The organism is Chryseobacterium sp. SN22 (assembly GCF_008329705.1).
Classification (GTDB): Bacteria; Bacteroidota; Bacteroidia; order Flavobacteriales; family Weeksellaceae; genus Chryseobacterium.
Genome location: NZ_VTSX01000020.1, coordinates 57,672 through 105,844 on the forward strand (window position 1 = coordinate 57,672; position 48,173 = coordinate 105,844).

At 40.7% G+C, this 48,173-nt stretch carries 42 protein-coding genes (1 of these 42 only partly in view); 27 read left to right on the forward strand and 15 right to left on the reverse strand.

Going from position 1 to position 48,173, the window contains the following annotated elements; all coding sequences use genetic code 11:
• The 13 genes from FY557_RS14290 to FY557_RS14350 form a co-directional block, all read left to right on the forward strand.
• Window positions 1-1,987 carry the 3' portion of an alpha-amylase family glycosyl hydrolase gene (locus FY557_RS14290; protein WP_149247917.1) on the forward strand. It extends 851 nt beyond the left edge of the window, so only the last 1,987 of its 2,838 coding nucleotides appear in the window; its start codon lies beyond the left edge, outside the window; its stop codon occupies window positions 1,985-1,987.
• Between the two features lie 1,145 nt (window positions 1,988-3,132).
• Complete coding sequence (gene prfA, locus FY557_RS14295) at window positions 3,133-4,218, forward strand: peptide chain release factor 1 (RefSeq protein ID WP_149247918.1); 1,086 nt, start codon at window positions 3,133-3,135, stop codon at window positions 4,216-4,218.
• 286 nt (window positions 4,219-4,504) lie between these two features.
• Window positions 4,505-5,170, forward strand: a complete 666-nt coding sequence (locus FY557_RS14300; RefSeq protein ID WP_149247919.1) for a hypothetical protein — start codon at window positions 4,505-4,507, stop codon at window positions 5,168-5,170.
• Window positions 5,171-5,497: 327 nt separating this feature from the next.
• Window positions 5,498-7,606, forward strand: coding sequence for a prolyl oligopeptidase family serine peptidase (locus FY557_RS14305; protein WP_149247920.1), 2,109 nt, complete (start codon window positions 5,498-5,500; stop codon window positions 7,604-7,606).
• Window positions 7,607-7,640: 34 nt separating this feature from the next.
• A complete protein-coding gene (locus FY557_RS14310) occupies window positions 7,641-8,222 on the forward strand; it encodes a hypothetical protein (RefSeq protein ID WP_149247921.1) in 582 nt (193 codons plus the stop codon).
• 231 nt (window positions 8,223-8,453) lie between these two features.
• The gene (scpA, locus tag FY557_RS14315; RefSeq protein WP_149247922.1) at window positions 8,454-10,571 is read left to right on the forward strand and encodes a methylmalonyl-CoA mutase; all 2,118 of its coding nucleotides are present in this window, start codon (window positions 8,454-8,456) and stop codon (window positions 10,569-10,571) included.
• 55 nt (window positions 10,572-10,626) lie between these two features.
• Window positions 10,627-11,127 (forward strand): hypothetical protein, encoded by a 501-nt coding sequence (locus FY557_RS14320; protein WP_149247923.1) that lies wholly within the window; start codon window positions 10,627-10,629, stop codon window positions 11,125-11,127.
• 776 nt (window positions 11,128-11,903) lie between these two features.
• Entirely contained in the window at window positions 11,904-12,275 is a 372-nt protein-coding gene (locus FY557_RS14325) for a hypothetical protein (protein ID WP_149247924.1), read from the forward strand.
• Between the two features lie 86 nt (window positions 12,276-12,361).
• A complete protein-coding gene (locus FY557_RS14330; RefSeq protein ID WP_149247925.1) occupies window positions 12,362-12,694 on the forward strand; it encodes a hypothetical protein in 333 nt (110 codons plus the stop codon).
• A gap of 10 nt (window positions 12,695-12,704) precedes the next feature.
• Complete coding sequence (locus FY557_RS14335) at window positions 12,705-14,096, forward strand: RtcB family protein (protein WP_149247926.1); 1,392 nt, start codon at window positions 12,705-12,707, stop codon at window positions 14,094-14,096.
• 151 nt (window positions 14,097-14,247) lie between these two features.
• Complete coding sequence (locus FY557_RS14340; RefSeq protein WP_410496015.1) at window positions 14,248-14,721, forward strand: hypothetical protein; 474 nt, start codon at window positions 14,248-14,250, stop codon at window positions 14,719-14,721.
• Between the two features lies 1 nt (window position 14,722).
• Complete coding sequence (gene prfH, locus FY557_RS14345; protein WP_149247928.1) at window positions 14,723-15,421, forward strand: peptide chain release factor H; 699 nt, start codon at window positions 14,723-14,725, stop codon at window positions 15,419-15,421.
• Complete coding sequence (locus FY557_RS14350; protein ID WP_149247929.1) at window positions 15,408-15,920, forward strand: tetratricopeptide repeat protein; 513 nt, start codon at window positions 15,408-15,410, stop codon at window positions 15,918-15,920. The genes prfH and FY557_RS14350 overlap by 14 nt, the downstream gene beginning before the upstream one ends.
• Window positions 15,921-16,070: 150 nt before the next feature.
• Here FY557_RS14350 and FY557_RS14355 read toward each other — a convergent pair whose 3' ends face one another.
• Window positions 16,071-16,361: a cytochrome C gene (locus FY557_RS14355; protein WP_149247930.1), complete on the reverse strand. Its 291-nt coding sequence runs from the start codon at window positions 16,359-16,361 to the stop codon at window positions 16,071-16,073.
• A 21-nt stretch (window positions 16,362-16,382) separates the two neighbouring features.
• Window positions 16,383-16,673: a c-type cytochrome gene (locus tag FY557_RS14360; RefSeq protein ID WP_149247931.1), complete on the reverse strand. Its 291-nt coding sequence runs from the start codon at window positions 16,671-16,673 to the stop codon at window positions 16,383-16,385.
• Between the two features lie 377 nt (window positions 16,674-17,050).
• Here FY557_RS14360 and meaB point away from each other — a divergent pair, with 377 nt between their 5' ends.
• Window positions 17,051-18,034, forward strand: coding sequence for a methylmalonyl Co-A mutase-associated GTPase MeaB (gene meaB / locus FY557_RS14365; protein WP_149247932.1), 984 nt, complete (start codon window positions 17,051-17,053; stop codon window positions 18,032-18,034).
• Here the strand turns inward: meaB and FY557_RS14370 are convergent, their stop codons facing one another.
• A complete protein-coding gene (locus tag FY557_RS14370) occupies window positions 18,035-18,592 on the reverse strand; it encodes a DUF4251 domain-containing protein (protein ID WP_149247933.1) in 558 nt (185 codons plus the stop codon).
• Between the two features lie 110 nt (window positions 18,593-18,702).
• On the opposite strand from FY557_RS14370, the gene FY557_RS14375 reads away from it, so the two are divergent.
• Together FY557_RS14375 and FY557_RS14380 are read left to right on the forward strand one after the other, a co-directional pair.
• Window positions 18,703-19,509, forward strand: a complete 807-nt coding sequence (locus FY557_RS14375; protein ID WP_149247934.1) for a M48 family metallopeptidase — start codon at window positions 18,703-18,705, stop codon at window positions 19,507-19,509.
• 89 nt (window positions 19,510-19,598) lie between these two features.
• Window positions 19,599-19,925: a hypothetical protein gene (locus FY557_RS14380; protein ID WP_149247935.1), complete on the forward strand. Its 327-nt coding sequence runs from the start codon at window positions 19,599-19,601 to the stop codon at window positions 19,923-19,925.
• 38 nt (window positions 19,926-19,963) lie between these two features.
• Here FY557_RS14380 and FY557_RS14385 read toward each other — a convergent pair whose 3' ends face one another.
• The 8 genes from FY557_RS14385 to pgi all read right to left on the reverse strand — a co-directional run bounded on the left by FY557_RS14385 (window position 19,964) and on the right by pgi (window position 27,371).
• The gene (locus FY557_RS14385; protein ID WP_149247936.1) at window positions 19,964-20,575 is read right to left on the reverse strand and encodes an outer membrane beta-barrel protein; all 612 of its coding nucleotides are present in this window, start codon (window positions 20,573-20,575) and stop codon (window positions 19,964-19,966) included.
• The gene (locus tag FY557_RS14390) at window positions 20,559-21,374 is read right to left on the reverse strand and encodes an ABC transporter ATP-binding protein (RefSeq protein WP_149247937.1); all 816 of its coding nucleotides are present in this window, start codon (window positions 21,372-21,374) and stop codon (window positions 20,559-20,561) included. Before FY557_RS14390 ends, FY557_RS14385 begins: the two co-directional genes overlap by 17 nt.
• A complete protein-coding gene (locus tag FY557_RS14395) occupies window positions 21,374-22,126 on the reverse strand; it encodes an MlaE family ABC transporter permease (RefSeq protein WP_149247938.1) in 753 nt (250 codons plus the stop codon). The genes FY557_RS14390 and FY557_RS14395 overlap by 1 nt, the downstream gene beginning before the upstream one ends.
• Window positions 22,127-22,231: 105 nt before the next feature.
• Window positions 22,232-23,602: an exopolysaccharide biosynthesis polyprenyl glycosylphosphotransferase gene (locus tag FY557_RS14400; protein ID WP_149247939.1), complete on the reverse strand. Its 1,371-nt coding sequence runs from the start codon at window positions 23,600-23,602 to the stop codon at window positions 22,232-22,234.
• Between the two features lie 42 nt (window positions 23,603-23,644).
• On the reverse strand, window positions 23,645-24,274 hold the full coding sequence (locus tag FY557_RS14405) for a 7-carboxy-7-deazaguanine synthase QueE (protein WP_149247940.1): 630 nt from the start codon (window positions 24,272-24,274) through the stop codon (window positions 23,645-23,647).
• Between the two features lie 7 nt (window positions 24,275-24,281).
• Window positions 24,282-25,166, reverse strand: a complete 885-nt coding sequence (locus tag FY557_RS14410; protein WP_149247941.1) for a bifunctional 5,10-methylenetetrahydrofolate dehydrogenase/5,10-methenyltetrahydrofolate cyclohydrolase — start codon at window positions 25,164-25,166, stop codon at window positions 24,282-24,284.
• A 311-nt stretch (window positions 25,167-25,477) separates the two neighbouring features.
• Window positions 25,478-25,627, reverse strand: a complete 150-nt coding sequence (locus tag FY557_RS20155; RefSeq protein ID WP_185151738.1) for a hypothetical protein — start codon at window positions 25,625-25,627, stop codon at window positions 25,478-25,480.
• Between the two features lie 103 nt (window positions 25,628-25,730).
• Window positions 25,731-27,371, reverse strand: coding sequence for a glucose-6-phosphate isomerase (gene pgi, locus FY557_RS14415; RefSeq protein ID WP_149247942.1), 1,641 nt, complete (start codon window positions 27,369-27,371; stop codon window positions 25,731-25,733).
• A 1,116-nt stretch (window positions 27,372-28,487) separates the two neighbouring features.
• On the opposite strand from pgi, the gene FY557_RS14420 reads away from it, so the two are divergent.
• Entirely contained in the window at window positions 28,488-29,924 is a 1,437-nt protein-coding gene (locus FY557_RS14420; protein ID WP_149247943.1) for a glycoside hydrolase family 125 protein, read from the forward strand.
• A gap of 76 nt (window positions 29,925-30,000) precedes the next feature.
• Here FY557_RS14420 and FY557_RS14425 read toward each other — a convergent pair whose 3' ends face one another.
• A complete protein-coding gene (locus FY557_RS14425; RefSeq protein WP_149247944.1) occupies window positions 30,001-30,906 on the reverse strand; it encodes a DUF4349 domain-containing protein in 906 nt (301 codons plus the stop codon).
• Window positions 30,907-31,110: 204 nt separating this feature from the next.
• Here FY557_RS14425 and FY557_RS14430 point away from each other — a divergent pair, with 204 nt between their 5' ends.
• On the forward strand, window positions 31,111-32,469 hold the full coding sequence (locus FY557_RS14430) for an acyl-CoA dehydrogenase family protein (protein WP_149247945.1): 1,359 nt from the start codon (window positions 31,111-31,113) through the stop codon (window positions 32,467-32,469).
• Between the two features lie 520 nt (window positions 32,470-32,989).
• Here the strand turns inward: FY557_RS14430 and FY557_RS14435 are convergent.
• Both FY557_RS14435 and lon read right to left on the reverse strand, forming a co-directional pair.
• Complete coding sequence (locus tag FY557_RS14435) at window positions 32,990-34,102, reverse strand: AI-2E family transporter (protein WP_149247946.1); 1,113 nt, start codon at window positions 34,100-34,102, stop codon at window positions 32,990-32,992.
• Between the two features lie 198 nt (window positions 34,103-34,300).
• A complete protein-coding gene (gene lon / locus FY557_RS14440) occupies window positions 34,301-36,706 on the reverse strand; it encodes an endopeptidase La (protein ID WP_149247947.1) in 2,406 nt (801 codons plus the stop codon).
• A 259-nt stretch (window positions 36,707-36,965) separates the two neighbouring features.
• Here lon and FY557_RS14445 point away from each other — a divergent pair, with 259 nt between their 5' ends.
• From FY557_RS14445 to serS, 9 genes are all read left to right on the forward strand, one after another.
• A complete protein-coding gene (locus FY557_RS14445; protein WP_149247948.1) occupies window positions 36,966-39,113 on the forward strand; it encodes a peptidylprolyl isomerase in 2,148 nt (715 codons plus the stop codon).
• Between the two features lie 128 nt (window positions 39,114-39,241).
• The gene (locus tag FY557_RS14450) at window positions 39,242-40,192 is read left to right on the forward strand and encodes an MlaD family protein (RefSeq protein WP_149247949.1); all 951 of its coding nucleotides are present in this window, start codon (window positions 39,242-39,244) and stop codon (window positions 40,190-40,192) included.
• Between the two features lie 9 nt (window positions 40,193-40,201).
• Window positions 40,202-41,539 carry a 4Fe-4S dicluster domain-containing protein gene (locus FY557_RS14455; protein WP_149247950.1) on the forward strand — a complete coding sequence of 446 codons (1,338 nt, stop codon included), beginning with the start codon at window positions 40,202-40,204 and terminating at the stop codon, window positions 41,537-41,539.
• 84 nt (window positions 41,540-41,623) lie between these two features.
• Window positions 41,624-42,409 carry a (Fe-S)-binding protein gene (locus tag FY557_RS14460; protein WP_149247951.1) on the forward strand — a complete coding sequence of 262 codons (786 nt, stop codon included), beginning with the start codon at window positions 41,624-41,626 and terminating at the stop codon, window positions 42,407-42,409.
• Between the two features lie 118 nt (window positions 42,410-42,527).
• The gene (locus tag FY557_RS14465; protein WP_149247952.1) at window positions 42,528-43,016 is read left to right on the forward strand and encodes a hypothetical protein; all 489 of its coding nucleotides are present in this window, start codon (window positions 42,528-42,530) and stop codon (window positions 43,014-43,016) included.
• Between the two features lie 106 nt (window positions 43,017-43,122).
• Complete coding sequence (locus FY557_RS14470; protein ID WP_149247953.1) at window positions 43,123-44,256, forward strand: glycosyltransferase; 1,134 nt, start codon at window positions 43,123-43,125, stop codon at window positions 44,254-44,256.
• Window positions 44,253-45,506, forward strand: coding sequence for a polysaccharide biosynthesis C-terminal domain-containing protein (locus FY557_RS14475; protein ID WP_149247954.1), 1,254 nt, complete (start codon window positions 44,253-44,255; stop codon window positions 45,504-45,506). The genes FY557_RS14470 and FY557_RS14475 overlap by 4 nt, the downstream gene beginning before the upstream one ends.
• A gap of 38 nt (window positions 45,507-45,544) precedes the next feature.
• Window positions 45,545-46,048 carry a hypothetical protein gene (locus tag FY557_RS14480; RefSeq protein WP_149247955.1) on the forward strand — a complete coding sequence of 168 codons (504 nt, stop codon included), beginning with the start codon at window positions 45,545-45,547 and terminating at the stop codon, window positions 46,046-46,048.
• A 67-nt stretch (window positions 46,049-46,115) separates the two neighbouring features.
• Complete coding sequence (gene serS, locus FY557_RS14485) at window positions 46,116-47,384, forward strand: serine--tRNA ligase (protein WP_149247956.1); 1,269 nt, start codon at window positions 46,116-46,118, stop codon at window positions 47,382-47,384.
• 150 nt (window positions 47,385-47,534) lie between these two features.
• On the opposite strand, the gene FY557_RS14490 is transcribed toward serS, so the two are convergent.
• Entirely contained in the window at window positions 47,535-47,942 is a 408-nt protein-coding gene (locus tag FY557_RS14490; RefSeq protein WP_149247957.1) for a hypothetical protein, read from the reverse strand.
• Window positions 47,943-48,173 lie beyond the last annotated feature (231 nt).

Sequence of the window (48,173 nt, forward strand, 5' to 3'; positions counted from 1 at the left end):
TCCGGATTTGTATTGGATCGAACTGAGCGGCCTTACGCCACAGCAGCTGTATACTTTCCAGTACAGAACCAATGATCTGAAAAAAGTAGCGGATCCTTATTCTCCGCAGATCTTATCTTCTTATGACGACCAGTATATTACCGCCTCTACCTATCCAAATCTACCGGCGTTTCCTGCAGGACAGGGGTTTGAAGTTTCCATATTTAAAACCGGACAGGCGCCTTACAACTGGCAGGTAACCAATTTCCAGAGGCCGGCGAAAGAAAATCTGGTGGTCTATGAATTGTTATTGAGGGATTTTACACAGGAAAAAAACTGGCAGTCGCTGATCAATAAAATCACCTATTTGAAAGGGCTGAACATCAATGCCATCGAGCTGATGCCGATTATGGAATTTGAAGGAAATCTGTCCTGGGGATACAATACTTCCTTCCATTATGCACTGGACAAAGCTTACGGAACCCCTGAAAAATTCAAGGAATTTGTAGATCTGTGCCACCAGAACGGAATCGCCGTGATTCTGGACGTTGCTTTTAATCACGCTACCGGGCGTTCTCCATTAGCCAGATTATGGAATATCGATCCGGATGGAGACGGGTACGGGGATATTGCGGCCAACAACCCTTACTTCAATCAGGTGCCTAAACATTCTTATAATGTCTTTAACGATTTCAACCATACCAGCGCTTCAACGAAATATTACGTTGAAAGATGTCTTCAGCAATGGCTGACAGAATACCGTATCGATGGTTTCCGTTGGGATTTAACGAAAGGGTTTACCCAAAACTGTTCGGAGAATGATGAAACCTGCACGAATGCTTATCAGCAGGACCGCGTGGATATTTTAAAATATTATGCCGACAGGCAATGGGCGCTTGATCCGAATTCTTACATGATCTTTGAACATTTGGGAACGGATGCCGAAGAGCAGCAGTGGGCCAATTACAGAATAGCCGAAGGAAAAGGTGTTATGCTCTGGAATAACCAGAACGGTTCTTATAATCAGAATACCATGGGGTACAAGGAGAACAGCAATTACGACAGGATGAACCATGTCCTTCACGGCTTTACCAATATGTCTGCCGTGGGCTATGGAGAAAGCCATGATGAGGAAAGGCTGATGTTCAAAAATATGGCTTATGGTGCGGTAAACGGAAGCTATGACGTGAAAAGCCTAAATACCGCACTGGACAGGATGAAAACTTTCGGTGCAACGTTCTTTACCATTCCCGGCCCGAAAATGATCTGGCAGTTTGGGGAGCTGGGTTATGAATTCAGCATCAACAGATGCCAGGACGGAACCATCAACAACGGTTGTAGAACAGATCAGAAGCCGATTGCATTTACCCTCAACTATGATACAAATACCAACAGGAAAGCGGTGTATGATACCTGGGCGAAAATCATCAATTTCAGGAATCTGTATCCGGTTTTCAGATCAAAAACCTATTCTATAGAGTCCAACAACCTGGCAAACGACCCGGAAGGGCTGATTACCCGGATCTACGTATACGATAATCTTCTGACGTCGGGAATCAAGAACGTGGTGGTGCTGGCGAATTATTCCACCGCGGTTCAGGGTGTCGTGCCGTATTTCCCTTATGCTGGGCAATGGCAGAATCTGATGGATAACTCTGTTACTAACGTAACTTCCATAACCGCGCCGATCAGTCTTCAGCCGGGCGAGTTCAGGATATTCGGAAACTATGCCGGGAGCTTATCCACGTCTGACGCAAGCGCGGAAAATAAGCTTTCTCTGCAAATTGCGGATAACCCGGTGAAAAACGGTATGGCTAAATTAATTTACCATAAAGCAAAGAATGGAGAGATTTTCATCTACGATTTAAGCGGCAGAAAGATGGATTCATTTAAGCTTACCGGTGAAAACGGAGCTTACGAATTGAAAACAAATTATGCGGCCGGAACGTATCTTGTTCACTTAAAGTCGGATACGGGAATCGCAATTCAGAAAATGATTGTGAAATAACCTGTGGATAAGTCTGTAAGTTAATCCGAAAGGAGGTCATTTCCATGACCTCCTTTTTGTTTGTCCATACTTTATCCCCGATGAAAATAGGGGTTATCCATGCGGTATTAACGGCTTTTCCATAGGTTTTCCACATCTTTTTCCGCAATGGAGTTTAGGCTTATCCATACCTTACTAATAGCTTATTCATACGTTATCCATATTTTACTCACAACGATAAAAGTTTTTATTCAGATCATTTCCATGTTTACTCATATCTAATTCACATCTTTCTAATAAGGAATTCACAGGTTATCCACAACTTATTCACAGTGGGGAATATAGAGTCTGCTTATTTTTCCACTCCATTTTCTACATCTTGTTTGTCATCCAATAATCTCAATATAATATGAGAGTGCAGCATAAGAACATTGGGTGCAGATTCATCTAAATAAAAGAACAGTAAATATCAGAATCAACACGGAAAACTGAAGTGTAAGTCATATACGGAGCCGGAGATCAATGGTTCCTGAGAAAACAGATGATGGATTCACGCAAGTTTGAGAATTTTATTATGGAAAGTTATTCATAATCAAAAGTTTTTATTTAATAATAGGATAAGTAAACTTACATCTGCAGGTATAGCATGTATATTGAAAAAAATATATTGATTGAGTAAGATGAGTAAATTCGGAAATAACTCATGAAAATTATAAAAGTCTGTTTAAATTTCTTTGAAATTAAAGATTTGTCAGAGCATCTAATCTCACTAAGATTATTAAAAATACTTAGAAGATCATTTTAATACAAACTGCTTAATGCGGTTTGTATTTTCTATTGTTTAAAAGAAAGTCATTTAAACTTTCATTTTGAAAAGGCTGGATCTAAGAATAAGGAATAGACCATAAATAATAACAAATCTTTATTTTAAAAGGTTTATAAAATATTTTTTTCTAAATTTTACCTGAACAACAGATAACTCTATAACACTATGTTGATAGCCTTCAGATTCCGGATTGTGAATTTTCGTACTTTTGTTTGGTAAAGCCGCGTCTCCCATTTAAGGATAAAGGAAGATAATTGATTTCGCTTTATACACAACGAAAAACTATTAGTTTTACAATTGAATTAATAATCCGTATCTTTGCACCCACAAAATTTTCATAATGGCTAAATCATTAATTCCAAAATTAGAAGCTATAAAACAGAGATATAATGAGGTGGCCGACCTTATTATACAGCCTGATGTAATTTCAGACCAAAAAAGATATTCTTCTTTGAACAAAGAATATAGCGATTTGGGGAAAATTGTAAGAGTTTACGATCAATATAAAGGGGCTTTGGATACGATTGAGGAATCCGACGAAATTATTGCTGACGGATCAGACAAGGATTTTGTGGAACTGGCTAAAATCGAGAAGAACGAAGCACTGGAAAAAATTCCGGGACTGGAGGAAGAATTAAAAGTATTGCTTATTCCGAAAGATCCTGCAGATGATAAGAACGTCATTGTAGAACTCCGTGCCGGGACCGGCGGTGATGAAGCCGCGATTTTTGTGGAAGATATTTATAGGATGTATTCCATGTATTTTAAGACGAAAGGCTGGAGACATGAAGTGACGGATTCCAATGAAGCGGCAAAAGGCTACAAGGAACTCATCATGAAAGTGGAAGGCGAAGGCGTTTACGGAATCATGAAATTCGAGTCGGGGGTTCACCGGGTACAGCGTGTTCCGGAAACCGAATCGCAGGGAAGGGTTCACACATCAGCCATTACGGTGGCGGTGCTGCCGGAAGCCGAAGAAGTAGATTTTGAACTGAACCCGGCGGATATCGAAATGCAGACTTCCAGATCGGGAGGAGCCGGGGGACAGAACGTAAACAAGGTAGAAACCAAAGTTCAGCTGACGCACAAGCCTTCCGGATTGGTAGTGGTTTGCCAGCAGGCCCGATCTCAGTTGGCCAACCGGGAACTGGCGATGGAAATGCTGAGAACAAAATTATACGATATCGAGCTTCAGAAAGTTCAGGGGGATATTGCTGCTCAACGTAAATCAATGGTGTCTACAGGAGACCGTTCTGCAAAGATCAAAACCTATAACTATCCGCAGGGAAGGGTAACCGATCATAGGATCAACAAATCCATGTATAATCTGGATGCCTATATGAACGGCGATATTTCTGAAATGATCGATGCCGTAATCATGGCGGAAAATGCTGAAAAAATGAAAGGTGAAGAAGAAAATTTATAAAATCTTTATCATAAAATCTTTAGAAAGTCTCCGGGTTCCGGGGACTTTTTTTAATGATAACCGAATAAGAGAAACTATTGCTCGCGAGATATCACAAGATGATGTAAAATTTTTAATGATAAATGGTTTTAAATGAGATTTTTAACAAGATATTAGAACTTGAAATTATATTTTCGTAAAATTTTTACAGTAAATAGGAAATATTACTAAAAATAATAAGTACATTTATAAAAGCTTTCGGATTACTCGGGAGCCGGGGATAAATAATACGTTAATTAAATAATATATGAAAAACCTTAAAGCTGCCTTTCTGGTAGTGGTTCTGTGTTTTGCGCAAAACTTAAAATCACAAAATATCTTACCTCCTCAAAAGGTATTCAGCCTTTATTTTGACTCCTTTGTAAAATACGACGATGATTCCTTGAAAGAACTTAACAGTTACCTGATTAATTTTTTAGGTAAAGAAAATACCCATAAGATGAGCCTTCAGGAATCTTACGATCAGAAAGTAGAAAGCTTTACCAATATTTTCCTTTCCAATCTGTCTGCTGAGGTTTCCTCGGCATGTAAAAATGAAGCCCGTGAATACTTTAAAGTTCTGATCGGAAATTTCAAGAATGCCACCTGCAGCATCAGGGAGATTAAAACGGTATCTGATGAGCAGGTAAAAGGGCAGGAATTTTCACAGGTAGATTACGAAGTAACCTTTAAAGTTCCGTCTTTACCTTCACAGATCAATATGGGCGACCTTAAAAAAATCGGGCCAGGGGAAATGAAGAAGTACCTTATTGATATGACCAACAATCTGAAAAATACCGACAAGGTTGTATCGACCCATCAGAAATTCAATCTGTACCAGGTGAAGTACGGGACTGATACCTATTACTGGAACGGTGGCCCGCAGGAAATGGCCTGGAAGCTGAATGATTTTTATTTTAAAAATATCAATTGATGGCCAACGTATAAAATTTATTTGGCTTAAATTAAAGTTGATTCGACTGTATTTAATTTATTTTACAGTGGATTATAAGAATGAAAGATTGGAATTCAGGTTGGTGAGTCAGGATTTAAATAGATTTCCTATTTATATGATAACAAATGATTTCGTCTGATGATCAATAACTATGAAAGTAATGCTGATAAAGATAACTTTCTGCATCCAGCATCCTTCTTCCGGCTTATTAATCGATTTCTTAAATTAAATCATAGGATAAAGCTGTCGGTTCCGATAGCTTTTTTTATTAAAACAGAATCCTTATTTTTGAAGAAATAGCTTAATATGAAATTCAGACCCATTTTATTAACTGCCGGCGTTTTGTTTTCGGCGACATTTTATGCCCAAAAAATGACCTATCCAAAAGTAATAAAAGGAAATCAGACCGATACTTATTTCGGAACTGCGGTGGCAGATCCGTTCAGAGACCTGGAAAATGATTCGGAAGCCACCCGCAGATGGGTTGACGATGAAGTAAAGCACAGCCAGGAATACCTTGCCAAAATACCGTTCAGGGATGAAATCCGCAACCAGCTGAGAGACATCTGGAACTACGAAAAAATTTCAGCCCCTTTTAAAGAAGGAGATTATACCTATTATTATAAAAACGACGGTCTCCAGGCCCAATCGGTTTTATACAGAACCAACAATAAAACGAAGCAAACGGAAGTTTTCCTGGATCCGAATAAATTTTCAGAAAAAGGAACCACGTCGCTTTCCCAATTGTCATTCAACAAAAAAGGAAATCTGGCGGCCTATTCTATTTCTGAAGGCGGCAGTGACTGGAACAAGATCATCATCATTGATGCCGCTACCAAAAAACAGATCGACGAAACCTTAGTGGATGTTAAATTCAGCGGAATTTCATGGCAGGGTGATGAAGGATTCTACTATTCAAGCTACGACAAGCCGAAAGAAGGGACCGTACTTTCCGGAATGACTGATAAACATAAGGTCTACTTTCACAAACTGGGAACAAAACAATCGGCGGACAAGCTGATCTTCGGTGGCGATAAAACCCCGAGAAGGTATCTGGGAGCAGCAGTTTCCGAAGATCAGCGGTATCTGATTATTTCTGCGGCCAATGCCACCAACGGAAACGAGCTGTATATCAAAGATCTGAAAAACGGCGGCGATTTCATCCAGATCAACAAGGGTTTCGACATCAATGCGGGCATTGTAGATACGGACGGCGAAAACCTGTACCTCTTTACGGATAAGGATGCCCCGAATATGCGCCTGGTAAAAACCACGATTAAAAATCCGGCGCCTGAAACATGGATAGACGTGATCCCTCAGACCGATAATGTATTGGGCATCACCACCGGCGGCGGCTATTTCTTTGCCACTTACATGGTGGATGCCATCGACCAGGTAAAACAGTACAACAAAAACGGAAAACTGATAAGGGAAATTACGCTTCCCGGAAAAGGAAACGTTTCCGGATTCGGCGGAAAGGAGAAAGAAAAAGAACTTTATTTCTCGTTCAGCAATTACATTACCCCGGGAACTACCTATAAATTCAATGCAGACACCGGGAAATCTGAAGTCTACCAGAAACCGGAAGTGAAATTCAATCCGGAAGATTATGTTTCCGAGCAGGTATTCTATACTTCAAAAGACGGTACGAAGATCCCGATGATGATCAATTATAAAAAAGGAACGAAGCTCGACGGTAAAAATCCGACCATCCTTTACTCTTACGGAGGGTTCAACATCAGCCTGCAGCCGGCTTTCTCCGTGGTAAATGCCATCTGGATGGAAAACGGCGGAATCTATGCGGTTCCGAACATCCGAGGCGGCGGGGAATACGGTAAAAAATGGCATGATGCCGGCACCAAACAGCAGAAGAAAAACGTATTCAATGATTTTATTGCAGCCGGGGAATATTTACAGGCTAAAGGCTATACTTCCAAAGAATACATGGCCCTTTCCGGAAGATCAAACGGCGGATTGCTGGTAGGTGCTACCATAACAATGCGTCCCGACCTGGCAAGAGTGGCGTTCCCGGGAGTCGGCGTTCTGGATATGCTGCGGTATAATAAATTCACTGCCGGTGCCGGTTGGTCGTACGATTACGGAACTGCAGAAGACAGCAAAGAAATGTTTGAATACCTAAAATCATATTCTCCGGTACACAATGTGAAAGCAGGAACCTGCTATCCATCCACCATGATCATCACCAGCGATCACGACGACCGTGTTGTACCGGCACACTCCTTTAAATTTGGGGCGGAACTTCAGGAAAAGCAGGCATGTAACCATCCGGTCCTTTTGAGAATCGAAAAAAATGCAGGCCACGGCGCCGGACGATCCACCGAGCAGGTCATCGGGGAAAATGCCGATCTGCTTTCTTTTGCTTTGTATGAAATGGGGATAAAAGAAATAAATTAGTTACATTAAATAAATAATTCTTAAATAAAATTATATGAAAAAAGTATTATGTTATTCAATTTTAATGCTATCTACCTTACTTGTTAATTCTTGTAGTAGTGGTGATCTGAGAGATAATAGTGAAAATGAAGTAGTAACAAAAGGTAGAAATCTTGAGCATACTTCAAAGACAGCTTTGAGCGATGAGAAATATGTTCTACCTGTTATTTTTACAGATGCCAATGGATACAATACCAATAATTCACCATGCTCATCCTATAAACTTTATGCAACTTCGGATGTATTATCTGCAAATGACAGAGTAGTACATGTTATAGCTATAAGTAACAATACAATTGTGGATGGTAAAATTTTTACAATTCCTGCAGGACAATACGTTTCACAAACAATAAATGTTTTTAGCAATGCAAATAGAAGTTATGGAAATGTTGAAATTAAAGTAAATAGCGTAAAGGAAAATGGAGTTATAACTGATGAGTATGAATTAAAGGCTATTGATACTCAAGTTAATAATTGTTATAGGAATACCCCTGTATTACCAGGCCCGCTAGATCCATCTGAGTGTTATGAAGATCTTAATAATGATGGTTATCCTGATTGCTACGAGTCTACCTAAATTATAATTAATAAATAAGATTATCGAAATCAATAGAAACGGGCTTCAGCCCGTTTTTTTATTCAATCCTTTGGCTTTAGTCAAAACTTATTTTGACCGGGAATCAGATGGGTTTTACCGTTAAATCTTTGTAGTTTTCAAAACAGAATATGACGAAAAGCGGCTTGAAAATTAACACAAATTTATTATCCCAAAAATGCTTAATTTTAGCCATCTAATAAATCCGAAAGTATGAGAAGGGAAGTTCAGAATAAAACGCCTCAATTTAATATAACTGAAAAAAACATGGAGGTGTATCCGTTTGAAAAAGACGGACTGTCATTGAAATCCTCTTACAAAGCGGAAGATGTCAAAAACCCGGAACTCACACAGACTTCTCCGGGAATTGAACCTTACCTCAGAGGACCTTATTCCACCATGTATGTTCAGAAACCATGGACCATCCGTCAGTATGCAGGTTTTTCAACCGCAGAAGAATCCAATGCTTTCTATAGGAGAAACTTGGCAGCAGGGCAGAAAGGGCTTTCCGTAGCTTTCGACCTGGCCACGCACCGTGGCTATGACTCCGATCACGCAAGGGTCGTGGGAGATGTCGGGAAAGCCGGCGTGGCCATCGATTCCGTAGAGGACATGAAGATTTTATTCAATGAAATCCCGTTGGATCAGATTTCGGTTTCCATGACGATGAACGGTGCCGTACTGCCGATCCTCTCTTTTTATATCGTTGCGGCAGAAGAGCAGGGCGTTTCCCAGGAATTGCTTTCGGGGACCATCCAGAATGATATTTTAAAGGAATTCATGGTACGGAATACCTACATTTATCCGCCGGCCCCTTCCATGAAAATTATTGCCGACATTTTTGAATATACCGCACAGAACATTCCGAAATTCAATTCCATATCCATTTCAGGGTATCACATGCAGGAAGCCGGGGCAACACCGGTACTGGAAATGGCCTACACGCTTGCAGACGGGCTGGAATACGTAAGAACAGGAATAAAAGCAGGAATGAACGTCGATGATTTTGCCCCGAGACTTTCCTTTTTCTGGGCCATCGGGATGAACCATTTTATGGAAATCGCAAAAATGCGGGCGGCAAGATACATCTGGGCCAACCTCCTGAAACAGTTCAATCCGCAGAATCCGAAATCTTTAGCCCTGAGAACACACTCCCAGACTTCAGGATGGTCTTTAACCGAGCAGGAACCTTTCAACAACATTACCAGGACGGCCATTGAAGCACTGTCCTCCGCTTTAGGCGGAACCCAGTCCCTTCACACCAATGCACTGGATGAGGCTATCGCCTTACCTACCGATTATTCGGCAAAGATTGCAAGAAATACCCAGATCATCCTCCAGCAGGAAAGCGGGATCTGCGATGTCGTAGATCCGATGGGTGGGAGCAACCTTGTGGAAAGCCTGACCCAGCAGATGATCGAGGAAGCCATGAAATACATTGATGAGGTAGAGCAGGAGGGCGGAATGACCAAAGCCATCGAAGCCGGAATCCCAAAAATGAGGATCGAGGAAGCGGCCGCCAGGAAACAGGCCAAAATCGACAGTGGCGAAGAATTCATCATCGGGGTCAATTCATTCCGGTCCGAGCTAAAGCAGGACCCGATTGAAATCCTGGATATCGATAATACTGAGGTCCGCAGAAAGCAGATCGAAAGACTCAATACAATCAAAAAAGAAAGAAATGCTTCAGCCGTTGAAGAAATTCTGAACAAGATAAGAGAATCGGCCAAAACCGGACAGGGAAACCTGCTCGCCTTGTGCATCGAAGCTGCCCGCAGGCGGGTGACTCTCGGGGAAATGAGCGATGCTATGGAAGAAAGTTTCGGTAGATACAAAGCCAACATCAGAACCATTTCAGGAGTATACGCCATGAATGCAGGAAAAAACGAATATTTTGAAAAAGCCCTGAACCTTACCCAGAAATTTGAGGAGGAGGAAGGCCGAAGACCAAGAATCATGGTGGCCAAAATGGGACAGGACGGACACGACCGAGGAGCTAAGGTAGTAGCCACCGCATTTGCCGACATGGGATTCGATGTGGATGTGGCACCGTTGTTCCAGACGCCTGAGGAAGTAGCAAAACAGGCAGTGGAAAATGATATTCATATCTTAGGGGTTTCATCCCTGGCAGCCGGTCATAAAACATTGGTTCCCCAAGTAGTAGGAGAACTGAAAAAGCTGGGTGCTGATGATATCACCATTGTTGTCGGCGGCGTTATTCCCCAGCAGGATTATGAATTCCTGTATGCCAACGGAGCTGACTTCATCTTTGGGCCGGGTACCAACCTCCCGAAATGTGCCGTGGATATCCTCGAAAGATTTTTAAATTAAAATTAAAAATAAATAAATTGCACAGCTTTTGTATAAGTTAATAAAAATTTTCATTATGGCTTATACAGTAGTTTCAGTATTTCCGGTAACAGCAGATACCGATGAAATCAAAAGACAATTAAAAGAAAATGGCATCGATGAAGCAAATATTGTTGTTTCAAAATCGAATGTAGAAAGCGGAGCAACAGCAGATAATTATCAGGAAGATGAACAGACAAAAGGTTTTTTTGAATATACCTTTGCCCATGATGCAGAAATGCTGGACGCATACCGCAGACACAGTGTAGGAAAACATAATATTGTGGTGTATGCCGATAATATGGAGCAGGCAGCAACGGCAAATTCCGTTTTAAACAGAAGTGGTGCGCTTGAAGTATACAGAAAACCTGCGGAAAACAAAACCGATATTCCTGAAGGGATGACCGAAGAAGAATACAACGGCATTATCGCCAAAGCAAAAAACAATCTGTATTTCCTGGGTTCTGAAAGAGTATATCACTCCAACGTTATCCGTGGAATGGATGATCCGATGGATGATCTGGGATCCAAAGATTAAACAAATACATAAACAAACCGGCTGTTTCTTTTGAGACAGCCGGTTTTCATTTATTATTACAGAAAAATTAAGGTAGCAATACTTGTCAGTCGCCCGTTTAGAGTTGGTTAAAATTAATGTCCTAAACCATCAACCCGTAGGTTGTCTTCCTTGATCATCATGTCTTCAGTGCCATGGGGGCCACAAAGGTCATGCACATTATAAAATGCCCTGAAAAAAGTAAAGGTTAGTAAGATTCATAATTGATGGTGTAAGTATATAATCGTATAGGAATAACCGTATATTTTTTATTTTCAGTAAATATTTTTAAATTTTTATATTGAATTTTTTTGGCTGTTTTAAAAAAAGTTTTAATTTTGTAGCTCAAATCAATTTTTTAACCCTTTAAATAACGAAGCAGATGTTCAGTAAAGTACATATTTCTACAGCAGGATTGCCTTTTGCAAAGGCAGGGCTTCGTGGTTGGGTACATTTTTAGAATAACAGTATAATGAAATATTACCACCCGGAGTCGTAAGATTCCGGGTTTTTTATTGCGCAATATTTCAAACTCACAACAGGTTTTCCCGGACTCTTTTCAACAATCAGGAATAATTCAGATGGCTTTTAGGAGCTGTTTCCCGCTATCCGTTGCAATCTTTTTGCATCCGACGCATTAAGGCTTTGCCTGCCGGAACTTTGCAAAAAGGATTTCCACTGCTATCGGGGCTAGTGATAACGTTCCGCACAATATCTTATAAACCCAAAGGGCTGTAAGATTAAAGTAAAATATCAGGATGATGTACAGAATTTTGTATGTCGCTTTAATAATTGATATTAATGGAAAAAGACAACCTCTTTTTTTCAGACTGAGAAATCTGAGAAGCAGAAAAAGAATAATAAAAAAAGATGTAGAGAAACAGATCAGGCAAAAATATAAACATTGGAGAAGACTTTGGGAAATAAGACGGAATATTCCGTTGGTTCCTTTGGAAAAACCCTATCAAAAAGGCTTTGTTAGATTTTTTGTGTTAAGGGATGATATAAAAAGGTCCAGTGACAGTAGATTCTTCGAAGAGCTTTTAAAAAAGTTGAATACGGAAATGTATTCTCCGACACGTAAATTTCTCAAGAAAAACGGAGACGCGGACGAAGGATTTGTATCGTAAAAGAGCAGAAGATTGCCAATATTTATCCTTGGGAATGGGAAAGTCCAAAACTAGGACTTACCGCAAGGGAAAAGCAATATTTTATCATGAAAGACGATTACTGTCCGATCAAAAAGTCAGTCAAAGTTTACTATGAATTTACTGAGCCATGGAGGTTTGTATTAAGGGTAAGACCCAATATCATTACCCATTATAAGCCTATACAGTCAGATCTTGAGAAAGATATGGATGAGACCAATTCTTTTTTAGATCAGTATAAAGTTCAGGGGATCATCCATAAAACCATTTACGGAAAAACCGATGCATGGAAAGATAGATACATACGCGATCGGATGAAAAGCCTGAAAGCTTTTCACTACACAATTTCTGCAACAGCGATTGCAGACCTGTTAGAGGAGGCAGACCTCCTCAAAATTTAAAAATAAAACAATGGGAAATTTAAAACTAAAAGGAAAAGACATATTAAAACTGGGATATCCGAACAACCAGAGCGTCAACATCGCGCTGGAAGTCATGAAAAGGAATTTTGCAACCAAAAACATTCATCATGTAAAATCTCTTTTAAAGGAAATCCTTATTAACCCGGAGAATTTTGAGAAAGACCTCACCTTCGGACAAATTGCGGAAGCCCTGCTTTCCTCCAAAAAAACGGAAAAAAGAATGCTCAATACCCAACGGGCGGCGTTTCAGGTTTTCGGAAACAACATTTCGGATGAAGCGAAAAACCAGCTGTATACCGCACTGAAGCTGCCGGTTTCCGTACAGGGTGCGCTGATGCCCGATGCGCACAGCGGATACGGGCTTCCGATCGGCGGAGTACTCGCGGTAGAAAATGCCGTGATCCCATATGGCGTCGGGATGGATATCGGATGCCGGATGAGTCTCAGCATTCTCGATACGCCGGTATCCTATCTGGACGGTGCCAGAGATAAATACGAAAAAGCGCTTGCTGAGCACACGAAGTTTGGAATGTACGAAACTCATAAGTCGCACATCGATCACGAAATTTTCGAGCGGGATACTTTCGATATGATTCCGATATTGAGAAGACTCAAAGGAAAAGCAATCAGGCAGATGGGAAGTTCCGGCGGCGGAAACCATTTCGTTGAATTCGGGGAAGTGGAAATTACGGAGGAAGATCCGCAGATCGGTCTTCCGAAAGGCCGATACCTGGGAATCCTGTCACACAGCGGTTCACGCGGGCTCGGTGCCGAAATCGCCCAGTATTATTCCAGAATGGCTGTTGATCAGTGTCCGTTGCCGAAAGAAGCACAGCAATTTGCCTGGCTGGACCTTAGCACCCACCTCGGGCTGGAATACTGGACGGCGATGAATCTGGCCGGCGATTATGCCTCTGCCTGTCACGACGATATCCATAGAAGGCTGGTAAAAGCTGTTGGCGGGAGGGTAAAGGCCAGAATAGAAAACCATCACAATTTTGCCTGGAAAGAAGTCCACAACGGTAAAGAAGTGATCGTTCACCGGAAAGGCGCCACTCCGGCCAATGAAAACGAGCTGGGAATGATTCCGGGATCTATGACGGCCAAAGGCTTTATCGTCCGCGGAAAAGGAAATCCGGAATCCCTGAGCTCAGCTTCTCACGGGGCCGGAAGAGCCTATTCCAGAGGAGAATGCCGGAGCCTTTTTACTCAGAACGATATCAAAAAAGAATTAAAACTCAAAAATGTTACCCTCATGGGGGGAAATGCAGAAGAAGCACCGATGGCTTATAAAGACATCAACGAAGTGATGAATGCGCAAAGCGAACTGGTGGATATTCTGGGGACATTTCAGCCAAGAATGGTAAGGATGGATAAGTAAACAGCTAATGATTCAACCTCACAGGTTTTTAAACCTGTGAGGTCTATCAGGAGCAAACAACAATTAAAAGAAAAATGGGAGCACCACATAACATAACATAAAAAGATACGGTGAAGTCTGGCCGGAATTCAGAATCCGGTACGGACTCGATATTTTAGAAAAATTAAAAAAGAAAGTCATTGTTTCGGGAGGCTGGGCATGGCATTTTATGTCCAAAGCGGGACATACCGAATACAAGCACGCACATGATCATAAGGATATTGATGTGTTTGTGAAAAAAGAAAATGTGGCAGAAGTCCTGATAATCCTTCAGCAGGAAGGTTTTCAGAAAGTCTGGACAAGATACGATCATCTCCCGGGCGAAGAAAATTTCCGGAGATATGAGAAGACGGTAGAAATGGAAAACGCAAAATTTCATAGGATCACGATTGATTTCTTTGAGAAAAATGATCTGGAAACGATTGAAACCAACGGGTTTACCGTGGTAAAGCCCCAGCTCCTACTTTCATTTTACAGGAATATCCATTCCAGCGATAAATGCTGGGCGGTGATCGCCGCAAAAGACCTGCTTGAAAAAGGAATCGATCCGGTCGGCCACCCGGAATTAAATGAAATACCGAAATAAAATGGAAAAACTCATACAAATAACCGCAGGAAAAGGGCCTCTGGAGTGCCAGTGGGTCGTCGCCAAAGTGCTGAAAATTTTCCTGGAAGAAACAAAAAACAATAACATCCCATACGAAATCATCCATCGCGAAAACGGTGATGAAAACCTGACATTAAAATCTGTAACTCTTCTTTTAAAATCAGAAGATCCGGAGGGTTTCTTAGAATCTTGGCTCGGGAGCATTTGCTGGACAGGCAAAAGTACTTTCCGGAAACTGCATAAACGCAGCAACTGGTTTATCGGGATCTTTGAGCTGGAAGGCTTGGAAAAAGTCAGTTTTCATGAAAAAGATATCCGGTTTCAGACGGTGAGGAGCCAGGGAAGCGGAGGCCAGAATGTGAATAAAGTAAATACCGCGGTCCGTGCCACCCATATCCCGACCGGGCAAAGCGTTTTCGTACAGGACTCCCGGTCGCAGCTGGAAAACAAAAAGCTTTCCATGGAAAGGCTGAAAGCAAAAGTCCTGGAACAGAATATTATCCGCCTGCAGAAAAGAATGCAGGAAACCTGGAGCAACCACCTGAATGTACAACGCGGAAACCCGGTAAGAACGTTTGCCGGGACCGATTTCAAAAAAAATTATCAGGAAAAGTCTTTCAGCAGACAAAGGCACCACCTGAAAAACAAACTTAAAAATTATAGAAATGACCTTAACTAAAAGTAAATATTATTTCGAAGCACTGGACCATTATCCATACAATCTGCCGGATTGTATGGAAGCTTTGAATTATGCACTCTCTTATGATCCTGAAGATGCCGATGCGCTTTGCCTGATGGGAAGAATCTACAGCGAAATGCTCAGCAACTACGAACAGGCAAAACATTATTTTGAGGAAGCCATGCAGTATGATGTAACCAACGTTAATACGCCGCAGTATTATATTATCTGTCTGCTGAACAACGAAGATTTGCACGAAGCAGAAAAGCTGATTAGCTATTCACTGAAAATCAAAGGGATTGATAAAGCGACGCTTTGGCTCTACAGGTCAATGCTTTCCGAAAAAAGAGGAAGTCTGGTGAATGCCCTGAAGTTCCTGACGGAAGCGGAGAAATACTGTTTTACCGAACGCAGTCTGAACAACATAAAAGCCCGCCGGAAATTTATTAAATCCAAAATGCCCAAAAAAAGAAAAATTAAAAAGAATGAGGAAGCTTAATGAGCCTCCTTTTTATACATTAATAATGAAATTACGGCTTGAAATAAAAAGGTTCCGGGAATAATGATGTGCTTTGCGCATGAATTTTCTGTTCCTGCATTAAATGAAAATTCCACTGAAATAAAATAAAAAATAGGCTTTCTTCAAAGCCTATTTTTTATTTACGGAGATCAGATAATCATAAACCATCTGGTGCTGTTCGTCGGTTAGTTTTGCTTTCGGTGCCATTCTGCTCAGGGTGTTGATCCATCCTTGGTCATCATGTTTTGCCGGGTCCGGCAGTTTGTGGCACCGGTTGCATGAGTTTTCGAAAATACTTTTTCCCTGGGCCAGCTGTTCGGATGAAGTATACTTCGGTCCGGTTACGGCTATGCTCTTCGGCCCGCATGATACTACCGTTAAGGCAGAGGCTGCGATAATTCCAAAAATCAGTTTTCTCATAACAATATTTTTTAAAGTGAATTATTTTTTCACAGACACGATATAATCGTACACCCATTGGTGCTGCTCGTCGGTAAGCTTTGCTTTCGGAGCCATCCAGTTCATAATTCCTACCCATTGTACCGGCGTGTGGGAAGTAGGATCCGGCAGTTTATGGCATTTTCCGCAGGAGTTTTCAAAGATGCTTTTTCCCTGTGCAATCTGCGCGGCTGTAGATTTGGAAGCTACCGGTGTAGTTGCCGTAGAAGCCTTCGGAGTACACGATGCCAGTAAAAGGGCTGCGAATGAAGCTACAGCAATAATTCTTTTCATGTCTGAATAATTTTTTTGATTGAAACAAATGTAGCAAATTCCCTCTGCCATTGATATGGGACAGTTTAATTTAGAAGAAATACAAATTAGAAAGGGAGAAATATTCACTGGTGAATTGTCAATTGTCAGTAATGGAGATTAATTGTGAAAGGTAAATCTTAATTATAAATTAACTACTTGCTATTTAACATTACTGGCGATAACACTGGATAAACTTCCGACCTCCAGTTTCCTCTTCCGTCCTCTTCTTCTGATTCCTGGTTTAATTCACCTTAATAATCGTTAAATATATGCCTTTAATACTTGTAAGTCATAAATTTAAAGACAAAACAAATTGGTTTTTGACGGTTCAAGCTTTAATCCTTATTTTTGAATCAATGAAATTTTCTACACAAGAGCTGATAAAAGGAATACGGTCGGGGAATAAACGCCTGATCGGCAAGGCTATTACCTTAGCGGAAAGTAAGAAAGCCGAACACCGTCAGCAGGCAGAAGAGCTGCTGAAGCAGATCATGCCTTATACCGGAAATTCTGTGAGGGTAGGGGTTACCGGAGTGCCGGGTGCCGGGAAATCAACTTTTATAGAAAATTTCGGGAGGCTGGCGATTGCCCATGGAAAAAAAGTCGCAGTTCTCGCAATTGATCCGAGCTCAGCCATTAACAAAGGCAGTATCCTGGGTGATAAAACCCGTATGGAAGAATTGGCAAAAGAAGAACATGCCTTTATCCGTCCTTCTCCGAGTTCCGGTTTTTTAGGAGGGGTTGCCAATACTACTTTTGAAACCATGATGATCTGTGAAGCGGCCGGCTATGATTATATTTTAATTGAAACCGTAGGTGTCGGACAGTCTGAAGTACTGGTAGCCGATATTACCGATATTTTTTTATTTTTAAAAATCATCGGCGGCGGCGATGAGTTGCAGGGCATCAAACGTGGGATCATGGAAATGGTAGATGTAATCTTCATCAATAAAGTGGAAGCAGAAAATCTTCAGAAGGCCAAAAATACCAGACTGGAACTGAAGCGTGCCCTGGACTTTATTCCACCTAAAGAAAAAGACTGGAAAGTTCCGGTATTGCTGGGTTCGGCATTAAGCAATAATGGCCTCGATGATGTTTTCGAAAAGATCAATGACTTCATCAGCCTGAAAAAGAAAACAGGCCGGTTTGAGCAGATCCGTATCCAACAGGCCGAAAAGCGTTTTGAATATTGGGTACAGGAATACATCCTTTCGATGATGAAGAAAAACAATTCCGTAGAAGAAGCCTACATTCAGCATAAAAAAAATGCTTCAGCCATGGTTTCCAATCCCAGCACTGAAGCAAAATTATTCGTCGAAAAGTTTTTATCAAAAGATTAATTATTCAGGTTGAGGTTTCTCTTTCGGTTCCTCATTTTTAGTAATGTACCCATCGTAAGAAATCGGTTGCCTGTCATTGCTTTTTATCGAGGTAAAAGCTTTCCCGTTTTTAAAGACCTCAATGATGATTTCATCCACCGTGCTTTGATCTTTTACTTTAATCCTTACAATGGTTTTCCCTTTTCTTCCTGCCGACTGGCTTACGGTAAAGTCTTTCGTAGTGAACCTATAACCGGACTGACTTGTGTTTCCATACGTAGGGTTAAATACCCTGCCAAAATAAGGCAATGCTATATCCAGCTTATCTTTTTTTACATCTATGGAATAATTACTTCCCGAAAGATCCAGGATTCTTGTAGATGTTGTATTCGGAAGGGAATTCATTACATTGATGACATCATAATTTGTGGGGGTTGCCCTCTGGGCATGAAAAGAAAAATCCCCGGAATTGATAAGGGCAGTAACCGCCTGTGAATCGCCTCCTGCTGTTTGTGATGAACAGTTTTGGAAACACAGCAGAAAACTTAAAAGACATATAATTGAAATATACTTTTTCATAATCTTAAAATATTAATTGTAGAGCTAAAATAGCAAAATGTATGCAAATATTTAGATAGAGAATTATTTTGGAATAAAAATTGTAAATGTTGAACTAATACACTCGAAATATGAAAATAAAACACATTTTTGGAATAGGAGCGATGGCTCTTTCACTGGCAGCATGTACTACAAACCCGATTACGGGAAGATCCTCATTACAGCTGGCCAACAATTCAGAGATTGCAACAATGGCAGCCCAGGAATATAGATCAACATTGGGAAAATCTAAAGTAATTACAGGAACGGCAGATGCAAGAAGAGTGACGAGCGTTGGATCCAGGATTAAGTCTGCTGCAGAAAGATATTACCAGCAGATCGGGCGTTCCGGAGATCTTGCCAATTACAACTGGGAATTTAATCTTATTCAAAGCAAAGAATTAAATGCATGGTGTATGCCGGGCGGAAAAGTTGCCGTATACACAGGAATTTTACCGGTTACAAAAAATGAAAGCGGATTGGCTGTCGTTATGGGGCATGAAGTTTCCCATGCTTTGGCAGGTCATGGAAACGAAAGAATTTCTCAGGCTATGGTTGCACAATATGGAGGTCAGATTCTGGGAGGATCAATTTCCAATTCACAATGGGCCAGTGTTTTCCAGCAGGTTTATCCGGTCGGTTCTCAGGTTGCTTTATTGAAATACGGTAGAAACCAGGAATCTGAAGCAGATGAAATGGGATTGTATTTGATGTCGATGGCAGGATATGATCCGAGAGAAGCCATTCCTTTCTGGAGCAGAATGGAAGCTGCATCCAATGGAGCAAGACAGCCGGAGTTCCTGTCCACGCACCCGAATCCGCAGACCAGGATTGCAGATATCAACAAAGATTTACCAAAAGCACTGGAATATTACAAAGCTGCCGGCGGAAAAATTTAATATCAATTTAATCCAGAATAAAATAAAAGCCTTATTGAATTTTATTAAATTTGATAAGGCTTTTCAATACCAATACCAAACACAACACTATGAAAAATTTAACCATTATCGGGCTTGTGCTGCTGGCCGTTTCAATCTTACTGTTTTATCTTACAGCAAATAATTTTACCATTAATGATCTGGGAATGCCTCATATTATGGGAATTCTGGGAGGTATCGGAATTGGTCTGATTATCGGCGGAATGGTAGGTTATGTAAGTAAAGGCAGTGCCATAAAGGCCGAGCAGAAAAGAAAAGAATACCTGCAGCTGCAGAAAGAAAAAGAAGAGTTAGAAAGACAGGCGGCTGAAATCGCCAGACGCGAAGCCGAACTTCAAAACCAGAAAACATATCAAAATCAAAATCCTCAGATCTAGTTGATCTGAGGATTATTTTATGTTATTATTTTGGCTAATTAAAATTTATATCCAACACCTACCATGAAAAGGTTTGGTCTGTTGTCATACCGGATTTCCGTGCCTGAAACCCTGTTGATAAAGTTTCTGGAATCTTTACTGAAAGCTCCTTCATATCTGGCATTTACCAGGAACTTTTTAACTTCGAGCTGAGCACCGAACTGGTAGCCTACCGTAAAGTTATTGCTTGCATTTTCCTGGAAATCGTTGAAAGTATCTTCTTTGGCCAGATTATAGCTTGCCACCGGCCCTACATATACTCCCAAAAGATCACCCAGCACTTTATGGCCTACCAGAACGGGAAGGTCTATACGGCTGCTTTTAACATCAAATGTCGTATTTTCCGTAGTGAATTCATTCTTAAAATTGGTATAGTATAATTCCGGCATCACGAAAAAAGATGCGGGAAGACTGGCTTTCAGAGATAAACCTACATTAAAACCTACATTATTCTTTCCTTCTCCCTGAATAGCCTGGTTTACTGTTCCTTTAATGTTTTGCCACGAAGGCGATCCTGTCGGGAAAATCAGGTTTACTTTACCGGCCAGGGAAACCTGGGCAGAAGCAAAGGCTGAAAATCCTATTAATGCTATACTAATTGCCTTTTTCATTGTTTTCTATTTTAGTGATTGTATTATCTATAGTCTTATTGTTCTCAAGCAGATATTCTCTGAGCTCTTTAAACAGTTCCGAAGAATAAACGAAATCAATCAGGTTTTTATTTCCTGCCGTAATCAGGACATCCTTATTTCCTTCCCATTCTTTCAGTCCTAATCTTAGGTATACGATTTTCTCACCGATTGTCATTACCGAGTTCATATCATGGGTATTGATGATGGTAGTCGTATTATATTCTTTGGTGATCTCAATCAGAAGATCGTCAATGATGTTTGAAGTATACGGATCAAGCCCGGAATTAGGCTCATCACAGAAAAGGTATTTCGGATTATTTACAATAGCTCTTGCAATCGCCACCCGTTTCTGCATCCCTCCGGAAATTTCAGACGGGAATTTTCTGTTCGCTTTGTCCAGATGGACCCTTCCAATGACGTCAAATACCCTTTTTTTCTTCTCCCTAAAGGTCAGATTGGTAAACATATCCAATGGGAACATGATGTTTTCCTCTACTGTCAGGGAATCGAACAATGCACTTCCCTGAAATACTGTTCCGATCTCAGACCGGAGGTGCTGTTTTTCATCCCGGGTCATTACATTGATGTCTTTCCCGTCAAACAGGATTTCCCCAGATGTCGGCTGATAGACATTCAGCAAGCTTTTCAGAAACACCGTTTTTCCGGAGCCGCTCTGCCCGATAATTAAATTTACTTTTCCTTTATCAAAAGAGGTTGAAATTCCTTTCAGTACCTCAACATTATCAAAACTCTTTTTAAGATCTTTTACCTCAATCATCAGCTTAAAATTAATTGGGTTAATAACAATTCCGAAAGGATGATGAAGACCATCGTCCATACTACCGCCTGGGTACTGGCCCGGCCTACCTCCAGAGAACCTCCTTTCACATTATAGCCGAAATACGACGGCACGGTGGCAATAACAAAAGCAAAAACGATGGTTTTGGTAAAGGCGTAATAAACGAAAAGATTAGGCATATACATCTGGATTCCGATAATATAATCATTAGTCGTCCAGTTGCCCGTTAATATTCCTGCGATATAACCGCCGCCGATACCGAATACGATACTGATGGCAATCAATAAAGGATTAAAGATCACACAGGCAATAATTTTCGGTAAAATAAGAAAGTTTGGAGAGTTTACTCCCATAATATCAAGGGCGTCAATCTGCTCTGAAACCCGCATGGTACCAATACTTGAAGCGATATAAGATCCTACCTTTCCTGCTAAAATAAGACTGATGATGGTAGGGGAGAATTCCAATACCAGAACGGCCTTCGTCGCATAGCCTACAAATGAAGGCGGGATAGGAAACGATGAAGAATCAAAATTGTTGAACATCTGGATGGCAACTACGGCTCCTACGAATATAGATGTAAAGATCACCAACCCGAATGAATTGACTCCCAAATCATTGATTTCTCTCATGAACAGCTTCCAGAATACCTTCATTTTCTGAGGTTTCTGGATGGACTTTCCCAGGAGAATGATGTATTCTCCAATCGCTGTAAAAAACTTTTTTAACATTCTGCTAAATTAGACTTTTTTTATTGAATTAGATTAAAGTTGAGGCTAAGACTCAGGCTCTGCTTTACTATTAAAGTAATATATCATAATGTAGACCAAAAAAGATTATTTTGCATTTTTATCGCCGGTCAGAACCAATAAAACGGTTTTCATGATAATTACAAGATCAAGCATAAAACTCCAGTTTCTCACGTAGAAAGCATCGGCCAGTACCCGTTTGTTCATTTCCACTTCTACATCCCCTGCATCCCCTCGCAGCCCGTTAGCCTGGGCCAGCCCGGTAATTCCCGGATTCACCATGCTGCGTAAGCTGTACCGTCCTATTTTAGGTTTATAGTAATCATCCACTGCCAGCATATGCGGTCGGGGTCCTACGATTGACATTTCGCCTTTCAGCACGTTCAGGAACTGAGGCATTTCGTCCAAGCTGGTTTTTCTTAAAATTTTTCCGATCCGGGTAATTCTTGAATCATTTTCAGATGTCGTTTTTGTAAATGCTTCATCATTCACCACCATCGTCCGGAACTTGATACACCGGAATACCTCTTCATGAAACCCGTACCGCTCCTGGATAAAAAAGACCGGCCCTTTTGAGGAACACCTGATAAGAATAGCAATAATCGGGAACAGCCAGGAACAGATTCCCACCACCACAATAAAGGAAAAAACAATGTCAAAAGTTCTTTTCAGCAGAAAATTGGAATAATAATCCAATGGGTATTTTGCCTGGTTCAGAATGGGCTGGGTCTGAATATAACCCATATCGTATAAAAAGAAATTATTCTGCGTAATACTGGGAATCAGGGAGATATTAACTTTATTGGCTTCAGCAAGCCTGAAGATCTCTCTTTCTTCCCGGTTATCATACGTATTTTCAATGGGGATAAATAAGGTATGGATCCCGTTGCTCTTCCAGAATTCTACCAGTTCAGCTGCCTGTATTTCGGTTTTCTGATATTCAAAAATCTTATATCCGTAATCTCTCCTTTCTTTCAGAATATTTTTCAGAACTTCCGTAGAACTGTTTTCATTAAGAAACATAACGTTCCGGTGATTGATCCCCAGGCTCCGGACATATTTAATTCCGAAATAAATCAGGGATTTGGCCAGAAATATGAAGAAAAATAAATAGAATGAAAGCCAGTAAATATCAGAGTTGAAAAATACATTGTAACTGACTTTTCCAAGCAGTAAAAGCCCCAGAATAAACAGCAGAAAGTGTACAAGCAGCCGTTCCAGAAATAGAGTATAGGTAAGGTTCCTCGGGATATTATAAATCTTTGTCCTGCCGCTCAGCAGCATCCAGAACAAAAATAATAAAGCAAGGGAAAATAAATTCTGGTACCATGTTTCGGGATTGTATTTTAAATTCTGGTTCCTGCTCAGGAAAAAGAATATAAAAATAGAGGCCATAACCAGAAGGTCAAGCAGAACGATGATCGATTTCAGGTATCTGGAATAGCGGATTCTCTGCATCTATCAGTATTTCGGATACAACAGGGGTTAATTTACATATTTCTACGGGATATTCAGATATTTATGCGTCTGAACAGAAGCCCTCCATTCCGGGTGCTCGAGAATAAAATCCGTGATCTTCGGATACATTTCGTCCCGTTTGCTCCATTCGCTCTGGAGATAAAGGGTGCAGCTCTCCGAGACTTTAGCCGCCTGCTCCTGGGCAAATTTAAAATCGTTGTTGTTGAAAACAATTACTTTAAGCTCATGAGCCCTGGCATAGATTTCCTCTTTCGGCAGCCCTGTTTTTTTCGGTGAAAGTGTGATCCAGTCGATCTGTCCACTCATGGGATAGGCTCCTGACGTTTCGATATGAACCGTACAGCCCAGTGCTTTTAACCGCGAGGTTAAAATATCAAGATTCCACATCAGTGGCTCTCCACCCGTTAAAACAATGGTCTTGCAGTGTTTGGCCGCCGTTTCAGCGATTTCTTCCACATTCATCAGCGGATGCAGGGTCGGATCCCAGCTTTCTTTCACATCACACCAATGGCACCCGACATCACAGCCGCCCAATCTGATGAAATAGGCTGCTTTTCCGGTGTGCGCTCCTTCTCCCTGAAGAGTGTAAAAATGCTCCATCACCGGGAGCATTTTACCTTCTTTTAATAAAATATCTTCTTCTATTTTCATTTTAAAATTAGTCGTTATAGACCGAAGTTTTGTAAGCAATGATGGTATTTTTCATCAGCATCGCTCTGGTCATAGGCCCGACTCCTCCCGGTACCGGGGTGATCCAGCTTGCTTTTTCAGCACAGCTGTCGAAATCCACATCACCTGCCAGGTAATATCCTTTCGAGGAATCATCGTCTACTCTTGTAATACCCACATCTACGATTACCGCTCCTTCCTTGATCATATTTCCTTTCAAGAAATGAGGATCGCCTAAAGCCGTAATTACAATATCTGCTTTCTTCGTATATTCTTCGATGTCTTTTGTGTACGAGTGCGTTAAGGTAACGGTAGAATTTCCCGGGAAGTCTTTTCTTCCCATCAGGATGCTCATCGGTCTTCCTACGATCTTGCTTCTTCCGATAATTACACAGTCTTTCCCTTTTGTTTCAATGTTATATCGTTCCAATAGAGTTAAAATCCCAAACGGTGTGGCCGGTAAAAAAGTATCCATTTCCAGAGCCATCCTTCCGAAATTTTCCGGGTGGAAGCCGTCTACATCTTTTCTTGGGTCGATTGCGTTAATGATCTTTTCCTGATCGATCTGATCCGGTAAAGGTAGCTGAACGATAAATCCGTCCACCGCTTTCGACTTGTTCAGTTCGTCGATTTTTTCCAGTAATTCAGACTCGGAAACCGTGCTTGGAAATTTGATCAGGCTCGACTGGAATCCTACTTCCTCGCAGTCTTTTACTTTGGAATTTACGTACGCTTTGCTTGCTCCGTTGTTCCCCACCAGAATGGCTACCAAATGCGGGGCTCTTCTCTTTCCGGCAACGATTTTTTCAACCTCAGCCTTGATTTCCTGTTTTATTTCTTTGGATATTTTTAATCCGTCAAGAATTTCTGCCATTTTTACTTTTTATTTACTTTATTTATTAGATTTTAAGAATGTTTTTCCGGATTCTGATGGGGGCAGAAAACGGAGAGAATGTAAACCATTTTTTCTTCTTCACTTACTTCATAAAAAATGATGTAAGGAAATTTCTTTACAGGAAAAGCTCTTACAGACTTATACCTTTTCTGAAAATAAAGATTTGTAACAATCTTCTTTATAGAAAGATCAACTGTTTGTTAAAATCTTTCAGAACTTTCAGTGAAATACTAGCATAATAATCTATTGCCTCTTTAATATTCTCTTCAGCAATAGGCAAGAATTTAAAATTAAAGTCCATGCTTGGCTCTAATCCTTTTTAATGACTCCCTACCGTCTACTGCTTCAGAGCGATCCTGTTTCGATGCCTCATTAATCACTTTCTTCATTTCATCCGTCAGCTCAAAACCATCCTCGTTTCTTTCAAAGCTGATTTTCATTCTGTTTAAAAAGTTTCCACAAAGGTCTCTTCTTATTGTTCAGGTTTATGATAATCTGTGTCATATCTTATTTTTAATCAAAATTAATGAAAATCCGCACTGCTTATTTATTCGCTTTGTAATAATTAATCAGTCCGTTGGTTGAAGTGTCATGAGAAGTAACCGTCTCACTGCTTTCAAGTTCCGGCAGGATTTTATTGGCTAAAACTTTTCCTAATTCCACCCCGAACTGGTCGAAACTGAATATATTCCAGATCACCCCCTGTACGAAAATCTTGTGCTCATACAAGGCGATCAGCTGGCCTAAGGAGAAAGGTGTTAATTCATTGAATAAAAAAGAGTTGGTAGGGGTATTTCCATGGAAAACCTTATAGTTTAGCAGGAATTCGATTTCTTCATCGGATTTCCCGGATGCTTTAAGTTCCGCTTCTGCTTCCTCTTCGGTTTTCCCGAAAGCCAGGGCTTCGGTCTGGGCAAAGAAATTAGCCAGTAATTTATCCTGATGATCGGAAACTTTATTCGGGCTTTTTGCATAGGCAATAAAATCGGCTGGAATAAGCTCGGTTCCCTGGTGGATCAGCTGATAGAAAGCATGCTGGCCGTTGGTTCCCGGTTCTCCCCAGATAATCGGTCCGGTTTCATAGTCTACAAACTCACCGTTGCGGTCTACACATTTTCCATTGCTTTCCATATCACCCTGCTGGAAATATGCAGGAAAACGGTCCAGATATTGGGAGTAGGGAAGGATGGCGTGGGTAGTGGCCGCATAGAAATTACGGTACCAGATTCCGATCAGCCCCATCAGAACAGGAATGTTTTCTGAAAAATCCGCTGTCTGAAAATGCTGGTCGGTATCGTAAGCCCCTCTCAACAGCTGCTCGAAGTTTTCGTAACCTACTGCAAGCACGATGCTTAGTCCTATTGCACTCCATAGCGAATATCTTCCGCCGACCCAATCCCAGAATTCAAAGATGTTCTCTTCTGCAATTCCGAAATCTTTCACCGCCTGTACGTTCGTAGATAAAGCAACGAAATGCTTGGCTACGTCTTCCTGCTTTCCTGCTTTCAAAAACCAGTCTCTTGCCGAATGGGCATTCGTCATGGTCTCCTGAGTCGTAAAGGTTTTGGAAGCGATAATGAACAAAGTAGTCTCAGGATTTAAATTTTTTACCGTTTCGGCCATATGATTTCCGTCCACGTTGGAAACAAAATGAACATTTAACCGGGTCTTAAAATGCTTCAGTGCAGAAACAACCATCACCGGTCCTAAGTCCGAACCCCCGATCCCGATATTCACTACATCTGTAATTTCCTTTCCGCTGAATCCTCGGTGCGTTCCTGAAATAATGCTTTCTGAAAAAGATTTCATATGATCCAGAACCCTTTGGATCTGAGGTTTGATGTTTTCCCCGTCCACCAGAATTTCTTTATCTGAAAAGTCCCTTAAGGCCGTATGGAGTACCGCTCTTCCTTCCGTTTCGTTGATCTTGTCACCTGAGAACATTTTGGAAACCGCTTCTTTAAGCTGGCATTCTTCCGCCAGATTCAGAAGGAGGTTCTTTGTTTTGGAATCCATCAGGTTTTTAGAATAATCAAATAAAAAGTTGGTTCTCTTGATTGAAAATTCGTTAAAACGGTTAGGGTTATATTCAAAAAGGCTTCTCAGATCGAAGTCGTTGTTGGCAAACTGTTCGTCAAGCGCCTTCCAGCTGTTCGTGTGCGTAGGGTTTATTTTCGATAGCATATATTTAGAAATTAGGGTGTTAATGCTTTAGATTCAGGATTATTGAATGCCGGATTCTTCTGCAAAATTATTGATTTGCAAATTTACGGAATTTTACCCCAATGATGTTAATGCATGGTTAAAAATCAACTGCTGAAAGTAAGCAAATCAAAACGGTCAGCCGGTGCCTCCGGTTTCAATCGGTAAGTTATGCGCATTGGCAGACTTAAAAGCAGGATTTCCACCGTTCTGAAGATTTACCGCTATTTTCCCGGTTGTATTCGATGAGAAAATCTGCGCCTATAAACAATGGATACCCGGTCAGCGATTTTATTTTTCTCGTTTGTACCATCAGCTTGCATAACCGTTGATTTATCCAGATAATTCAGTTCATTCATAATCCATTCAGCCCAATAAATAAGTCTTCTTTAGGAAAGGTAACCGGATTTTAGAAATCGAGTTCAGTGATGTTTCCTTTTCTCCAGGTCACTGCGATATTTTTCAACTTTCAGAGGCAGTATGGCCTTCGATATTTTGATAAAACAAGATTGGAAACAGCATCCTGTTTTTGCCTTCTTTACTTCCGCAAAGATTCTTATCTTTCTGATATATGTTTTTCAGCTTTGTTTCTGTTGGCAAAAATTTATGACCTCTCAGGTTATTGATCTGGCATAAAACCGAAACCATCTTCGTTCACGCTGCCAATGGTATAGGTACGATTAAACTCCGGTCCTGAAATTTCAACTCTCTCAATCTCTTTAAACGAAGGTTTCAGAAATACATATCGGATTGTTTTGCAATAGATAGCTTCTCATAACCAAAAACTTCAATATAATTAATTTTCTCTCCCTCCTCCGGCGTAGTTTCCCGTTTTTTTCTGTGTTTTATAGTGATTTTTTCCTTTAAAATCATTTTTGCGTAGGGAAAGGGTGTCTGATTTCTGCGTCTAAAACTTTAACTGGTATTTGGGAAAAGTGCAGAAGAAAGGATAAATGAAAAGATGCCTGTTTTTTTGGTCATGCTATAGTTTTGTTTGCTAACAGGTTTTCCGGGGATTTATTGAATGCAGATTCTGCTTTAAAAGAATATCATCAGATATGGGGAAGAATTGTTATTTTTAAATTAAATTTTTCATTGATGGGTACCTTCAACAGACGCGAATTTATTAAAAAATCATCTTTGGGCCTTGGCTTTGCAGCTGTGCCTGTTCCTGTAAAATTTCTATGGAAGGATGATTATATTTCTAAAAGGCCGGCAGCAGGCCAACGGAGGTTTAGTTCGGATGCTGTCGAGAAAACGATTAAAACCGTTAAAAAATCTATTGCCGACGAAGAACTGGCCTGGATGTTTGAAAACTGCTTTCCCAATACACTTGATACGACGGTGAAGTTTTATGAGAAGAATAACAAGCCTTTTACTTACGTCATCACCGGGGATATTGATGCAATGTGGCTTCGTGATTCCTCTGCGCAGGTGTATCCGTATCTCAGCCTGGCGAATGAGGACGAAAAGCTTAAAAATATGCTGAAAGGTGTCATCAATAAACAGGTGGAATGTGTTCTTCTGGATCCGTATGCCAGTGCGTTTTATGAAAATGCTTCCCAAGTAAGCGAATGGAAAAATGATCTCACGGAGATGAAACCGGGAGTCCATGAACGGAAATGGGAGGTGGATTCTTTGTGCTATGTGATGCGCTTGTCTTATCATTACTGGAAGACCACAGGTGATGGTTCCGCCTTTGATGGCGATTGGAAAAAGACAATGCTCCTGATCCTGCAGACTTTCAGGGAACAGCAACGGAAACACTCAAAAGGACCGTATAAATTCCAGCGTTCCGGCGGCAATCCGCTGGATACGCAGTTTGCAGGCGGCTACGGCAACCCGACGAAGAAAGTGGGACTGATTCATTCGATGTTCAGGCCTTCGGATGATGCAACGTTCTATCCGTTTTTAATCTCTTCCAATATGTTTGCGGTAGTTTCTTTACGGCAAACGGCAGAAATTTTTTCAAAAGTTTTCCAGGATGAAAATACGGCTATTCAATTCAGGAATTTAGCGCAGGAAGTAGATGCGGCCATTCAGAAATATGCCATTTTAAACCATCCTGAAGCCGGCAAAATTTATGCACTGGAAATCGACGGTTTCGGAAACGGACTGTTCATGGACGATGCCAATGTCCCGAATTTACTCTCCATTCCTTATTTAGGCTACCGGTCAAAAGACGACGCCATTTATAAGAATACAAGAAAATTTTCTTTAAGCAGAACCAATCCGTGGTACAGTGAAGGGAAATTTGCCAAAGGGATCGGCGGCCCGCATATCGGGGAGCATAAAATCTGGCCGCTCGGGCTGATCATGCAGGCTTTAACTACCGATGACAAAGAGGAAATTGTCTCCTGTCTAAAGATGCTGAAAGCCACCCATGCCGGGACGGGATTTATCCATGAATCTTTTGATGTAGATAACCCTAAAGATTTTACGAGATCCTGGTTTGCCTGGGCAAATACGCTTTTCGGCGAATTGATCCTGCACCTTCACCGGACAAATCCTGAAATTCTGAAAAGGAAATTCTGAAAATGAACCTCCGGCATCCCGGAGATTCATCTGTAAAACTTAAAATATATGTAAATAACCAAAAGGTCAGGTGTGCTTATATTTCTGTAGTCGGTTGTTGCTTTTTTGCAGGCTTTTTTCTCCTGACGATATAAATAATAACAGCTCCGATCAAGACTAAAGGCCAGATGGTAACAAGCCCGACAATAATTTTCTGGATCAGATAAAATCCTTCCACAAAAGCTGATTTTAAGCTGTAAAGAAAGTCAAATGTATATTTGTCGTCGATGCTTTCGGTATTGGTCACGGCGATCGTAGCAATTCTTACTTTAGGCTCTTTAATGTAAATGTCAACCGTACTGTATTTCAGCTGATCCGTTACATCCATATTGGCCATCTGCTGGAGATTGTCTTCCGCCATATTCCGGTCGCTCATATTCACTTTGTCCTTATTGGTCTTCAGCTTATCAATGTTTTCACCGGTCTTTTTGATCCTCTTCCCTTCCATTTCAGCGTATTTTATTCCTGAAGTAACGTCTTCCGCATTGATGGACCTGGAATTCAGAAATAGTTTTTTATTGTTCACCAACGTTAATAATTCTCCGAGCCTGGCCGTTGGCACCCTCACCTGCATGGTGTTTTCAGACTGGTATTTTTTAACGAGTACCGCTTCTTCACCCGAGGTGTTGTAGGTGTTTTCAGAAACGACATTGCTTTTCAGATCGCTGTGCGTGACAAAACCTCCGAGTTCCTGAACCGATTTTTCAATGGAAATCGTTGCCTCATATACATCTTTTACTTCCATGTTGACGTCTGCCGTTTTAATAAACTGTTTATCTTTTACTTTCATGGCAGCAACCGAGGAGATGCTGTCTGAAACCGCCATGACGGAATCTTTGGATGGAGCTGCATCATAATCTGCCGTGGCTTCTCCTTTTTTGCAAGAATATATTCCCAATAAAAGGATTCCTGCCAATGATAATCTGATGTACGTCGTTTTCATAAGTTGATTTTTTAATGTTTGCTTACTCCAAAGTTCATACGGAATCTTTTGTAACACTTGAAAATCCCGGGTAAAAATTCTGTAAAGGAACATTCTGGTTTAAAATTTTGATAATCAATGTTTTGTAAAATGATCCTGATCATAAGGCCTTGTTTTCGGAGTAATTTTTGCTTATCTTTTACAAAATCAAACACAACCATTATTATGTCTGACACCTTTTCTAAAATCAGAAACGCTATAGAATTATTCAGATCCGTCGATTTCGATCAGCTGAGCGAGATTTCCCAAAAAGTAAATCTTCCGAAATTGATGGAAAATTTCTCAAAACTGGACGACAAGCAGCTCAAAGGAATGATGAAAATGCTGGATCCGAACCGGAAAAAGAAAGAGCTTCCGCCGATTGACGGTGATTTTTATGATATTTCCCATACCCTAAGCCCTGAACACCGGGAGATACAATTGAAAGTAAGGGATTTTATGGAAAAGGAAGTCAAACCTTTGGTGAATCATTATTGGCTGAGGGATGAATTCCCTCATGAGCTGATTCCGAAATTCCAGAAGCTGGGTATTTGCGGAGTTACCTATGAAGGCTATGGCTGTCCCGGAATGCCTTTCCTGATGGAAGGGGTTATTGCTATGGAAATGGCAAGGGTGGATGCTTCCATCGCTACATTTTTCGGCGTACAGTCCGGATTATCTATGGGATCAATTTATATCTGCGGTTCTGAGGAACAGAAACAAAAGTGGCTGCCACAGATGCAGAAGTTTGAAAAGATAGGAGCTTTCGGATTAACGGAACCGGAAGTCGGCTCCGGGGCAGCCGGCGGATTAACGGTCACCTGCAAAAAGACACCGGAAGGATGGGTTTTAAACGGGCAGAAAAAATGGATCGGAAATGCCACGTTTGCTGATGTCATTATCATTTGGGCAAGAGATCTTGATGACGGGGAAGTGAAAGGATTTATTGTGGAAAAGGATAATCCGGGATATTCCGTGGAAAAAATAAAAGGGAAAATGGCGTTGCGGATTGTTCAGAACGGCCTAATCACTTTGAAAGACTGTCTTGTTACTGAAGAAAACAGATTACAGAATGCCCATTCCTTCAAAGATACGGCGAAAGTTCTCCAAATGACCCGGGCGGGTGTTGCATGGATGGCTACAGGCTGTGCAAGAGGAGCTTATGAAAGTGCTTTGAATTATACCCGTAATCGGGAACAGTTCGGAAAACCGATCGCTTCTTTCCAGATGATCCAGGGCCACCTGGTAGAAATGCTGTCGAATCTTACCGCGATGCAGACTATGGTGTTCAGGCTTTCGGAAATGCAGGACGAAGGGATTTTAAAAGATGAGCATGCTTCACTGGCCAAAGTTTTCTGTACCATGAGAACCCGGGATGTTGTCTCAAGGGCAAGGGAAGTGATGGGCGGAAACGGGATCCTGTTGGAATATGACGTCGCCAGGTTCGTCGCCGATGCCGAAGCCATCTATTCCTATGAAGGAACTAAGGAGATCAATTCTTTAATTGTCGGAAGATCAATTACCGGTTTCAGTGCGTTTGTGTGAGGGTGAATAGTAATTTAATTTCCAGTTTAGAATTCCGGAGAGTAAATTTTCATATGATTGGAGATTCTTAAGACGGTGGTTTAAATAAAATTAATTAAACCCTATTTTGGGAAATATTTTTCATAGTATTATTTGATTTTCTATATTTGTTCTGCAACAATTAAAACTAAATATTATGTTGAAAAATCTTAAGAAATTGAATCGTGATGATTTAAGAGAAATCAAAGGAGGTGGAAGAGAACAGATTTGTGATATTGGTCCCGAAGGATGTCCTTGCAAAATTCCTGCCGGCCATCCTTGCCTGGGAGGGACTGGCGGACCTGGAAATCCGGGAGAGCCGGTAGGATATTGTCCGGACAGCCAGTCTTACATTCCTTGCGACCAAAATTGTCCGAACGGATTACAGCCTCTTTGCGCATTATAAAAAAGTTAAGCCTTCAAATCCAATTGAAGGCTTCTTTATTTTAAAAATATTTCAAACATAAAATTTACTTCGAAGCAAAATTCACTATTCACTTCTTTAATCCATCTCCTTCAACGTAATATTCTTTGAGATTTTATAGCTTTTTTTCTTCCGGTCAGGGGATTCCTCTTCTCCTAAAAGTTTTCCCCAGGGCTGTAAGCCTTCCACTCTCTCAAAAATGATTTTAATGATCGCAATCGCCGGAATACAAAGGAACATCCCGGCAATTCCCCAGAGATGTTCGCCGATAATGATGCCGATAAAGGAAAATAGGGCATTTATTTTTACTTTAGAGCCTACAACAAAAGGCAAAACAATATTTCCGTCAATAATATGCACACCGATATATCCGAGCGCTACATAAATGCAGGTCGATGGTGTAGCCGTCGCAAAAGCAATAAAGCAGGAAATTAAAAGGCTGATGCAGATTCCCAGGTAAGGAATGACATTCAGCAGACCTGACAGAACACCAAGCAGGATAGCATATTTTACCCCTAATACGGTCAGGATAATAGATGTTAAAGTCGATACAATCAATACCTGAAGACAAAGTCCGATGATGTATTTTTTTGTCATGATGCGTACTTCACGTACGATTTCAAGGACGCTTGCTTTGTGCTTTTCATTAAAAACAGTAATGATGAAATTATTTAAAACCCTTCTGTAATTCAGGATAAAAATGAAAAACAGCAGAAAGAATACTACGAAACCCAGCCCGGTGGAAAAGATCCCGAATGTAAATCCTAGGATAACTCCGGTCGAGGAAAGAAGCTTGCTAAGCCCCTGGTCAATATAGGTCAGCTGCTGATCGATTTTTACATGAAATGTTTTGGAAACCCAGTGCTGGAGATCCGCCGCTACTGAATTAAACTGGCTTTTCAGGTGAGGAATATCTTTGCTGAAATCGGAAAGCTGTGATCCGAAAAAATAAATCAGTCCCATTAAAACGGCCAGCATAATCATCAGAGATGCGATCGTGGATAAAGTCCTTTTAAACTTAAGTCTTCTTTCCAGAAAATTGGCAATCGGAAGGAAGAGCATGGCCATCAGAAATGCCAGGAAAAACGGAGCCAGAATGCTTTGTCCTAAAGCCAAAAGGTAGCCCAGGCCGATAATGCTGACAATAACAAAGGTAAGCTTTATGAGAAAAGGAAGTCGAAATACGTTCATGATTTTAATCTGTTTATAAAAATAATAAAACCCTTTGAATTGAAGTACTTATATTGATGAACCTGAATTCTTTGATGGCATTAGAAAATTCTGTGCCACATTAGGGTACCACAAATATTTACTGCGATAGCTGCGGATTAATATAAATTAAAACACGTCCCAAATCTGAGACGTGTTTAATATTATCTAATATGCAGATTATTCTTCAATCGCAATATCAATTACTTCCTCCATTCTACTTACATAATGAACGCTGAGATTTTTCAGGTAGTCTTTTTTTATTTCCTCTACATCTTTGCGGTTGGCTTCACATAAAATAACGTCTCTGATTCCGGCCCTTGTAGCTGCCAGAAGTTTTTCTTTAATCCCGCCTACAGGCAGCACTTTTCCCCTTAAGGTAATTTCTCCTGTCATGGCAAGATGAGGTTTTACTTTTTTATTTTTATACGAAGAAACCATGGAAGTCAGCATCGCGATTCCCGCAGATGGTCCGTCTTTCGGTGTAGCACCTTCCGGAACGTGAACGTGGATGTTCTTTTTCTCCATGTCATCTTGGGAAATGCCTAATTCGTCATGTTTCGCTTTAATATATTCCAGGGCAATGGTTGCCGATTCTTTCATTACGGTTCCCAGGTTCCCGGTCATTGTGAGATTGCCTTTTCCGTTGCTCAGGATACTTTCAATAAATAAAATGTCACCACCGACACTGGTCCAGGCAAGCCCGGTCACCACTCCCGGTACTCCTGTGATTTCGGATAAACTTTTAGGTCTTGGGACCCCAAGGATTTCATCAATTTTTTCAACGGAGATCTTAGGATCATAGTCTTTTACCAGAGCAGTCTGGAGAGCTACCCAACGGGCGATTCCTGCAATTCTTTTTTCTAGGGAACGCACACCGCTTTCCGAAGTATGGGCTTCAACAATATGTTTCAGTTCGTCATATCCAAGCTTGAACGATTTAGCAGTAAGCCCGTTTTCCTCCTGCTGCTTTTTAATTAAATGCCTTTTTGCAATCTCGATCTTTTCTTCCAGCGTATAACCGGCAATCTGGATGATTTCGGTTCTGTCCAAGAGTGGAGTCTGAATGGTTGATAAAGAATTTGCTGTAGCAATAAACATCACTCTGGACAGGTCATAACCCATTTCCAGGAAATTATCATAGAATGATTTATTCTGTTCCGGATCCAGTACCTCCAGCAATGCTGAACTCGGGTCCCCATGCAAGCCCTGACCGATCTTGTCGATCTCATCCAGCACGATCACAGGATTTGAAGTTCCTGATTTTTTAATAGATTGAAGAATTCTTCCGGCCATCGCTCCAATATAGGTTTTTCGGTGTCCGCGGATTTCACTTTCGTCATGAAGCCCACCTAAAGAAAGCCGTACGTACTTTCTTCCCAAAGCATCGGCAATCGATTTTCCTAAAGATGTCTTCCCGACTCCCGGAGGCCCTACCAACAGGAGAATAGGGGATTTCATGTTGTTTTTAAGCTTTAAAACCGCCATATGCTCCAAGATCCTTTTTTTGATATCTTCCAGTCCGAAGTGGGCTTTATCTAAAATTTTTTCTGCTTTCGCAATATCAAAAACATCTTTTGTGTACGTTTCCCAAGGAAGATCTGTAAAGAAATCCAGGTAATTCCGCTGTACATTATAGTCCGGTGAATTCGGATTCTGACGCTGCAATCTGTTGATTTCCTTCTGGAAATGCTCTTCCACTTCATCGCTCCATTTCTTGTCTTTTCCTTTCTTGATCAGGTCTTCCACATCACCTTCCGGTCCGCCGCCCAGCTCTTCCTGGATGGTGCGGATCTGCTGGTTCAGAAAATATTCCCGTTGCTGTTTGTCAAGATCTTTGGAGGTCTTCTGATGGATCTGGTTTCTCAGTTCCAGTTTCCTGAAATCTTCATGCATCATTTCGTAGCACTTGTTGGCCCTTTCCATCAGGTTTTTTTCTTCCAGCAGCTTCTGCTTGTCGGAAGAAGGGAAATTGGCATTGGTACAGATGAAATTCAGCAGGTCATCGTTATTGTTGATGTTTTTTATAGCGAAATTGGCTGCATTCGGAATATTGGGATCAAGCTCGATAATCTTTAAGGCAAGATCCTTTACATTTTCCAGCAATGCTTCATATTCTTCCTTATTTTTAGGTTTGGAATCTTTCAGTTTTGAAATTTCAGCTTTAAAGTACGGTTGGGTCTCCACAATTTTCTTTACTTTAAATCGGTAGAAACCTTTCGTAATAGCGGTGATATTTCCTTCCGGAAGCTTAATGATCTTAATGATTTTCGCCAAAGTACCTACCTGAAAAATATCTTTTTCGGTAGGCTGCTCCAGTTCAGAATTTTTCTGGCTCACAATCCCGATAAAGTCACCGTTTTGCTGAGCTTCCTCAAGGAGCTGGATGGATGTTTTCCTCCCTGCTGTAATGGGAATTACAACATTCGGGAACATCACCATATTTCTAACGGGAAGGATCGGGAATATTTTTTGCTCGGAATTTTTTTCCGTTTCCGCAAGATCATCAAGGGTGATTTCCTGGGCTACAATATCAAATCCGTCGCTTATCATTTCTTCTAAACTAATATCTTCAAATTCTGTCATAGTAAATCGAATGACAAATTGTCATTGTCGTTTTAATTCGTTAACGTGAAATTTCACAATATGTTTTGAAAAGGAATCACATATTGTGTGAGCTAATAAGGCACAAGACTTATGCCATTTGTTTTTTGCTAAAAAATATGGTCATAATTTCCTTTTTTATAAAAATTAAATTTTAAAAATTAAAATAAAGGACTTGGGTTTCCGTAATTTCTTAAAAATGTGTATTTTCGCAAACTGATAAAAAACTATAATATATATAATGGCAATTTTAGGACAAATTAGGAGTAGACCTTGGCTCTTGATGGGAGTAATTGCACTGGCGCTTTTAGCGTTCCTTGTAAACCCCGATAGTATTGATAAGGTTTTTGGTAAAAATCCTGATGTTTTAGGAAAAGTAAATGGTGAGAAAATTACCCGTGAAGAGTTTAATGATCAACTTTTCGTGCTGCAACAGCAGGCTGAACAGCAAGGTCAGCCCAAGGCAGGTCTTGAAGAACAGGCCTGGCAATTGCTGGTACAGTCTAAGCTGATCAAGCAGCAATTCGAGAAAATGGGTTTCGAAATGACGGAAGATTATTTCTGGAGCCAGCTTCAGTACGATCAGATGTTTGCTCAGCAGAAGCAGTTTTTCGACGAGAAGGGCAATTTCAAAACCCAGGAGCTTAAAAAACAGATCGAAGAGATGAAGGCAGCCTCGCCGGAAGGATACAACCAATGGTTGAAAACCAGAAAATCAGTCGAATACCGATTGATGGCAAGACAGGTTTTTGCCAATATTTCTACGGGGATCACCACTGGTAAGAAAGAGGCTGAGGAACTGATGAGAGAAAGAGATCAGCTGGCAGACATTGATTTCGTAAAGATCGATTACGCAACTTACCTTCAGAAAAACAACATCAAGGTAACTACTGAAGATCTGGCTAATTATATCAAACAACATCCTGTGATGTTCAAGGCTGACGAAAGCAGAAATATCGGGATTGTATATTTCCCTTCTCAGCCGAGCTCAGCCGATGATGCTGCCGCTCAGAAAGAGATCAATAAACTGTTCTCTGCAGGAACAGATGCAAGCGGAGGTTCTGAAAATTTCCAGAATACCAAAAACGACTCCATGTTCGTAATGGCCAATTCAGATATGCCTTACAATCCTCAGTATGTAAAACCGAATCAATTGCCGCAAGCCATCCAGGCACAGCTTCCTACAGCCGCAATCGGTCAGACTTTCGGTCCTTACAAAGAGCAGAACTTCTATGTGGTGTCTAAGCTTTTGGATAAAAAGACTTCGGATTCCACATTATCAAGACATATCCTTATCGCTTTCAAAGGAAGCCCTGCGGGAGAAGGCGTAACAAGATCCAAAGAACAGGCTAAAAAACTGGCCGATTCTATTGGTGCAGTAGTAAAAGCAAATCCTGCTAAATTCACTGAATTCCTTAAATTGTCCAACGACCCGAGTTCTGCAGCCCAGGGAGGAAGTTTAGGATGGACAACACCTGAAACACCTTTCGTGCCTGAATTCTTAAAATACCTGGCAGAAAATCCTAAAGGAGCAACAGGCGTAGTAGAAACACAGTTCGGTTACCACATCATCAATATTGAAGATAAGAAGCCGGGTGCAATGGCTTATAAAGTAGCTAATCTTGTAAAAGCAGTGAAGCCTTCTGACGCTACGGAAGCGGAAGTAAACAAAAAGGCAAGCCGGTTCGTTCAGCAGGTTCAGGGGAAATCATTCAACGATTTCGTAAACATTGCCAAAAAAGCAAACTACCAGTTCTCCAATCCGAAGCAGGCAAAGAGATTCGACGGTCAGCTTCAGGGCTTAGGAACAGAAAAAGATGCAGATATCCTGGCTTGGGCATTCGATAAGAAAAGAGAGAAAGGGGACACTGAATTATTTACAGTAGACGGAACAGGAGATAAAATTGTTGTTTACCTAAACGGTAAACAGGAAAAGGGGACAGCAGATCCGGAATCAGTGAGAGACCAGATCGAGGTTGTGGTGAAAAACAAGCTGGCTGCAAAACAGATTACAGAAAAATTGGGTAAGCCGGGAAGTCTTGATCAGGTGGCAAAACAGTTCGGAACTACAAAACAGTCTGCGCAGGTTAACCTGTTGAATCCATCAGTAGCAGGTGCTATGGAACCGAAGGTGGCCGGTGCTGCATTCGGAGTGAAGAAAGGGCAGCTATCCAATCCGGTTGAAGGGGGAACAGGCGTTTACGTTTTGGTTAAGAAAAATGAAATAACCAATAAGCAGCCCGGAGACCTTAAGCAGTTTACAGAATCCGTTACCCAGAGAAACGGCGGAATGTTCGGACAGGCTTGGTTAAAGAGCTTACAGGACAACGCGAAGATCGATGATTACAGAATTGAAATCTGGAACAAATCGGGTTCCCAACAACAATAAAAAAATAATTTTCAGATAGATAAAAAGCGGCAAAGTTTTTGCCGCTTTCTTTGTGTTTAACGCGGAGCATTAAAAGAAAAACATTAATTTAAATGTAGTATATTTGCTCATTAGAAAAAATTTAGCAAGTGAAGTTCAGTAAAGAATTAAAAGCTGGTGTAATCGCACTATTGGCCATTGTTGGTTTTGTGGTGCTTTTTCAATTTATGAAAGGCCGAAGCCTTTTTACTACCGACAATATATTTTACGCAAAATATGATAACGTAGAGGGGTTAGCCCAATCCTCGCCCGTTTCCATCAATGGTTTGAAAGTAGGACAGGTGGATAAAATTATTCCTCATACTTCCAAAACCGGGAAGCTTGATTTTATTGTAAAAATTACCGTAGATAACAATTTTGAGTTCTCAAAGAATTCGACATTAGAAATTTTTGAGCCCAGCCTGATGGGGGGTAAAGAAATGAGAATCAACCTGATGTACGGAGGTCCTACTGCCAAAGACGGCGATACATTAAGAGGCGCCTTCAAGCTTGGAACACTGGGAAGCCTCTCTTCGCAGGTGGGTCCGGTAAAAGACCAGCTGCAGGTAGTTCTTCACCGGGTAGATTCTCTGATGACCAATGCCAATCAACTTGTAGATGCTCAAAACAGACAGGAAATTAAATTATTACTGGCTAACCTTAATAAAACTGTTGGTGCATTACAGAGCACGGCAGCAAGTGTAAACTCTTTGGTAGGACATAATGATCCTAAACTTCAGAAAGTACTGGATGATGCCAGCCTTACCATGCAGAGCGGAAAAGTTACTTTGGATAAATACGGAAATTTAGCGGAAAGCATCGACACCAAAAAGCTGAATGCTACCATCGCCAATCTTGATGAAACGGTGGGCCAATTGAATAAAGTGGTTTCCGGAATCGACAGAGGAGAAGGAAGCTTAGGAAAGATTATGAAAGATGATCAGCTATACAACAATCTTAACGCTGCCTCCAATAATCTTAATTCTTTGATCGAAGATCTGAAGGCACATCCTAAGAAATACGTTAACTTCTCCGTATTCGGAAAGAATAGTAAAGACTAATATATAACCATGCAGTATATTCCTCATATTATTTTTTTTATTTTATTAACAGCAGGTTTCGGGCTATTTGCCATGAGTCTGCTTAAGATTTACAGAAATATCAGGTTAGGAAGGGAGATTAACCGTAGCGACAGAAAAGGTGAACGTTGGGAAACCATGGCAAAAGTAGCGATGGGCCAGAGCAAAATGACAAAACGTCCGATTGCCGGAGTTCTGCATCTTTTCGTATATGTTGGTTTTATCATTATTAATATCGAGCTTATAGAAATCGTGGTAGACGGGATATTCGGAACCCACCGGTTTTTATCTACCATTATAGGAAACGGTGTATACCGCTTCTTTACGGCAACACTGGAAATTTTAGCATTGCTGGTAGTTATCGGAGTTGTAGCGTTTTTTATCCGCAGAAATTTCTACGGAGTGAAAAGGCTCACGATGAAGGAACTTTTGGGATGGCCGAAGGAAGATGCCAACTGGATTCTGATTATCGAATTTGCCCTGATGATGGCTTTTTTTATGATGAATGCCTCGGATGCTATTTTACAGAGCAGAGGCTACGGCCATTTTGCAAATGTAGGAGCTTTCCCGATCAGTAGGATTTCCTTTATTCCTTTTCTGGAGACTTTCAGCTTTGACAGCGGATTTCTGTTCGGAATTGAGAGAGCTGCCTGGTGGTTCCATTTTGTAGGAATTCTTTTCTTTATGAATTACCTCTATTATTCAAAACATTTACACATTATCCTTGCTTTTCCAAGTACCTGGTACGCTAACCTTGAAAAGAAAGGGAAATTCAATAACCTGGAGTCTGTAACGAAAGAGATTAAGCTGATGATGGATCCGAATGCAGATCCATATGCAGCTCCGGCAGACGGACAAGCCGAAACACCGTCAAAATTCGGTGTTGAGGATATCTTTGACCTAAATCAGGTACAACTCTTAAATGCTTATTCCTGTACCGAATGTGGCCGCTGTACAGCCGTTTGCCCGGCTAATATTACTGGTAAAAAACTTTCTCCCAGACTGATCTTAATGAAAACCAGGGACCGTCTGGAAGAAGTAGGAAAAAACATCGATAAAAACGGCAAGTTTGAGGATGACGGCAAAAAATTGCTGCATGACTATATTACCAAAGAAGAACTTTGGGCCTGTACAACCTGCAATGCGTGTACGGAGGCCTGTCCTGTATTGCTGGACCCGTTATCCATCATTAATGATATGAGAAGATTCCTGGTCATGGAACAGTCGGCAGCGCCGCAGGAACTCAACCTGATGATGGCAAATATCGAAAACAACGCCGCTCCTTGGCAGTACAACCAGGCTGACCGTCTGAATTGGGCGAAAGACTAATTAATGTAACAATCTAGAAATATGACGATGTAACAATCATTACTGATAAAATGTTGCATGGGTATATTGTTAAACTAAACTAAAATGGATTTCAATATAAAAACAATGGCAGAATATGCTGCCGAAGGGAAATCGCCGGAAGTTTTATTCTGGGTGGGCTGTGCGGGAAGCTTTGACGACCGTGCCAAAAAAATCACGAAAGCATTCTGCAAGATATTAAATAAAATAGGCGTTGAATTTGCAGTCTTGGGACAGGAAGAAAGCTGTACCGGAGATCCTGCAAAACGGGCCGGAAACGAGTTTGTTTTCCAGATGATGGCTCTGACGAACATTGAAGTCCTGAATGCCTATGAAGTGAAAAAAATCGTTACGGCCTGTCCGCATTGTTTCAACACCCTGAAAAATGAATATCCAAGTCTTGGAGGGAAGTACGAAGTGATCCATCACACCCAGTTTCTTAAGAACCTGATGGAAGAAGGCCGCTTAAAGATTGAAGGCGGAGCTTTCAGAGGAAAGAAAATTACTTTTCATGACCCTTGTTATTTGGGACGCGCCAACGGCGAATATGAAGCACCGAGAATGTTACTCGAAAAACTGGATGCAGAACTCGTTGAAATGAAACGTTGCAAAACCAATGGTCTTTGCTGCGGTGCGGGTGGTGCACAGATGTTCAAGGAACCTGAAAAAGGGAAAAAAGACATCAACATCGAAAGAACTGAAGAGGCCTTGTCCGTTGAGCCGAAAGTTATTGCCACAGGCTGCCCGTTCTGTAACACCATGATGACGGATGGGGTAAAACATTTTAATAAAAATCATGAAGTTGCGGTAAAAGATATCGTTGAGCTTCTGGCTGAGGCGGAAGATCTGTAAATGGCTTAAAATTATAAAACTCAGGATTTTTCCTGAGTTTATTGTTTAATGTTAATTCCATACAGGCAGATTAATGTCTGAAGAAAAAATTGTAATTTTACTTTTTAAATTGATTAAAATGAAGATTGAAGAATCCAATATCGTAGAAGCAAATGATTACAGAGTCATTATATATCCGGCGTCAAGGCCTTTTGAAACTAAAGAAGCAAAGCAGATCACAGAGAAACTTTTTGATTTCCTGGCAACATGGGCAGCTCATGGAAAACCGCTTTCTTCCTCTTTTAAAATTGAGAAAAACCAGTTTGTTGTCATCTGTGTAGATGAGGAAAAAGAGATGGCGTCAGGCTGCAGCATCGATGCCTTGGGAAAGATAATGAGAGAAATTGATGAAGAATACCAACTGGGACTTTTTGACCGGATGAAAGCCAGTTTTGTAGAAAACGGAGAAGTAAAAACATTGAAGCTTAATGATTTTAAATCCAAAGTAAGGAGCGGGGAAATCTCCAGAGATATCCAGGTGTTCGACTTTTCAAAGAATACCTATCTTGAGTTTCTTGGAAATTTTCTTTTGCCATTCGATAGAAGCTGGGCTGCCGGGATTAAGTAAACCATTTATGGTAAATCAATATAAAAGTGGAACATTTCCACTTTTTTTGGTTTAATTATATTTGCAGAAATTTTCTTAAAGCTTTAAATAAAGATTCCCTAAACTGATGGCCGAAATCCTTTTTTTAACGACTGCGCACCAATATGATGATGACCGGATTTTTTATCATCAGGCGAAAGCATTGAAAGATGAAGGGCACAGGGTGAAAATCTGCAGCCTTACCTCTGAATTCCAGGGAACAGCCGACACAATTGAAATCGAATCCTACGCAATACTTGAGAAAAGCACGCAAGAGAAATTAGAAGTTTTTAAAAAAGTAGTTCAGGGTTTTAATCCCGATACTGTCATCTGTTCGGAACCGCTGGCAGTAATGGCTGCAGGAAAGTTTAAAAAACGAAAGAAAGTCAGTATTGTGTACGATATCACCGAATGGTATCCTTCAATGAGAATGATGGAACCTTTTTCTTTTCCGTTAAATATCTTTCATGCCCTAAAGTTCTTTATGATCCAGCTTTACGCTGGGTTTATCAGCACCCATTTTATTTTTGGAGAGGATACGAAAAAGTTTCCACTGGCTTATTTTTTTCCGTTTAAAAAAAAGATAATACTGCCTTATTATCCTGATGATGCCTATATTCATAAGAATATTAAAACAATACAGGACAATACCATTACCCTCTGTTACACCGGACAGTTTTCCCAGGAAAAGGGGATCGGTCATTTTTTTGCAGCAGCAGATTACCTGCGAAAAAAGAGACCGGGCCTGGATCTCCGCATTTTATTGATCGGAGGGCCAAGAAAAAAAAAAGACAAACAGTATTTTACAGAACAACTGGAAAAATACCGGTTTGATAATATAAGTATTGGGAAATCTGCCTCTTTTGAAACCTTCACGGAAGCATATGCAGAGGCGGACATCTGTTTCGACCTAAGGACCATGAATTATGAAAATCATCATTGTTTACCGATCAAATTATTCTATTATGCCGCTTCCGGAAAGCCCGTCATCTATACCGATCTGAAAGCCATTCGACAGCATATTGATGTTTGCAGATTTGGTTTTCTGGTAGATCCCAAGATCCCGGAGACTATTGCAGAACACATTTTACAATATCTCGAAGACCCGGAACTGTATGCAAAACACGCTGCAAATGCAAGGGTTGCGTATGAAAAAAAATACAATTGGGCAGCCATTAAAAACTTATTTGTAAACTTCATCCACAATGCAGTGAGAAGATGAAGCAGACAATTCTTAAAACTTTTGTTTCGCGATTTTTAATCCTGATCTTAAATTTCGGGTTGGTCATTTACACGACCAATCAGTGGGGAAGTAACGGCAAGGGGATTATTTCCATCATGGTAGCCAATCTTACCGTTATCAGTTTTTTTGCCAATGTTTTTGTAGGAAGCAGTATGAGCTACTTTGCCAAAAGATTCAGGACTGAGGAAATTTTACCTTTTGCCTATCTCTGGTCTGTTCTTGTAGGAGTCACCGTTTCCATTGTTTTCAGCTTTAATCAGGCTTCAGAATATTCGTGCTACTTAGTCATCTTGTCTGTATTATCAGCATTGCTGACTGCCAATGTAAATTTGTTTGTAGGCCAGCAAAATATCAGAATGTTTAATGTTTATACGGTTCTGCAACAGGTGATGCACATCGTATTTATTGTCCTTATCGTTTACGTGATCCGCATAACTTCCGTAGAAGCTTATTTTAGTGCCCAGATCAGCTGCTTCGGGTTTTTATTTCTGGTCAGTGCCATTCAGGTATTTAGATATTCTAACTTTAGAAAATTATCTTTCTCAAGGGCGGTCGGTTACAAGCTTTTCGATTACGGATGGAAAACGCAGATAAGCTCTTTTCTGCAGTTTCTGAATTACCGGTTGTCTTTTTACTTTCTCGAATATTTTAAAGGAATCACCAGTGTCGGGGTTTTTTCGGTGGGAATTGCCTTTTCCGAAGCAGTATGGACGGTAAGCCGCAGCCTTTCCGTGGTTCTGTATTCTGATGTAGTCAATAACAGAAGTTCAGTTGAAGCCATTGAAAAAACAAAGGTTTCTTTAAAGATGAGTTTTTTAATTACCTTATTGTTTATTATGATAATGCTGGTTATCCCGGCTCAAGTGTATGCGATGATTTTCGGAAAAGAGTTCAGCCGGACCAAAGAAATCGTGCTTCTGCTTTCACCGGGCATTATGGCCATCGCCGTTAGCAACATCATCGGGTATTATTTTGCAGGAATTAATAAGCTCAGGATCCTCAATGTAAAATCATTGATAGGACTGGTTTTTACGGTTATTTCTTCCTTCTACGTAATTCCGAGATGGGGCATTAAAGGAGCCTGCGTGGTAACATCTATTTCGTATTGCTTGTCCTCTGCGCTTTTATTCTGGCAGTTTTATAAGATGACAGAATTTAGGATCAGGGATTATTTCCTTTCAAAAGCCGAGATCAATTTACTTTTAAATAAGGCCTTAAAGAAAAAATAGGAGGACAGAATAAAAATAAGTTTTTATCTTTGTTGGAAATGAGAAATATTGTCTTCGGAATTCTGGTCGTATGTTTAGCTGTTCTGAGCTGCAGAACAGGAGATGATGATCTGCAACAGATCGATCAGATTTTAAATATTTACGTGAGAAACAGTGCCGGACAGGATCTGCTTCACCAGAAAAAGGATCAGACGTATTTTACCTATTCCATGAATGATGTATTCGGGATTAAAGATATTTCACCGGTAAGCAGTTCATTACGGGCAACTGCAGATTCTACGCTTTTCATCGAATACATTGCAGGAGCCAGAAGAATAGGAGTGGATACATTGGATCCTAATAATAAAACCTACCGTTCCGTAATTGCTCTTTCTCTGATAAAAAGACTGAATACAACTATTCAAGATACCATTAATGACACCCTAAGGATAGAATACCGGATGGCGCCATTGGCTTTTGAAGTCTCAAGAGTGTATTATAACGATACCCTGAGGTTCACAAAAACACCGGGTTCCCCGAATGTGGTAACGATCGTAAAATAAATTTTATACCTTTGCAAAACTGCGGGCATCCCATGCTCAGCATTCTAATAACTAACATCTAAATAAAATGTTACAAGTCAATTTTTTGCGCGACAACAAAGAGCGCGTTTTAGAAGGTCTTCAAAAAAGACAATTCAAGAATCTTGAGTTGGTAGATGAGGCTATTGCTACTGACGAAGAAAGAAAGAAAATCCAGTTTGAATTGGATTCCCAGCTTTCCGAAATCAATAAAATCTCCAAAGAAATCGGGCTTTTAATGAAAGAGGGAAAGAAAGAGGAAGCACAATCAGCAAAATCTAAAACCGCACAGTATAAGGAGTCGACGTCGGAATTGAAATCTCAGTTGGATGTCAAGGAAAAAGAATTGATTAATATTCTGTACCAGTTACCGAACATTCCGAACGAACTGGTAAAAAGCGGTATTTCTGCGGATGATAACGAGATCATTTACCAGTCTCATGACGTGGAGGGTCTTGGTGAAGGCGCAATCCCACACTGGGAGCTGGCTAAAAAATACAACCTGATCGATTTCGAGCTGGGCGTAAAAATTGCCGGCGCAGGATTTCCCGTTTATTTAGGAAAAGGAGCCAGACTGCAAAGAGCATTGGTTCAATATTTCCTGGACAAAAATGTTGAAAAAGGCTATATGGAAGTCAATCCGCCGCACGTGGTTAATGAAGCTTCAGGGTACGGAACCGGTCAGCTGCCGGATAAAGAAGGGCAGATGTACTACATCCAGGCGGATGATTTATACCTGATCCCGACGGCGGAAGTTCCGGTAACCAACCTGTACCGCGATGTCTTACTGGATGAGAAAGATTTACCTATAAAAAATACTGCTTTTTCACAATGCTACAGAAGGGAAGCAGGAAGCTATGGTGCCCATGTAAGAGGACTGAACCGCCTTCACCAGTTTGAAAAAGTAGAAATCGTAAGGATCGAAAAGCCTGAAAATTCATATGCTGTTCTTGAAGAAATGGTGGAGCATATTAAGGAAATCCTGAGTGATCTTGAACTGCCATACCGGGTATTAAGACTGTGTGGCGGCGATACTGGCTTCGCGTCTGCCATGACGTATGACTTTGAAGTATGGAGCGCGGCCCAGGAAATGTGGCTGGAAGTAAGTTCCGTCTCCAATTTTGAAACCTTTCAGGCTAACCGATTGAAATGCCGTTACAAAGCGGCCGGAAAATCCCAGCTGGTCCACACCCTGAATGGTTCTGCCATGGCCTTACCAAGAATTATGGCTGCCTTGCTGGAAAACAACCAGACCGAAGAAGGCATCAAGCTTCCGAAGAAGATTGCGGAATATGCGAGGTTTGATATGATTAATTAAAAGATATTTTAGAATAACAGAGAGGCTATCCAATTTTTGGATAGCCTTTTTAATTTTCCTCATTTTAATTGTTAGGTTAGATTTTTACTCGTTTCAAGAAAGAAATATATAATAAAAAACCGCTCTCGTGAGAAAGCGGTTATTTAGATATTAACGATTTATCGTCATTAAAGTTTCCTCGGAAACCTGATATTCACCTTTCTGATAGGTATCTTTACTTGAAAGTAATACTTCGTAAGTATAAATACCTTTTGGCAAATTAAACGTACACTCTTTCTCGTCTTTTTGTATCACGAGTTCTTTTTTTATATCTTCATCTTCTATTTTACCATTGAGCTTTACGATAATTTTTTCATCCATCTTATTCTTAAAACAGAAGCTGTCTACCGTTTTTGCGTTGGGATCTACCGTTTTTTTGCCACTGCCTTTTAAAGCAATATAGCCTTGTACCAGTATGTTTCCAATTGCTAAGCCTTTGTCTAAACCAGACATAGTGGTTTGGCATTTAAAATTTAATGAAAATAGGATGATGAAGAAAAGAAGAAGTTTTGATTTCATATTTTCATGATCAAATTTCTTAAAGTCTTAATATTAAAAGAAAATTTTTTACTTTTTTAAAAGGATTTTCTTTTAATTATTATTGTAATGAGTTTTAGGTAATTTTACTTGTTTGTAAGTTTTCTGCCTCTAAAAGCTTAGATCGCAAATTACTATCTTAGAGAGTTTAATTTTTTACTTACCTCTTCGTAATCTAATGTTCCAACTAATCTATAAACTACTTTTTTATTT

Excerpts from the sequence above, each read along its gene's own strand:
- prfA (WP_149247918.1), top strand. The coding sequence starts at position 3,133 with ATGGCTAAATCATTAATTCCAAAATTAGAAGCTATAAAACAGAGATAT.
- FY557_RS14300 (WP_149247919.1), top strand. The coding sequence starts at position 4,505 with ATGAAAAACCTTAAAGCTGCCTTTCTGGTAGTGGTTCTGTGTTTTGCG.
- FY557_RS14305 (WP_149247920.1), top strand. The coding sequence starts at position 5,498 with ATGAAATTCAGACCCATTTTATTAACTGCCGGCGTTTTGTTTTCGGCG.
- FY557_RS14310 (WP_149247921.1), top strand. The coding sequence starts at position 7,641 with ATGAAAAAAGTATTATGTTATTCAATTTTAATGCTATCTACCTTACTT.
- scpA (WP_149247922.1), top strand. The coding sequence starts at position 8,454 with ATGAGAAGGGAAGTTCAGAATAAAACGCCTCAATTTAATATAACTGAA.
- FY557_RS14320 (WP_149247923.1), top strand. The coding sequence starts at position 10,627 with ATGGCTTATACAGTAGTTTCAGTATTTCCGGTAACAGCAGATACCGAT.
- FY557_RS14325 (WP_149247924.1), top strand. The coding sequence starts at position 11,904 with ATGATGTACAGAATTTTGTATGTCGCTTTAATAATTGATATTAATGGA.
- FY557_RS14330 (WP_149247925.1), top strand. The coding sequence starts at position 12,362 with ATGAAAGACGATTACTGTCCGATCAAAAAGTCAGTCAAAGTTTACTAT.
- FY557_RS14335 (WP_149247926.1), top strand. The coding sequence starts at position 12,705 with ATGGGAAATTTAAAACTAAAAGGAAAAGACATATTAAAACTGGGATAT.
- prfH (WP_149247928.1), top strand. The coding sequence starts at position 14,723 with ATGGAAAAACTCATACAAATAACCGCAGGAAAAGGGCCTCTGGAGTGC.
- FY557_RS14350 (WP_149247929.1), top strand. The coding sequence starts at position 15,408 with ATGACCTTAACTAAAAGTAAATATTATTTCGAAGCACTGGACCATTAT.
- FY557_RS14355 (WP_149247930.1), bottom strand. The coding sequence starts at position 16,361 with ATGAGAAAACTGATTTTTGGAATTATCGCAGCCTCTGCCTTAACGGTA.
- FY557_RS14360 (WP_149247931.1), bottom strand. The coding sequence starts at position 16,673 with ATGAAAAGAATTATTGCTGTAGCTTCATTCGCAGCCCTTTTACTGGCA.
- meaB (WP_149247932.1), top strand. The coding sequence starts at position 17,051 with ATGAAATTTTCTACACAAGAGCTGATAAAAGGAATACGGTCGGGGAAT.
- FY557_RS14370 (WP_149247933.1), bottom strand. The coding sequence starts at position 18,592 with ATGAAAAAGTATATTTCAATTATATGTCTTTTAAGTTTTCTGCTGTGT.
- FY557_RS14375 (WP_149247934.1), top strand. The coding sequence starts at position 18,703 with ATGAAAATAAAACACATTTTTGGAATAGGAGCGATGGCTCTTTCACTG.
- FY557_RS14380 (WP_149247935.1), top strand. The coding sequence starts at position 19,599 with ATGAAAAATTTAACCATTATCGGGCTTGTGCTGCTGGCCGTTTCAATC.
- FY557_RS14385 (WP_149247936.1), bottom strand. The coding sequence starts at position 20,575 with ATGAAAAAGGCAATTAGTATAGCATTAATAGGATTTTCAGCCTTTGCT.
- FY557_RS14390 (WP_149247937.1), bottom strand. The coding sequence starts at position 21,374 with ATGATTGAGGTAAAAGATCTTAAAAAGAGTTTTGATAATGTTGAGGTA.
- FY557_RS14395 (WP_149247938.1), bottom strand. The coding sequence starts at position 22,126 with ATGTTAAAAAAGTTTTTTACAGCGATTGGAGAATACATCATTCTCCTG.
- FY557_RS14400 (WP_149247939.1), bottom strand. The coding sequence starts at position 23,602 with ATGCAGAGAATCCGCTATTCCAGATACCTGAAATCGATCATCGTTCTG.
- FY557_RS14405 (WP_149247940.1), bottom strand. The coding sequence starts at position 24,274 with ATGAAAATAGAAGAAGATATTTTATTAAAAGAAGGTAAAATGCTCCCG.
- FY557_RS14410 (WP_149247941.1), bottom strand. The coding sequence starts at position 25,166 with ATGGCAGAAATTCTTGACGGATTAAAAATATCCAAAGAAATAAAACAG.
- FY557_RS20155 (WP_185151738.1), bottom strand. The coding sequence starts at position 25,627 with ATGAAAATCAGCTTTGAAAGAAACGAGGATGGTTTTGAGCTGACGGAT.
- pgi (WP_149247942.1), bottom strand. The coding sequence starts at position 27,371 with ATGCTATCGAAAATAAACCCTACGCACACGAACAGCTGGAAGGCGCTT.
- FY557_RS14420 (WP_149247943.1), top strand. The coding sequence starts at position 28,488 with ATGGGTACCTTCAACAGACGCGAATTTATTAAAAAATCATCTTTGGGC.
- FY557_RS14425 (WP_149247944.1), bottom strand. The coding sequence starts at position 30,906 with ATGAAAACGACGTACATCAGATTATCATTGGCAGGAATCCTTTTATTG.
- FY557_RS14430 (WP_149247945.1), top strand. The coding sequence starts at position 31,111 with ATGTCTGACACCTTTTCTAAAATCAGAAACGCTATAGAATTATTCAGA.
- FY557_RS14435 (WP_149247946.1), bottom strand. The coding sequence starts at position 34,102 with ATGAACGTATTTCGACTTCCTTTTCTCATAAAGCTTACCTTTGTTATT.
- lon (WP_149247947.1), bottom strand. The coding sequence starts at position 36,706 with ATGACAGAATTTGAAGATATTAGTTTAGAAGAAATGATAAGCGACGGA.
- FY557_RS14445 (WP_149247948.1), top strand. The coding sequence starts at position 36,966 with ATGGCAATTTTAGGACAAATTAGGAGTAGACCTTGGCTCTTGATGGGA.
- FY557_RS14455 (WP_149247950.1), top strand. The coding sequence starts at position 40,202 with ATGCAGTATATTCCTCATATTATTTTTTTTATTTTATTAACAGCAGGT.
- FY557_RS14460 (WP_149247951.1), top strand. The coding sequence starts at position 41,624 with ATGGATTTCAATATAAAAACAATGGCAGAATATGCTGCCGAAGGGAAA.
- FY557_RS14465 (WP_149247952.1), top strand. The coding sequence starts at position 42,528 with ATGAAGATTGAAGAATCCAATATCGTAGAAGCAAATGATTACAGAGTC.
- FY557_RS14470 (WP_149247953.1), top strand. The coding sequence starts at position 43,123 with ATGGCCGAAATCCTTTTTTTAACGACTGCGCACCAATATGATGATGAC.
- FY557_RS14475 (WP_149247954.1), top strand. The coding sequence starts at position 44,253 with ATGAAGCAGACAATTCTTAAAACTTTTGTTTCGCGATTTTTAATCCTG.
- FY557_RS14480 (WP_149247955.1), top strand. The coding sequence starts at position 45,545 with ATGAGAAATATTGTCTTCGGAATTCTGGTCGTATGTTTAGCTGTTCTG.
- serS (WP_149247956.1), top strand. The coding sequence starts at position 46,116 with ATGTTACAAGTCAATTTTTTGCGCGACAACAAAGAGCGCGTTTTAGAA.
- FY557_RS14490 (WP_149247957.1), bottom strand. The coding sequence starts at position 47,942 with ATGAAATCAAAACTTCTTCTTTTCTTCATCATCCTATTTTCATTAAAT.